The sequence below is a fragment of the Glutamicibacter sp. M10 genome (assembly GCF_025452055.1).
In the GTDB taxonomy this organism is placed as follows: Bacteria; Actinomycetota; Actinomycetes; order Actinomycetales; family Micrococcaceae; genus Glutamicibacter.
Window position 1 is genome coordinate 2874585 of record NZ_CP104918.1, and the last position, 57671, is coordinate 2932255.

The 57671-nt window shown below is 56.1% G+C and carries 53 protein-coding genes, 1 tRNA gene and 4 pseudogenes (2 of these 58 cut by a window edge); 19 read left to right on the plus strand and 39 right to left on the minus strand.

Features of this window, described 5'->3' with window-relative positions:
- The 4 genes from N6V40_RS14005 to N6V40_RS14020 form a co-directional block, all read right to left on the minus strand.
- Positions 1-2, minus strand: partial view of a hypothetical protein gene (locus tag N6V40_RS14005; RefSeq protein ID WP_262198036.1) — a 2-nt sliver only. The gene continues 232 nt to the left of window position 1, outside the view; just 2 of its 234 coding nucleotides fall inside the window; its start codon straddles the left edge of the window (only 2 of its three bases are visible, at positions 1-2); its stop codon lies off the left edge, out of view.
- A gap of 62 nt (positions 3-64) precedes the next feature.
- Positions 65-1006: a type II secretion system F family protein gene (locus tag N6V40_RS14010; protein ID WP_262198037.1), complete on the minus strand. Its 942-nt coding sequence runs from the start codon at positions 1004-1006 to the stop codon at positions 65-67.
- Positions 1003-1854, minus strand: coding sequence for a type II secretion system F family protein (locus N6V40_RS14015; protein ID WP_262199750.1), 852 nt, complete (start codon positions 1852-1854; stop codon positions 1003-1005). Before N6V40_RS14015 ends, N6V40_RS14010 begins: the two co-directional genes overlap by 4 nt.
- Entirely contained in the window at positions 1854-3077 is a 1224-nt protein-coding gene (locus N6V40_RS14020) for a TadA family conjugal transfer-associated ATPase (protein WP_262198038.1), read from the minus strand. Before N6V40_RS14020 ends, N6V40_RS14015 begins: the two co-directional genes overlap by 1 nt.
- A 327-nt stretch (positions 3078-3404) precedes the next feature.
- Between N6V40_RS14020 and N6V40_RS14025 the strand changes: the two genes are divergently transcribed.
- Positions 3405-3812, plus strand: coding sequence for an FHA domain-containing protein (locus N6V40_RS14025; protein ID WP_262198039.1), 408 nt, complete (start codon positions 3405-3407; stop codon positions 3810-3812).
- 47 nt (positions 3813-3859) lie between these two features.
- On the plus strand, positions 3860-7009 hold the full coding sequence (locus tag N6V40_RS14030; protein WP_262198040.1) for an FtsK/SpoIIIE domain-containing protein: 3150 nt from the start codon (positions 3860-3862) through the stop codon (positions 7007-7009).
- A 9-nt stretch (positions 7010-7018) separates the two neighbouring features.
- Here N6V40_RS14030 and N6V40_RS14035 read toward each other — a convergent pair whose 3' ends face one another.
- The gene (locus N6V40_RS14035; protein WP_131087814.1) at positions 7019-7432 is read right to left on the minus strand and encodes a hypothetical protein; all 414 of its coding nucleotides are present in this window, start codon (positions 7430-7432) and stop codon (positions 7019-7021) included.
- A 355-nt stretch (positions 7433-7787) separates the two neighbouring features.
- Between N6V40_RS14035 and N6V40_RS14040 the strand changes: the two genes are divergently transcribed.
- From N6V40_RS14040 to N6V40_RS14050, 3 genes are all read left to right on the plus strand, one after another.
- Positions 7788-8036: a WhiB family transcriptional regulator gene (locus N6V40_RS14040; RefSeq protein ID WP_013348560.1), complete on the plus strand. Its 249-nt coding sequence runs from the start codon at positions 7788-7790 to the stop codon at positions 8034-8036.
- 199 nt (positions 8037-8235) lie between these two features.
- Positions 8236-8982: a serine/threonine-protein kinase gene (locus N6V40_RS14045; protein ID WP_262198041.1), complete on the plus strand. Its 747-nt coding sequence runs from the start codon at positions 8236-8238 to the stop codon at positions 8980-8982.
- Positions 8928-10442: a Stk1 family PASTA domain-containing Ser/Thr kinase gene (locus N6V40_RS14050; RefSeq protein ID WP_262198042.1), complete on the plus strand. Its 1515-nt coding sequence runs from the start codon at positions 8928-8930 to the stop codon at positions 10440-10442. Before N6V40_RS14045 ends, N6V40_RS14050 begins: the two co-directional genes overlap by 55 nt.
- A gap of 67 nt (positions 10443-10509) precedes the next feature.
- Here the strand turns inward: N6V40_RS14050 and N6V40_RS14055 are convergent, their stop codons facing one another.
- The 3 genes and pseudogenes from N6V40_RS14055 to N6V40_RS17415 form a co-directional block, all read right to left on the minus strand.
- On the minus strand, positions 10510-11904 hold the full coding sequence (locus N6V40_RS14055; protein ID WP_131087812.1) for a class II 3-deoxy-7-phosphoheptulonate synthase: 1395 nt from the start codon (positions 11902-11904) through the stop codon (positions 10510-10512).
- 77 nt (positions 11905-11981) lie between these two features.
- The gene (locus N6V40_RS14060; RefSeq protein ID WP_315973699.1) at positions 11982-12419 is read right to left on the minus strand and encodes a lysophospholipid acyltransferase family protein; all 438 of its coding nucleotides are present in this window, start codon (positions 12417-12419) and stop codon (positions 11982-11984) included.
- Between the two features lie 17 nt (positions 12420-12436).
- Positions 12437-12652 (minus strand): annotated as a pseudogene (locus N6V40_RS17415) (lysophospholipid acyltransferase family protein); the annotation flags it as partial.
- A gap of 134 nt (positions 12653-12786) precedes the next feature.
- Here N6V40_RS17415 and N6V40_RS14065 point away from each other — a divergent pair.
- From N6V40_RS14065 to N6V40_RS14075, 3 genes are all read left to right on the plus strand, one after another.
- Positions 12787-13572 carry an alpha/beta hydrolase gene (locus N6V40_RS14065; protein WP_262198043.1) on the plus strand — a complete coding sequence of 262 codons (786 nt, stop codon included), beginning with the start codon at positions 12787-12789 and terminating at the stop codon, positions 13570-13572.
- Positions 13569-14012, plus strand: coding sequence for a hypothetical protein (locus N6V40_RS14070; protein WP_262198044.1), 444 nt, complete (start codon positions 13569-13571; stop codon positions 14010-14012). The genes N6V40_RS14065 and N6V40_RS14070 overlap by 4 nt, the downstream gene beginning before the upstream one ends.
- A gap of 110 nt (positions 14013-14122) precedes the next feature.
- The gene (locus N6V40_RS14075) at positions 14123-15934 is read left to right on the plus strand and encodes an AMP-dependent synthetase/ligase (RefSeq protein ID WP_262198045.1); all 1812 of its coding nucleotides are present in this window, start codon (positions 14123-14125) and stop codon (positions 15932-15934) included.
- On the opposite strand, the gene N6V40_RS14080 is transcribed toward N6V40_RS14075, so the two are convergent.
- The gene (locus tag N6V40_RS14080; RefSeq protein ID WP_262198046.1) at positions 15907-16449 is read right to left on the minus strand and encodes an SGNH/GDSL hydrolase family protein; all 543 of its coding nucleotides are present in this window, start codon (positions 16447-16449) and stop codon (positions 15907-15909) included. The two genes, N6V40_RS14075 and N6V40_RS14080, sit on opposite strands and share 28 nt — an antisense overlap.
- Positions 16450-16557: 108 nt before the next feature.
- On the minus strand, positions 16558-20010 hold the full coding sequence (locus N6V40_RS14085; RefSeq protein WP_262198047.1) for a pyruvate carboxylase: 3453 nt from the start codon (positions 20008-20010) through the stop codon (positions 16558-16560).
- Positions 20011-20359: 349 nt separating this feature from the next.
- Here N6V40_RS14085 and N6V40_RS14090 point away from each other — a divergent pair, with 349 nt between their 5' ends.
- Positions 20360-21175: a ParA family protein gene (locus N6V40_RS14090; RefSeq protein ID WP_262198048.1), complete on the plus strand. Its 816-nt coding sequence runs from the start codon at positions 20360-20362 to the stop codon at positions 21173-21175.
- Between the two features lie 91 nt (positions 21176-21266).
- Here the strand turns inward: N6V40_RS14090 and N6V40_RS14095 are convergent, their stop codons facing one another.
- From N6V40_RS14095 to N6V40_RS14110, 5 genes are all read right to left on the minus strand, one after another.
- Positions 21267-21860, minus strand: a complete 594-nt coding sequence (locus N6V40_RS14095) for a MerR family transcriptional regulator (protein WP_131087804.1) — start codon at positions 21858-21860, stop codon at positions 21267-21269.
- 242 nt (positions 21861-22102) lie between these two features.
- Positions 22103-22585, minus strand: a complete 483-nt coding sequence (locus N6V40_RS14100) for a bifunctional nuclease family protein (protein WP_262198049.1) — start codon at positions 22583-22585, stop codon at positions 22103-22105.
- 39 nt (positions 22586-22624) lie between these two features.
- Positions 22625-23002 (minus strand): hypothetical protein, encoded by a 378-nt coding sequence (locus tag N6V40_RS17420; RefSeq protein WP_315973700.1) that lies wholly within the window; start codon positions 23000-23002, stop codon positions 22625-22627.
- On the minus strand, positions 22954-23379 hold the full coding sequence (locus tag N6V40_RS17425) for a transcriptional regulator FtsR (RefSeq protein WP_315973701.1): 426 nt from the start codon (positions 23377-23379) through the stop codon (positions 22954-22956). Before N6V40_RS17425 ends, N6V40_RS17420 begins: the two co-directional genes overlap by 49 nt.
- A gap of 72 nt (positions 23380-23451) precedes the next feature.
- Complete coding sequence (locus tag N6V40_RS14110) at positions 23452-23904, minus strand: FHA domain-containing protein (protein WP_131087801.1); 453 nt, start codon at positions 23902-23904, stop codon at positions 23452-23454.
- Between the two features lie 264 nt (positions 23905-24168).
- On the opposite strand from N6V40_RS14110, the gene N6V40_RS14115 reads away from it, so the two are divergent.
- On the plus strand, positions 24169-24528 hold the full coding sequence (locus tag N6V40_RS14115; protein ID WP_262198050.1) for a DUF488 domain-containing protein: 360 nt from the start codon (positions 24169-24171) through the stop codon (positions 24526-24528).
- Positions 24529-24757: 229 nt separating this feature from the next.
- On the opposite strand, the gene N6V40_RS14120 is transcribed toward N6V40_RS14115, so the two are convergent.
- The 13 genes and pseudogenes from N6V40_RS14120 to N6V40_RS14175 all read right to left on the minus strand — a co-directional run bounded on the left by N6V40_RS14120 (position 24758) and on the right by N6V40_RS14175 (position 36934).
- Positions 24758-26647, minus strand: a complete 1890-nt coding sequence (locus N6V40_RS14120) for an FAD-binding monooxygenase (RefSeq protein ID WP_262198051.1) — start codon at positions 26645-26647, stop codon at positions 24758-24760.
- A 319-nt stretch (positions 26648-26966) separates the two neighbouring features.
- Positions 26967-27212, minus strand: coding sequence for an AAA family ATPase (locus N6V40_RS17775; RefSeq protein ID WP_396268670.1), 246 nt, complete (start codon positions 27210-27212; stop codon positions 26967-26969).
- Positions 27192-28671 (minus strand): annotated as a pseudogene (locus N6V40_RS17780) (ATP-binding cassette domain-containing protein); the annotation flags it as partial. The gene N6V40_RS17775 and the pseudogene N6V40_RS17780, both read right to left, overlap by 21 nt.
- A 217-nt stretch (positions 28672-28888) precedes the next feature.
- Positions 28889-29443, minus strand: a complete 555-nt coding sequence (locus N6V40_RS14135; RefSeq protein WP_396267923.1) for a PhzF family phenazine biosynthesis protein — start codon at positions 29441-29443, stop codon at positions 28889-28891.
- Positions 29440-29730, minus strand: a complete 291-nt coding sequence (locus N6V40_RS17785) for a PhzF family protein (RefSeq protein WP_396267925.1) — start codon at positions 29728-29730, stop codon at positions 29440-29442. Before N6V40_RS17785 ends, N6V40_RS14135 begins: the two co-directional genes overlap by 4 nt.
- 72 nt (positions 29731-29802) lie before the next feature.
- Positions 29803-29879, minus strand: a tRNA-Pro gene (locus N6V40_RS14140).
- Between the two features lie 101 nt (positions 29880-29980).
- Positions 29981-31513 carry a ribosome biogenesis GTPase Der gene (gene der, locus N6V40_RS14145; protein ID WP_131087730.1) on the minus strand — a complete coding sequence of 511 codons (1533 nt, stop codon included), beginning with the start codon at positions 31511-31513 and terminating at the stop codon, positions 29981-29983.
- A gap of 65 nt (positions 31514-31578) precedes the next feature.
- A complete protein-coding gene (cmk, locus tag N6V40_RS14150) occupies positions 31579-32259 on the minus strand; it encodes a (d)CMP kinase (protein WP_262198053.1) in 681 nt (226 codons plus the stop codon).
- Positions 32256-33356 carry a prephenate dehydrogenase gene (locus N6V40_RS14155; RefSeq protein ID WP_131087728.1) on the minus strand — a complete coding sequence of 367 codons (1101 nt, stop codon included), beginning with the start codon at positions 33354-33356 and terminating at the stop codon, positions 32256-32258. The genes cmk and N6V40_RS14155 overlap by 4 nt, the downstream gene beginning before the upstream one ends.
- Positions 33357-33359: 3 nt before the next feature.
- Entirely contained in the window at positions 33360-34457 is a 1098-nt protein-coding gene (locus N6V40_RS14160) for a pseudouridine synthase (protein ID WP_131087727.1), read from the minus strand.
- A gap of 99 nt (positions 34458-34556) precedes the next feature.
- The gene (gene scpB / locus N6V40_RS14165; RefSeq protein ID WP_131087726.1) at positions 34557-35147 is read right to left on the minus strand and encodes an SMC-Scp complex subunit ScpB; all 591 of its coding nucleotides are present in this window, start codon (positions 35145-35147) and stop codon (positions 34557-34559) included.
- Positions 35140-36038 (minus strand): annotated as a pseudogene (locus N6V40_RS14170) (segregation and condensation protein A). Before N6V40_RS14170 ends, scpB begins: the two are co-directional and overlap by 8 nt.
- Positions 36038-36934, minus strand: a complete 897-nt coding sequence (locus tag N6V40_RS14175) for a ParA family protein (protein WP_131087724.1) — start codon at positions 36932-36934, stop codon at positions 36038-36040. The pseudogene N6V40_RS14170 and the gene N6V40_RS14175 overlap by 1 nt, the downstream one beginning before the upstream one ends.
- A 437-nt stretch (positions 36935-37371) precedes the next feature.
- Between N6V40_RS14175 and N6V40_RS14180 the strand changes: the two genes are divergently transcribed.
- Positions 37372-37503 carry a hypothetical protein gene (locus tag N6V40_RS14180; protein ID WP_262198054.1) on the plus strand — a complete coding sequence of 44 codons (132 nt, stop codon included), beginning with the start codon at positions 37372-37374 and terminating at the stop codon, positions 37501-37503.
- Between the two features lie 176 nt (positions 37504-37679).
- Here the strand turns inward: N6V40_RS14180 and N6V40_RS14185 are convergent, their stop codons facing one another.
- Positions 37680-38891: a cation:dicarboxylate symporter family transporter gene (locus N6V40_RS14185; protein ID WP_262198055.1), complete on the minus strand. Its 1212-nt coding sequence runs from the start codon at positions 38889-38891 to the stop codon at positions 37680-37682.
- A 265-nt stretch (positions 38892-39156) separates the two neighbouring features.
- On the opposite strand from N6V40_RS14185, the gene N6V40_RS14190 reads away from it, so the two are divergent.
- Positions 39157-40854 carry a sensor histidine kinase gene (locus N6V40_RS14190; protein WP_262198056.1) on the plus strand — a complete coding sequence of 566 codons (1698 nt, stop codon included), beginning with the start codon at positions 39157-39159 and terminating at the stop codon, positions 40852-40854.
- Positions 40855-40868: 14 nt separating this feature from the next.
- Complete coding sequence (locus tag N6V40_RS14195) at positions 40869-41624, plus strand: response regulator (protein WP_131087720.1); 756 nt, start codon at positions 40869-40871, stop codon at positions 41622-41624.
- A 13-nt stretch (positions 41625-41637) separates the two neighbouring features.
- On the opposite strand, the gene N6V40_RS14200 is transcribed toward N6V40_RS14195, so the two are convergent.
- Positions 41638-43554, minus strand: coding sequence for an AMP-binding protein (locus N6V40_RS14200; RefSeq protein WP_131087719.1), 1917 nt, complete (start codon positions 43552-43554; stop codon positions 41638-41640).
- A 182-nt stretch (positions 43555-43736) separates the two neighbouring features.
- On the opposite strand from N6V40_RS14200, the gene N6V40_RS14205 reads away from it, so the two are divergent.
- The 6 genes from N6V40_RS14205 (at position 43737) to N6V40_RS14230 (ending at position 48902) form a co-directional block, all read left to right on the plus strand.
- Positions 43737-44384, plus strand: coding sequence for a GntR family transcriptional regulator (locus tag N6V40_RS14205; RefSeq protein ID WP_262198057.1), 648 nt, complete (start codon positions 43737-43739; stop codon positions 44382-44384).
- A 4-nt stretch (positions 44385-44388) separates the two neighbouring features.
- Complete coding sequence (locus tag N6V40_RS14210) at positions 44389-45906, plus strand: MmgE/PrpD family protein (RefSeq protein ID WP_262198058.1); 1518 nt, start codon at positions 44389-44391, stop codon at positions 45904-45906.
- Position 45907: 1 nt separating this feature from the next.
- Positions 45908-46837: a methylisocitrate lyase gene (prpB, locus tag N6V40_RS14215; protein WP_262198059.1), complete on the plus strand. Its 930-nt coding sequence runs from the start codon at positions 45908-45910 to the stop codon at positions 46835-46837.
- Positions 46838-46925: 88 nt separating this feature from the next.
- On the plus strand, positions 46926-48065 hold the full coding sequence (locus N6V40_RS14220; RefSeq protein ID WP_131087715.1) for a bifunctional 2-methylcitrate synthase/citrate synthase: 1140 nt from the start codon (positions 46926-46928) through the stop codon (positions 48063-48065).
- A 148-nt stretch (positions 48066-48213) separates the two neighbouring features.
- The gene (locus tag N6V40_RS14225; protein ID WP_262198060.1) at positions 48214-48690 is read left to right on the plus strand and encodes a DUF2975 domain-containing protein; all 477 of its coding nucleotides are present in this window, start codon (positions 48214-48216) and stop codon (positions 48688-48690) included.
- A complete protein-coding gene (locus N6V40_RS14230) occupies positions 48690-48902 on the plus strand; it encodes a helix-turn-helix domain-containing protein (protein WP_131087713.1) in 213 nt (70 codons plus the stop codon). The genes N6V40_RS14225 and N6V40_RS14230 overlap by 1 nt, the downstream gene beginning before the upstream one ends.
- A 28-nt stretch (positions 48903-48930) precedes the next feature.
- Here the strand turns inward: N6V40_RS14230 and N6V40_RS14235 are convergent, their stop codons facing one another.
- The 9 genes and pseudogenes from N6V40_RS14235 to N6V40_RS14275 all read right to left on the minus strand — a co-directional run.
- Positions 48931-49437 (minus strand): 8-oxo-dGTP diphosphatase, encoded by a 507-nt coding sequence (locus N6V40_RS14235; protein ID WP_262198061.1) that lies wholly within the window; start codon positions 49435-49437, stop codon positions 48931-48933.
- Positions 49438-49439: 2 nt separating this feature from the next.
- Complete coding sequence (gene xerD / locus N6V40_RS14240; protein WP_131087711.1) at positions 49440-50363, minus strand: site-specific tyrosine recombinase XerD; 924 nt, start codon at positions 50361-50363, stop codon at positions 49440-49442.
- Positions 50360-51004 (minus strand): NUDIX domain-containing protein, encoded by a 645-nt coding sequence (locus N6V40_RS14245; protein WP_262198062.1) that lies wholly within the window; start codon positions 51002-51004, stop codon positions 50360-50362. The genes xerD and N6V40_RS14245 overlap by 4 nt, the downstream gene beginning before the upstream one ends.
- Before the next feature lie 119 nt (positions 51005-51123).
- Positions 51124-52800 (minus strand): CTP synthase, encoded by a 1677-nt coding sequence (locus N6V40_RS14250; RefSeq protein ID WP_131089738.1) that lies wholly within the window; start codon positions 52798-52800, stop codon positions 51124-51126.
- 122 nt (positions 52801-52922) lie between these two features.
- Entirely contained in the window at positions 52923-54665 is a 1743-nt protein-coding gene (gene recN / locus N6V40_RS14255; RefSeq protein ID WP_131087709.1) for a DNA repair protein RecN, read from the minus strand.
- A 116-nt stretch (positions 54666-54781) separates the two neighbouring features.
- Entirely contained in the window at positions 54782-55810 is a 1029-nt protein-coding gene (locus N6V40_RS14260; protein WP_131087708.1) for an NAD kinase, read from the minus strand.
- A 74-nt stretch (positions 55811-55884) separates the two neighbouring features.
- Positions 55885-56672: pseudogene (locus N6V40_RS14265) on the minus strand (TlyA family RNA methyltransferase).
- A complete protein-coding gene (locus N6V40_RS14270) occupies positions 56669-56842 on the minus strand; it encodes a hypothetical protein (RefSeq protein WP_165477242.1) in 174 nt (57 codons plus the stop codon). The pseudogene N6V40_RS14265 and the gene N6V40_RS14270 overlap by 4 nt, the downstream one beginning before the upstream one ends.
- A gap of 2 nt (positions 56843-56844) precedes the next feature.
- Positions 56845-57671 carry the 3' portion of an HAD-IIA family hydrolase gene (locus N6V40_RS14275; RefSeq protein ID WP_131087706.1) on the minus strand. The gene runs 181 nt beyond the window's last position, so the window shows 827 of its 1008 coding nt (coding positions 182-1008); the start codon falls outside the window, past its right edge — the gene reads right to left on this strand; its stop codon occupies positions 56845-56847.

Sequence of the window (57671 nt, forward strand, 5' to 3'; positions counted from 1 at the left end):
ATGACGTACCTTTCGACTGATTCTGAAACTTTGCTGTCTTACTTTTCTGTCTTTTTCGATTGGCTCAATAGCTCATCTCCAATAGCGCTAGCCCCGGGAAAACGGCGAAGACTATGGTCAGCGGCAGTATTCCGAAGACCACGGGCGCGAGCATAAGGATTTCTCGTTTACCCGCGACTTCCATCAGTTCTCGCTTCGAAGCATCGCGAACATCTTGTGCTTGGTCTCGCAGGACCTGCGCGATAGGTGTGCCTCGTTCAGTTGCAACAACAATGGCATCGACAAACCTGGCGATGGTTCCTACCTGCATTCGATCTGACATCTTTTGCATCGCTTGAATCATGGGCGTTCCGGCGTGAATGTCGTTGAGGGTCTTAACAAATTCGTCGCCGATGACGCCGTGACAAATTCGCGAGATTCGCTCGATAGCTCCGGTCGTTGATTCTCCTGCGCCTACGGTCAGCGCGAGTACTTCGGCGACCGTCGGAAATTGGGTGAGTATCTTGCGGGCACGGCGGTGAATCTGTTCACCGAGCCACCATCCCCGTAGCCCGTAACCCAAAAGGCCACAACCGATGACAACCAAGACTGCGAATATCAAAGACAAGTGGTACTGCATTGAAGCAAGACCAGTGAGCACAGACCCCACCGCCAGTCCGGACAAAGCACAAACAATTTCTTGGGATCGATAGTCCACGACGCTGATTTCGAGTCCGGCTGCATCCAATCTTTTCCTCAGAATGTCACTTGAAGGACTGTGCCGACTGGCAAACTTCTTGATTTGAACGAGCAAGGGCGACGCGAGCTGCCCCAAGGTCGAATGGCCCGAGTCAGAGTGCCATGAATCTTCAAGCATTCGTGCGCTTCTGACTCCCACCCGCACGTGCGGGGCAATGCGTTCAGCAAAGGCCATTTTTCTCCAGCCAGGCAGATTCAATATGATGATCCAAATTCCTAAGCCCAGTCCAAGGCCGCATAGCGCAGCCCACGATACATAGGTGTTCATGACAGCACTCGTTCTTCAGTGGGCAATGCGCCAAGTCGAAGCATGACCCGGTAGCAAACCACTGAAATTCCCACGCCCATGCTCAAGACGATTACTCCGCCAGCAGTCATATAGGCTTCTTTAGCTGCCTCTTGGGTACCAAGCACCAACAAGAGAATCCATGGAGCGGCCACTGCTAATCTTGCTGCTGAGACAATCCAAGACTGGCGAGCAGCCAATTCGCCTCGGGTTCGCACATCGTCTCTCAGGAACGCCGACAGCGTTGAGAGCGTATGTCCAAGATCAGTGCCGCCAACTTCGCGGGTGATCCGTAGCGTCGTAAGAATCTTGTCTGCAACGGGATCGGCCAGTCGCTCCCCCAGCTGTTCCAAGGCAACTGCGAAATTAGCCGTCGCCCTGTAGTCCAAAGCAAAGTCTCCGAATAGTGGTCTCAAGATTTGCGGACCAACTGTAGCCAGCTGGCTCAGAGCTTCAGGCAAAGACAAGCCAGCACGAATCGCGCTCCTTAGGTGGTCAACCACTTCAGGCCACTGTTCCTGTAGCGCTGCTTGGCGTTTTGCGGCTTGGTGGCGTAGATAAACCCACGGTGCAAAGAGACCAAATCCAAAGAACACCACGGCAAAAAGAAGTGTTCCAGTTAGTCCCAAAGTCAGTACGCCGAAGCCGAGACCGCACCCCAAGCAGATAAGTACAAATCTGGAGGGTGCAACGTTTGTCATTCCGGCCTGGAGCAGAGCTGCCTTGATGACCGACTTTCGTTTTGGTGCACGAACCCACGGAGCAAAAAACAGCCAATCCACCAGGATAGCTATACCGAGGCCTCCTAAGAGAGCGAAGAAAAGAACCATCATTGGACTGCCATCAATTCGGCAACGTTGATACCGGCGAGATCAAACTTTTCGTGTTCCCAGTCAGCCCCGCGTGAGGTACAGAGGGCTTCTCCGTGACGTTCAAACAGCGTCGATGATTCGATCTGTCCGTCTTCAACTCGATTGCGAATGCTGAGGATCTCGTTGACGTATCGGTGTCCGCTTGGGCTTCGAACACAATGAACTACCAAATCGATACACGCAGCAACGGTCTTGATTGTGAAGTCGCTCGTTATATTGGGACCTGCGAGTAATGGCAACGTACAAATCTTGGTGATCGCATCGCGTGCCGAGTTGGCGTGCAGGGTGCACAGACCGGAGATGCCAGAGTTCAGTGCGATAAGCATGTCGAGTGATTCAGCTTCACGGACCTCACCAACGATGATTCGGTCCGGCCTCATTCGAAGAGCTTCCTTGACCAGCCGGCGCATGGTGATCTCGCCTGTTCCCTCGAGGTTGGCAAGCCTCGTTTGCATGGCAACCACATCGCGCAGGGAAAGATTTAATTCAAAAATTTCCTCAATCGTGATGATCCGTTCTCGCGGACCAATCGAAGAAGCCAGACAGTTAAGCATGGTGGTCTTGCCTGCTTGGGTTGGCCCGGTGACGATCACGTTGAGTCCGGCGCCTATGGCGGTTGATAGGAACAGCGCCGCCTGTGAACTCATGGAATCCAATTCAACAAGATCTTCAAGCTTCCCGGCGCGGGCAATGAATTTTCGTATATTCACTGCCCAGTGTTCGTGAGTAATGTCTGGGATAACTACGTGGAGGCGTGACCCGTCGGGCAACTGACAATCGACAAATGGTTGCGACAAGTCCAGCCGGCGACCGGATGACTTAAGCATGCGTTCAACCAAGGCCGCAATTTCAGCGGACTCCATTCGTATGTGAGTTAGTTGGCTTTGGCCACCACGAGCGCAAAATACTTGGTGAGGAGCATTGATCCAGATTTCTTCAACCGTCGGATCATCCAAAAGTGGTTGCAAAGCACCAAAGCCAGCAACGTTGTCAAAGACCGCTTGTCGAGCCGAGTCGAGTGAATTCAACGACGGAACTGCACCTAGGAGAGCCCGCTCGTCGTAATCGCGAATTACTTCCTCGATCAATGACTTGATCACCGTCGGCTGTTTCGCCGGGTCCAATCCCCGCCGCCGAACCAGCTCTCGGACTTCGTCCTCAACGATCGACAATGCTTCCACGACTTACTCCTGCTGTTTTTCCTGTCATAGGATCCCGAAGTCGGGGACCACCGGCGAGCGCCTCGTCGGTGCAGCAATCATCTACGTATGAAAAGGGATGCTATAGGCACATTCGCCTGCTTTCAAGAGTTTTTTGAATGTGGATAACCTTGAACCCCGCCGAAATCCAATGTCCACAGGCAGTAATTTATTTATCCGAGCAGGTTGAATAGCAGGTTCTTATGGTTCCAAGAGTCCGACTGAATCTGATCTGGAGACCTCATGGCCAGGTACGAACTTCTGCTGATATCTCGGAATTTCCAACGTCCTCGGCAGTTTGAGCTGAACATGTCTGGACGGTTATCAGGAGAGCAACTTGCTTCATTGCTACTGTCCGCATTCCCCGGACAGCGCTGGTACTGCGACACCCGTCCGCTTGAATCCGTAGGGGTTTGTCAGTCGAATCAACGTCTCGTTCTCAGCGACTTGCCACATGCTCTCCCCGAGCATGTTGGAAATGGCGCATCAACCAAGTTGTACGTAGTGCATGGGCGTGATGCCGGCGCGTGGGTCCCGCTGACTCACGGTGACCATATTCTGGGACGCTCTGCTCCCTTGTGGTTAGAAGACCCTTTGCTTTCTCGCTCCCACGCAGTGCTCACTGTGTCGGCACGACGGTTGCGACTCGTTGCCTCCGCTGGGCAGAAGATTTTTGTGCGGACGGAAGCAGCTGCGAATCCTTGGACCTGGGCATAGGTTCGACGTTTCGTTTAGGAAATACGTTCTTCGCCATAGGTGACCCCGTGAGCGCTGAATCTAAGAAACCTGTTTCGTCCAGCGAACTTGAGGTCAAGGTTCCGGCAAAGCCTGAAGCTTCGCGGCTCGTCACCGTAGTCCTTGCGGCCTTCGTTCCGCTTTTGACCGGTGTCCTGTTGGCAGTCTTGATGCATTCAATGCTGTTTCTGATCATCAGCGGTGTCTCAGCCTTGATGGCGGTGGCTCCTGCTAGTCAGGTTATTTCCGAACGACGTCGTTGGAAACAGACAATGCGCGTTCAACGAGCGCTCGCGGTGCAGGCGCGTTCTCAGTACGCGGCTGCGCTTGGACAGAGCCTTCTGGCAGGCCTTGACGGGGCAGCTTTGGGGATCGCACCGACGCAGCTACCGCCCATCGTCTGGGGTGAAGGTCTCTGGTACCCACAAAGCACCGAAAAATCGACCCCCAGAAAACATCGAAAATTCAGGTTGAAACTGACGAGGCCAAAAACAGATGCGCCTTGTCATGGCCCCGTGTTTGCTGCCCCGCTACCGGGGGTATGGCAAATAGTCGCTAAACAGGATGCTGCTTCAGCTGAGGTCCTAGCCAACATAGTTTCGCGATTTCTGCCGATGATCTATGCAGGTTTGTTGAGGCTGGTCATCGATCCCAGCATCTGTTGTTTGCCCGCGTCATTGTTGCTCATTACAAATGTCCGCATTTCAACACTCGCAGAGCCGGTTGACCGCCTGTCATCTGTGCACGAATCCTCTGAACTAACAACTCTATATTTGACTGCCAAACCGCCCGTCGCGCTTCCCGATACCTTGGTTATTAGTCTGGGCCCAGTGCTCTCTGAGCAAGCCAATCATTGGATCGCGCCTGATCCTTTGACGTCCTGCTTGCCTGATTCACGTTTTGTGTTGCAACGATTGCACCGTCTGAGCTTGTCGAGATTAGATCGCCTGGTACAACAGTTTGTTGGTCTGCGCTCTTCTACAAATCCGTCAGTCCTATCTCCCATTCAGTCCTCGGCCACTGGTTTTGGAGCCAGCATCGGACTCAGCGAGGCGGAACAAGAAGTAAACCTTGATTTGGATGCTGATGGACCACACATGTTGATTTGCGGCACGACAGGTTCGGGTAAATCAGAAGCTTTGCGTCGAGTTATCTCCGACCTTGCACATCAGTACTCCCCTGAGCGCTTAGGCCTCGTACTGATTGACTTTAAGGGTGGCGCAGGACTTGGCGTCTATGAGCACTTACCTCATGTGCAGCTCTTTGCCAGCGACTTGGATGAAGCCGGGGCTCAGCGAACTGTGGAACAGCTCGAACATGAAGTGCAGCGACGCGAAAAGATCTTGGCCGATAGCGGATGCAGCGATCTCGCAGAATTTCAGAGCCTCGATTCGATGCCACAGGCACTACCAAAGCTATTGATAGTTATCGACGAATTTCGAGTGTTCGTAGAAACCTTGCCACTGGCTGGTCCAAAAATCGACAGGCTGGCCGCAGTCGGAAGGGCTCTGGGCATTCACCTATTGCTCAGTACGCAACGACCCGCGGGTACATTGACCGGACAGACCCGAGCGAACATAAACACCGTCGTCGCCTTGCGAGTGAACGATCCGAGTGAATCCGTTGAGCTTATCGGTACCACTGCAGCAACAAAATTGGACCGTCCGGGCCTGGCGATAATCAAAAGCTCCTCGCGCGCGACTCAGTCATTTCAATTTCATTTGGCTGTTGAACCAGCACTAGAGGGTGAACTTTTTGAACGTGACCGCCACACTATGCGCCTCGCTCCGGTCTGCACGTTCAATAGAACAAAAGGTCCTGAGGATGCTGATCCTTTACGAACCCATGTATCAGCTTTGATGGACCGCTGGGCTGACAGTCCTAAGCCCCCGTCTGGTTTTGCCCCAGCTCTTCCAATGCCGCTGGAACACCTGTCGATGCCTTCGACTTGGCCGGGCGCTCTAGAAGGTAGCTTGTACTGTGGCATCAGGGACAACTTGCACGGTGGCACCCTAGACCCGTTGGCTCTGGGCAGTGAGCAGAAAAGATCGCTTCTGATGTGTGGACTTCCTGAGTCCGGGGCGAAACAAGTCCTTAGTTCCTTGTCGTCATTGCATCGCAAGGTCCTGTGTTTTGGACCCTCACCGATTGAAGGCAGCGATCAGACCAGTAGCCTCAGAGTAGTTACGGGGCAGGATCCCTATCTCTTCTTTGATGCCTTAGATTTTCTGGAATCATCGCCAAAAGATCCAGGACTGACAATCATTATTCATTCCGTCGCGCAGCTTCAGTCTGAGCTGCATCCTCAACATTTTCAGCGACTTGATGATGCGCTCGGTGCGTTACTTCGTCACAGCAGTGAGGACTCACCTCTGATTGTTTGCTCTGTAGATCGAGACCAGAATTCGTTGAAGTCCACCGGACTATTCACGACGCAATGGTATTTTCCTTTGAACGCAACGGACTCACTAAAGATGATGTGGCCCAAGCTCCCTGCTTGTTCGGGCTTACCGGGTCGTGGGGTCGAGATTACGTCGGGGCATCCACCTCAGGTTTTTCAAATCACCGACTTCGCTACGGACGACGTTGGACACCAGCGCTGGGACACCCCAGGGCCTCGCCAAGAAGATCATGAACCAGCACATGTTGATCATTCGAACCTGCTTGGCTATCTACCGTTTGGTGGAGAATCCGCACTGCTGCCTGTACAGCAGAGATTGATCATGATTTGTCCCAATGAAGACGAACGCCTAACGATGTCTCAGGTTCTTGCCCACCGTTGGGGAGCGGTCCATGCTTCTGGTCTGGACGACATCGTTGCTTTCGCAGACGAGCGCGAAGCTTCAATCGAGACTGGGCAAGATTTACTTTGTGCGTGTCTGGCAACGAGTGCTGATCCTCGTCTTGCTCCGACCCTAGAAAAATTACGACGGATCGGGGTCAGAACGGTGCTGTTCGTCCCGCCCAGTACTCGTCTGACCTACGACCTAGGTATTTCGTCGCTCAGCATTGACGATCGAGAACTTATCGTCGTCGAGTCCGAACATTCACAAGATATGCAGCCCTCAACGTGGCCACCGCTTCATCACCGCAAGGACCCAACTGCTGGCGACTATTGGCGCGCGATCATCTCTCGCAATGGCCAACCTAGATTGATCCACATACCTCGTGCCGGTTAGACCAAGTACTTAGCGCGTAGGCCGGTCGCCCAGAAACACAGTCGTCTTTGGAGCAAAGAGCATAACGATGCAGACTCCGGCGATCACCATAGACAGCACAGCAGCGAGCTTCACCAAAAGAATGTCTGTGCTGAGGAATGAGATCGAAAGGATCAACTGGAACAACTGCCACACGATAATCGGTGCACGAGTAAACGCTTTGCCCTTGTAAAAATTGATCGCCACCGACCCTTGCCAGATCGCCACCAACAGGCACAAGATCAACATGAAGATCTGCCCGCCGATGTTCACAGTCCCGCCGGCTGAAAGATTAGCCAGATAGCTGACGGCATAGACCAGTACTGCGAGGGCTTCTATCATCACCATCGTCGCGACGACAATAGCGCTAACAGGGCGGGGTATGTTACGTTCTTCGAGGCTCACGTCAATAATCTTCGTTGACCTTTGACTGGAACTCAAACTGTGTTTATTTGCCACGATGTTGTCGACGTCACGCCAGATAGACCTAGCGGACTTCATGGCCAAATGCCATGTGAGAAAGCACTCAGGCATTCAGCAACATTTCGCTATCGTGACTCTTGTTTACTTCCTCGTAACATGAAAACCTTATGTGGTTGGTTAAACGAGGCACCCAATCGGTCCTCACCAACGATCAGAAGAGCCGATCAGTAACCGTAAGGTAATCAGGAATTAATTTCATTCCTAGCTAGTCTTTACCCCAACTTTGATTGCCGTTAGCTCTTCAGACCCCCTCAGATTTCAAGGAGCATCAATAAGCATGGATTGGCGTAGCCGCGCGGCGTGTCTGGAAAAGGACCCGGAACTGTTTTTCCCTGTGGGAAACACCGGTCCGGCCCTATTGCAGATCGAAGAGGCCAAGAGCGTCTGCCGTCGATGTGAAGTAACCGAAACTTGCTTGCAGTGGGCCATTGAGTCCGGTCAGGATGCAGGCGTATGGGGCGGTATGAGTGAAGATGAGCGTCGCGCTTTGAAGCGCCGCGCTGCACGAGCTCGTCGCGCCTCATAATTATGCGCTCGAGGTAAATCTCGCAACCCGAGACGCCAATCAGAATCCGCCAGCGGTCAACACCACTGGCGGATTTTGAGTTTAACCGGCATTTTTCCAGCTCGGCTAGGTAGATTAAAAGTAGTATTCATGTTCGAAAGGATCCGTTAGTGACTTTGGTCTGCTTCGCGCGCACTCTTCAAGTGGGTGCCGACGAACGATGAGCTCGGCCCTGACTGACCCACACTTGGGAAAAACACTCGATGGTCGTTATCGCCTGGACCACCTCTTGGCTTTAGGCGGCATGTCCAGAATCTACCGCAGCATGGACAAGCGACTGCATCGAGCAGTAGTGGTGAAGATACTGAACGATAACTTCGCCAGTGAACCTACGGTAAGAGAACGCTTCGAATCTGAAGCGGTAATCGCCGCAAATATCACGCACCCCAATGTTGTATCGATCCGCGACCATAACGTCAGCGACAACCTTGTCTACCTCGTCATGGAATACGTGCGCGGAAGAAACCTCGACCAGGTTATCGCCGAGCGCGGCTGTTTCACTCCACGCCAGATGCTCAGCATTCTTGAACAGATCTGTAGCGGATTAAGCGCAGCGCACAGTGAAGGCATCATTCACCGTGACATGAAACCCGCCAACGTCTTGCTTTCCGACATCGGCGAAATCAAACTGACCGACTTTGGGTTAGCCCGCGCAGCTAGCGCTCATACGCAGTCCGCGACCCTGCTGGCCACCCTTTCCCATGTGTCCCCTGAACTGGTTTCCGGTGCGCCAGCTGATTCGCGCAGTGACATCTATGCGATAGGCATCATGATCTATCAGATGCTCACCGGACGTCTTCCATATTCGGAAACCAACCCCGCAGCCATGATGAAACATCATCTGGACTCCCCATGCCATTGCCATCACAGACCATTACCGAATTGGCTGATGACCTCGATGAGCTAGTGCGTTGGTGCACCGAGAAGGACCCCGAAAAGCGCCCACAAGATGCCTCGCTGCTTCTAGAAGAAGTGCGTCAAATCCATGCAACGCTCACTGACGAGCAGCTTGATCTGGGTGCCTATTCGCTGGGGAACGTGGAAGACCTGATTCCCGAACGTTTTGCGCATATGCCGACCACGCTGCAACAACGCCTTGACGCCATGCAGCGAGATCGCGAACTTGATCGTGAGAAGCAATGGCAAGAGCTAAATACCGTGGCTGCCGACGGCGACTATGAACTCGACGAGGACTTAGGCAGTGAATCGCCTACCAGCGTCATTGCAGTCTCGGATGCCACCGAAGTTCTAGATTTGCGGGACGCTCAACAAACTCTGGCTATGAACCGGTTCGAAGATAATGATTCTGACTCGGCCATAGCTGCGACCTCGGTGTACGCACGCAATGAGTCGGCTGCCATTGAACCGGTTGCGAGCGATGCTCAGGTCCCAGCTCGCGAAGCCAAGCGTGCACAGAAGCAAGCCGAAAAACGCTGGCGCAAGGAAGCCCAGATTCCTACACACCAGCTGAGGCGCCCACGCAGCGGGACTCAGAAGACCGTCATGATTTTCGTGTGGATTTTGGTTGTCGCCGTAGTGGCCGGTGCTGGCTGGTTCTTTGGCCGCGGTCCGGGAACGATCGTTCGTATCCCATCGCTGACCGGGATGATCCAAGAGCAGGCGATCGCCCAAATGGACGACGCCGGTGTTCCCGTGCGCGTCAGCACTGCTTACGATGATGAAGTTTCCATTGGTCGGGTGGTTGAGTCTCATCCAGCCACCGGCAAGAACATCATGAAATTTCAAGGTGTAGAGCTCACGGTTTCTGAGGGGCCAGAGCTTTTCCAAATCCCTCAGGTCGCTGGTTCCACACTAGGCCAAGCAAAGAAGTCGCTAGCCAAGGTGGGCTTTGAAAACCTGAAAACTGTTGAAGCCTACTCTTCGTCAGTGGCCGACGGTTCGGTCATCACTTCGAACCCTAGCAACGGCGAGCGGTTGCCGAAGAAGAGCCTCATCACGCTGACGGTGTCCAAGGGCCCGGCTCCGGTTCAGGTTCCCTCTCTCATTGGGTTGAGCAAGGATGAGGCTACGCAGAAGCTCAAGGACGTCGGTCTGAGTCTCACTCCTGGTGAAGAAGTCAGTTCAGAACAGGTCAGCAAGGGCCAGATCGCGGCGCAGTCACCGGCCCAGGGTGCAGCCGAATTCGGCAGTTCCGTAGAGGTGAGCATCTCCTCGGGTCCTGAATATCTTCAGATCCCGTCGGTTGTAGGGCTCACCGTCCAAGAGGCCACAGCGCAGCTTCAAGCTGCCGGCTTCACGGTGAAAACCCATGAAGTATTTGGTGGCGCACAGCAGACTGTACGGATGCAGACACCGCTGGGTCAGCGAGCCGTACGAGGCAGCGAGATCAGCATTTACGCTTTCTAGCGGCAACAAAAAATGGGTTCAGTTCCACGGTGTGGAACTGAACCCATTTTTTGTTTGTGGCTAATACTTAGCGGTTACGGCTACGGCTTTGCAACGCCGAGGAGACCAAGAAAGCCATCTCTAGCGACTGACGGTGGTTCAGTCGTGGATCGCAAACAGACTCGTACAGCGAGTCGAAGTCTTCCTCACGGATCGGATCAGCGCCGCCGAGGCACTCAGCCACGTCGTCGCCGGTCATCTCCACGTGCAGGCCACCTGGGAAGGTTCCCAGCGAGTCGTGTACCTCGAAGAAGCCGCGGACTTCGTCCATGACATCGTCGAAGTTGCGAGTCTTGTAACCGTTCTGGCTGGTGACGGTGTTGCCGTGCATTGGGTCGGTAACCCACAGCACCTGGGCACCGGAGGCGGTAACCTTCTCGACCAAATTTGGCAGCTTTTCACGAATGTTCTTCGCACCCATGCGGGTAATGAAGGTCAAACGTCCTGGCTCACGATTTGGATCGAGCTTCTCGATCAGTCGCAACGCATCGTCTGGATCGGTGGTTGGGCCAAGCTTCACGCCAATTGGGTTACGTACACGCGACAGGAAATCGATATGTGCGTGATCCAGTTGGCGGGTGCGTTCACCGATCCACAGGAAGTGGCCGCTGGTGTCGTATGGCAGGCCGGTGCGGGAGTCGGTGCGGGTCAATGCTCGCTCGTAGTCCAGCAACAGTGCCTCGTGAGAGGCGAAGAACTCGGTGCGCTTGAGTGCCTCGAAATCGGCGCCACAAGCATCCATGAAGCGGATGGCCGAGTCGATTTCGCCGGCCAGCTGCTCGTAGGCGGAGTGCGCCGGGTTAGCCATGAAGCCGCTGTTCCACGAGTGCACGCTGCGCAGGTCAGCAAAGCCGCCCTGGGTGAATGCACGAATCAGGTTCAGCGTGGCCGAGGAGGTGTTGTAGGCCTGCACCAAACGCTTTGGATCATGGGCACGGGACTCAGGAGTGAAGTCGAAGCCATTAACGATGTCGCCGCGGAATGCTGGCAGAGTAACACCGTCTCGGGTTTCATCATTCGAGGAACGTGGCTTGGCGAACTGTCCAGCCATGCGACCCATCTTGATAACAGGTAACGAGGCACCATAGGTCAGGACAACGGCCATCTGCAAAATCGTGCGTACACGCGAGGAGATCTTGTCGGCAGTAGCGTCGGCAAAAGTCTCGGCGCAGTCACCACCCTGAAGCAGGAAGGCACGTCCCTGTGCGGCTTCGGCTAGGCGTTCGCGCAATACGTCAACTTCGCCGGCAAATACCAGTGGAGGACGCGAACCCAATTCGTCGATGGAGGCTTGATAGTCCTTGTGCTCACGCCAAGTTGGCTGCTGCGCGATCGGCAGTTCACGCCACAGGTCTAGTTGTGGATCGGTGGCGGGGCCGCCTACGGAGGAGCCTGGCAATGGGGTTCGATTTTCTACGCTCACCCTATTGATTCTACGTGGCGCAGCAGCAAAGCACCGCGACGAATGTAACAGGGTTGCGTAACAGTGTGAAGAGGACGCTATTTCTTGGCTTTGCTCGGTGCATAGACATCCACGTAGCTCTGTCCGGAGAGTACGTTGATGGCCTGACGAATTTCGTCTGCACACTGGCGTAGGGCCTGTGGATCATCGTGCTTCCCTGCCAGATGATCAAAGTTCAGAGGCTTGCCAATCTTGATGCCGATCTTGCCCGGGCGCGGTATCGTGCGCCCAATGGGCTGCGCTTTGTCGGTTCCGATCATGGCCACAGGAACGACCGGGGCGCCGGATTCTAAAGCGAGCTTGGCGACCCCGAGCTTTGCCCGGTAGAGCCGACCATCGGGCGAGCGTGTTCCTTCGGGGTAAATGCCCAAGACTTTACCCTCGCCCAAGGCGCGGTTTGCGCTGGCCAGCGATGCCGCTGATTTACGTCCCCCGAGCGATCCATCGGCAACTGGTTGATGTTGCGGAAGAACCATGCGGTCACTCGTCCCTTGAGCCCACGGCCGTTAAAGTACTCATCTTTGGCCAAGAAAATCACGGGGCGTTCGAGCATTGCAGGTAGAAAAACGGAGTCGCTGACCGAGAGATGATTCGAGGCCAAGATAACTGCCCCGGTGTCCGGAACGTTCTCTAGGCCTCGCAGATCAACACGGAAGAAGACACGAATCAGGGGCCGAACAGCAAAACGCTTAAGGAAGTCGTACAGCACGGCAGAAAAATTCCTTCTTCTCGAGGATCAGCTTATGGCGGAACATTCTTAAGCCGTGGTGGTCATGGCACTGTCCGCACCCTTCAATTGTGCACTACGCTCGATAGTGTAAGCAGAAAATTGGAGTGGTCACGATGAAAAATGATGCACAAAACACCACTGAGCCTCGGGTATCGAAGGATTGCGCAGTGCTGCTGATCCACGGCTTCACCGGCTCTCCCACCGCTATGGAGCCTTGGGCGCAAGCCCTGTCCCGTCAAGGCTTTGATACCGCGGTGCCACTGCTTCCAGGACACGGCACCAAGTGGCAGGACATGATTACCAACACTTATAGCCAGTGGATCGATGCCACAGAACAGGCCTTTGACGAACTGGCACGCACGCACAAAACCGTTTTTGTTGCTGGCCTGTCCATGGGTGGCGCGCTAGCTCTGCACTTGGCCACTCGCCGCAATGTTGCCGCAGTTTCACTGGTCAATCCCGGCCTTATCGTTGATTCGCCGCTGGCCCCGTACACCCCATGGCTCAAACATGTGGTTCGCAGTGTTGCCCCGATTAGCAACGACATCGCCAAGCGTGGCGTGGATGAAGGAGCCTACCCACGCACCCCCATCGCCGCCGTCGCGCAGCTGCATGCACTCTTCGCCCAAACTCGTGCACGGTTGGAACTTGTCACCGCCCCAGTCCAGCTCTTCCGCTCCACGGTGGACAACGTCGTTTCGGATGCTTCGGTGCGGGAATTGGTCGGTGGGCTCACCCCGGGAACTTTGGCCGAACACCACCAGTTGCTTCATTCCAAACACGTGGCCACCTTGGATTACGACGCAGCGCAGATCTTCCAAGAATCCGGACGCTTCTTCTCACAGCACTCGACCGGCGAGCAGCGCCAAACTCACCGCCAAGCAGGGAGGCACGTATGAGTTTTCCTGACGCTCGTCCCCCGCATCAAGACGATCCGCGGTGGGACGATTTGGTGACGAACTTCCAAGAGATCGATGCGACGGCTCCGCGTGAGCCCAGTGCTGCCGAACGTGCAAATCAGCTCAAGAAGCTCTTTAATACCGGTCCCGGCGCGGTGGCTGGCCCACGCGATTCGGCGCCGGCGGAGCTTGAAGAATCCGATGAGAAATTTGTTCCCGATGAACCTGCCGCGTTGGGTTCCGGGGATCCAATGTTGAATATGGCGTGGGTTACTGCAGCTGGCGGCCCGATCGGGCTATTGCTGTGTGTGCTGTTTTTCCGCTCAGCTCCGACGTTTGTATTTATCGGCTTGGCGCTGTTGGCAGTGGCCGGAATCGCTTACTTACTTCTACGTCTTCCAACGAAGCGCGATCCGGGAGATGATGGGGCTCAAGTCTGAACCGAACTTGGAGCGTTAAGCACGGTAGGTTACTGTAAAGTAATAAAATGTGATGCGGGTTACCCGCCATTGCTTTTGGGGTCACACAAAGTTCAGGAGTTGAGTACCAGATGCGCGAATATAGCTCGCCAATTCGCATCCACACACCGCAACAGTCAAATATCACCGACTTACTGTTACGCCACGCAAATTCGGCAGCAAACCCGGCTTTGTTCTCAAAGCCTGGACCTGACTCATCGTGGCAAGACGTCACCGCATCGCAGTTTGCTGCCGATGCCAAAGCCATCGCCAAAGGATTTATCGCCAACGGCATCGACGCCGGCGAACGCATCGCGCTGATGGCCAAAACCCGCTACGAGTGGACCCTCGTGGACTTCGCCATCTGGTTTGCCGGATGTGTCACCGTTCCCATTTATGAGACTTCCTCCCCTAGCCAGGTTGCATGGATTATCTCGGATTCCGACGCCAAAGCGGTCGTCCTTGAATCTGCAGCACATGAAAACGTCGTACGCCGGGCAGCTCACGAAGAGCAGCTCGAACTTCTCGATCACGTCTGGCAGTTTGACGGTGGATTGGAACAGCTGGTTGAAGATGGACGAGCGATCAACGACGATCTACTTGAATCCCGTCGCGCTGCAGTTTCACTGAGCCACATCGCCACAATCATCTATACCTCTGGCACCACCGGGCGGCCTAAGGGCTGCGAACTGACGCACGGCAATTTTGTCGAGCTGGCCGAAAACGCTGCAGCTTCCCTACCCGATGCTGTGTACCCTGGTGCCTCCACCATCATGTTCTTGCCACTGGCACACGTTTTTGCCCGATTCATTTCGGTCATCAACGTGGCAGCTGGTTGCCGTACCGGCCACACCCCAGATGTGAAAAACCTGCTTGGTGACCTTCAGTCCTTCAAACCGAACTTCATCCTCGCGGTGCCTCGCGTATTTGAGAAGGTCTACAACTCAGCGATGCTCAAGGCCGAAGACGGTGGCAAGGGCAAGATTTTCCATGCCGGCGTCGACGTTGCTGTGGCCTATTCCAAGGCGCAGCAGACGGGCAAAATTCCGCTAGTTTTGACGCTGAAGCATAAGCTCTTTGACGCACTTCTTTACAAGAAGCTGCGTGATGCCATGGGCGGAAATATCCGCCATGCAGTATCCGGCGGCGGCCCACTGGGCGAACGCTTAGGCCACTTCTTTAACGGCATTGGTGTGACCATTCTTGAAGGCTACGGTCTGACGGAAACTACCGCTCCGATCACGGTTAATACCTTGGACCGCATCAAGATCGGTACCGTGGGCAAGCCACTTCCTGGCAATGCAGTTCGTATTGCCAGCGATGGAGAGATCCTGGCCAAGGGTATTTGCGTGATGAGCGGATACCATGACCGGCCAGAACTTCAAGACGAAGCTTTCACCGATGGCTGGTTCCATACCGGAGATATCGGCGAGTTGGACGATGACGGCTACTTGAGCATCACCGGACGCAAGAAGGAAATCATCGTCACTTCCAGCGGCAAGAACGTGATTCCTGCGCTGCTCGAAGACCAGATCCGTGCTGACGCATTGGTCTCACAGTGTGTGGTCGTCGGCGAAGGCCGACCATTTATCGCCGCGCTGGTGACCCTAGATGACGAAGCGCTGCCAGGCTGGCTTGATCGTCACCATCTGGATAAGAACAGTTCGCTCGAAGAACTGGCGCAAAACCCGACCGTGCGCGAAACCATCGAAAAGGTGATCGCCAAGGCCAATACTTCGGTATCCCGTGCCGAAGCGATCAAGTCTTTCCGGATTGTAGCCTCGGACTTTACCGAGGAAACCGGGCACCTGACGCCATCGCTGAAGATCAAGCGCGCTGCGGTTCTCAAGGACTACAACGAGCTCATCGAAGAGATCTACTCGGCGCCTAAACCAACGGCGTAATTCATAACAGCACCAACTAGCTCCCACGATTCGCGAGCTGAAGCGGCCCAGGGCAACCTGAGGCCGCTGTGTTGTGTGCGGGCAAAGTAGCTACGTGGAAGTACAACCCGATTGAAGGCCGGTACCGGATGATCGGCACGCACTTCGCCGAGCACCGCGAAGATGAGGTTCTCGGCCAGAGCTTTGCGCCCATTGGCTAACAGCCATTCAACCAGTTCCATGAGCTGGTCTTCGCTATCCGGACCTGGTTCACCAACAACGACCAGTACATCTGCGGCGCTGAATTTGCCTTCCAAGGCTGCCTGCACGCGTTGCGGGCCAGAGGTGGAGACCTCGGCCTTGACGTTGACCTCGCCAAATTGCTCGGCTAAATGCTCAGCGATTTCAAAAAACGGCAGGTGGGTATCCAAGGTAAATACCAGAACCCCCAGCCGGCTTCGCAGTGCGGAGAATTCGCTGGCTTGGGTGCTGATTTCCTGGGGCGTTACCCCTGCTGGAGTCTTGCTGGCGCGCATCGCAGCTCCTTGTACGTCTAAGGTGTTTCTAAAAATTGTGAAGTGAACACAGGGGCCCGCAACTTATGTTGCGGGCCCCTGTGCCCGATGCAAAAGACTTGCTACGTACTACTTCGGTTCAATCACCAAGAGTAGATCGCCACCCTGCACTTGGCTGGTGCCATCCAGGGTGATCTGCGTGACAACGCCCGAGGCGTTTGCGGTAATGCCAGCTTCCATCTTCATCGCTTCGATGGTGGCTACCGACTGACCGGCTTCGATCAAATCTCCGGTCTTCACGTTCACCGTCACAGCCCCAGCAAATGGTGCTGCCACATGTCCGGCATTGTTCGGGTCAGCCTTTGGTGCGGACTTGACGGTGGATTCCACCGACTCGTCACGGACCTTGATCTGACGTGACTGACCGTTCAGGGTGACCACCACGGTGCGCAGGCCCTTCTCATCGGCATCCGAAACGGAAACCAACTTGACCAGCAGACGAACGCCGGTGCCCAGCGAGATGACGTGCTCAAAGCCTGGAGTGAAGCCGTAGAGGTAGTCACGGGTGTGAAGCACGGACAAATCTCCGTAGTTCTCCACGGACTTCTCAAAGTCACGGGTTGGTCCGGCGAAGAGCAAGCGGTTCAACGTGGAACGAACGGTCTCGTCATCCCCCTGCAGGCCCTGAGCATCCTCGGCTGAGAGATCCTCAATGCGGTTCTTGATATTACGTCCCTGCAGCGCCTTGGTGCGGAATGGTTCTGGCCATCCGCCCGGAGGATTGCCCAACTCACCGGAGAGGAACTGGATGACCGAATCTGGGACATCGTAGTTCTGCGGGTTGGCTTCGAAGTCCGCAGCAGCCACCGAGGAGCCGACAAGCTGAAGTGCTAGGTCGCCAACCACCTTGGAGGACGGAGTCACCTTGACCACGTTGCCGAGCATGTCGTTCACCGAAGCGTACATGGACTCGATGGCCTCAAAACGCTCGCCCAGTCCCAACGAGATGGCCTGCTGGCGCAGGTTCGAAAGCTGTCCGCCTGGAATCTCGTGCTGGTATACGCGGCCGGTTGGTGCTGGCAGGCCTGATTCGAATGGCTTGTACAGTGCACGTACTGCTTCCCAGTATGGTTCCAGCGAGGCTACCGCATCCAAGGACAGCCCTGGATCACGATCGGTGAATTCCAGCGCTGCGACCAGTGCTGAGGCCGATGGCTGCGACGTGGTTCCGGCCATGGCGGCGCTGGCCACGTCAACCGCGTCCACGCCGGCATCGATGGCTGCCATCAGGGTAGCCAGCTGGCCACCTGCGGTGTCGTGGGTGTGCAGGTGCACCGGCAGATCAAAGCGCTCACGCAGCGCAGTAACCAACTTGGTGGCAGCTGCCGGACGGAGCAACCCGGCCATGTCCTTGATGGCGATAATGTGTGCACCGGCGTCGACGATCTGCTGTGCCAACTGGAGGTAGTAATCCAGGGTGTACAGCTTCTCGTTGGAATCCAGCAGGTTACCGGTGTAGCACAGGGCTACTTCGGCAACCGCAGTTCCGGTTTCGCGCACTGCCTTGATGGCCGGAGCCATCTGCGAAACGTCGTTGAGCGCATCAAAAATACGGAAGATGTCGATGCCTGAGGCCGCAGCCTGCTTAACAAACGCATCGGTGACTTCGGTCGGGTACGGGGTGTATCCGACGGTGTTGCGCCCACGCAGCAACATCTGCAGTGGGATGTTTGGCAGCTCGGCACGCAGCAGTTCCAAACGCTTCCATGGGTCTTCACCCAAGAAGCGCAGGGACACGTCGTAGGTGGCTCCGCCCCAAACTTCCATGGAGAACAACTGTGGGGTGGTATGTGCGTAGGCCGGGGCTGCAGCAAGCAGGTCACGGGTGCGCACACGGGTAGCCAGCAAGGACTGGTGCGCATCGCGGAAGGTGGTATCGGTAATGCCTACGGCCTGGGATTCGCGCAGTGCCTTGGCAAACCCTTCCGGGCCCAGATCCAGTAACTTCTGGCGCCATCCGTCAACTGGTGCAGCAGACTTGGATGGGCCATCAAATGGAGAACGTTCTGGCTCATCGGACTTATCGCCCGGGAAAGCTGGCAGCTTCTTGCGTGGGTCAATACCTTCGATGCGCTCACCGTGTGGATGGTTCACGGTCACGTGCGCCAGGTAGTTCAAGGCCTTGGTACCGCGGTCCTGAGACTTGTTACCGGTGAGCAAATCTGGGCGGGAGTCGATGAAGTCAGTAGCTACATCGCCGGCCAGGAACTGCGGGTCGGCCAGTACGTTCTGGATGAACGGAATATTGGTTGCCACACCACGTACGCGGAACTCGGCCAACGCACGACGGGCACGAGCCACGGCGGTTTGGTAGTCGCGTCCACGACAGGTGAGCTTGACCAGCATGGAGTCAAAGTGTGGGGAGACTTCAGCACCAGCGTAGATGGTGCCGCCGTCAAGTCGCACACCCGAGCCACCGGCCGAGCGGTAAACGGTGATTGTGCCTACGTCTGGGCGGAAGCCGTTGGATGGATCTTCGGTAGTGATGCGGGACTGCAGTGCCCAGCCGCGGACCTGAATGGTGTCCTGGCTAATGCCAAGATCGCTCAGCGATTCTCCGGCGGCAATGCGCATCTGCGCCTGTACTAGGTCGATGTCAGTGACTTCTTCGGTCACTGTGTGCTCAACCTGAATACGTGGGTTCATTTCGATGAATACGTGCTGGCCGGCTCGATCACCGACGGTATCTACCAAGAACTCAACGGTTCCGGCGTTCTGGTAGCCCAAGGCTTTGGCAAACTTCACCGCATCGCGGAACAGTGCCTGACGGATGGAATCATCCAGATTCGGCGCTGGAGCGATCTCAACAACCTTCTGGTGGCGGCGCTGCAAGGAGCAGTCACGCTCGTGCAGGTGAACGATGTTTCCATGCTCGTCGGCCAGGATCTGCACTTCGATGTGACGAGGGCGCAGTACCGCTTGCTCGAGGAACACGGTGGGGTCACCAAAGGCGGTGCCAGCTTCGCGCATGGCCGCGCCCATCAGTTCCTGCAAATCTTCGCGCTTGTCCACGCGACGCATACCACGACCGCCGCCACCAGCTACAGCCTTGACGAAGATTGGGAATCCAATGCGGTCCGCTTCAGCGACCAAGAAGTCGACGTCGTCGCTTGGTTCAGATGACTCTAGTACTGGGATACCGGCTTGACGGGCTGCTTTCAGTGCAGCAACTTTGTTTCCGGCCAGTTCAAGCACGTCCGCCTTGGGACCGATGAACTTGATGCCTTCCGCTGCTGCCGCACGAGCCAGGTCCGGGTTCTCGGACATAAATCCGTAGCCTGGGTAGATTGCATCGGCGCCGGACTCTTTGGCAACGCGGATGATTTCCTCGATGTCCAGGTACGCACGGACAGGATGGCCCTCTTCACCAATCTGGTAGGCCTCTGCGGCTTTCTGGCGGTGAATCGAGTTGCGGTCTTCATGGGGGTAAACCGCTACGGTTTTTGCACCGAGCTCGTAGCTTGCGCGGAAAGCACGAATTGCAATCTCACCGCGGTTGGCGACCAAGATTTTTTCAAACATAGTGTCCCTACATCGAATCATTACGGGGTTGGTGTCTCTGGCCAGGAAGCTGTTCCAGTGGCCAATGAGAAGACATCAACAGCCTTTCGGGTCTCGAAAAGTAGCAAATTTTCGCCACTTCTGTGAGACACACTACACGGGTGATGCGGATTACGCACAAACATTTCACCCTGTGGTCTGACCATAAGAAATATTGGCCTTGAATGCTCTTTTAATCACTAAGTTGGATACAAGAGCAAAAACTAACGTTGCAAAGTCGGGGAAACGACCTTCGGCACACTATGATGATGAGAGACTAAAAATTCGGTGGGACGTTAAATAGCGAACAGTGAAAGGCGTGGTCTGGTCCGTGCACGTAGTGAGCATCAGCAGCCTCAAGGGTGGCGTAGGAAAAACCTCCGTAACGCTCGGACTGGCTTCAGCAGCACTTGCCGCCGGCATTCCGACTCTCGTCATTGACTTGGATCCCCACGCGGATGCCAGCACTGGCCTCGGAGTTCGAGCCAACGGCAAACAGCCAATTGGGCAAATGCTCAAGAACGCTCGTAGGGTCCGTTTGCAGGAGCAGGTAGTAGCCAGCGCTTGGCAATCAAAAGCAGCAGAGAAGAAGTCGCGTACCCGCATTCCGGTACTTGATGTTGCCGTAGGCGATGCCTACACCGGCATTTATGACCGCCCGGATTTGCGCACCAGGGACTTGCGTCGCCTGACCCAAATCCTCAGCCGAACCAGCGGCTACCAGCTAGTGCTGATCGACTGCCCTCCATCGCTGAACGGGTTGACCCGCATGGCATGGAGCGCCTCAGACCAACTGTTGCTAGTGGCGGAACCGAGCCTTTTCTCGGTCGCAGGTACCGAACGCACGCAGCGCGCACTGGATCTTTTCCGTCGCGAATTCGCTCCGTCACTCGGCCCGGTAAAGGTTGTTGCGAACCGCGTTCGCAAGGACTCTGCAGAGCACACTTTCCGTCTGGGCGAGATGCGTCAGATGTTTGGTGAATCCATGGTCAAGCCTGAGATCCCAGAGCACTCCGAATGGCAGCAAATTCAGGGGGCGGCATACTCGGTACACCAGTGGCCTTCCAAGGCAACTGCACCGATGCTCTCGCAGTTTGATGCATTGCTCAAGGAAGTCATGTCGACCGCAGGCAAATCGAACAGCTAAGCATCAAGCAGTACTCAAGACAAAATAGATATGAGGCCAGGCCACCGATTGGTGGCCTGGCCTCATATCTATAAGCTTTTATTTTGCTTGACTAGCCTACGTTGCGAGCTGCCTTGGCTGCGCGTCGCGCTGCCAGCTCATCTTCGGGCATATCCTGATCAGTGGAGCTCTCTGATGGGAGCTGAGCAAGTGAACCTTCAACTTCTCGCCAGACACGTCCAACGGCGATTCCGAAGACGCCCTGGCCCTTCTGTACTAGGTCAATAACTTCATCCGCGCTGGTGCATTCGTAGACCGAAGCGCCGTCACTCATCAAAGTGATTTGAGCGAGGTCTTCCACACCGCGTTCGCGTAGGTGCAGGACGGCTGTACGGATCTGCTGAAGGGAAACGCCAGTATCAAGAAGGCGCTTAACGATCTTTAGAACGAGGATGTCGCGGAAGGAGTACAGTCGGTGACTACCCGAACCTTTGGCACCACGAACGGCTGGCTCAACTAGGCCGGTACGTGCCCAGTAATCGAGCTGACGGTAGGTAATGCCTGCGGCTTTGCAAACAACTGGACCGCGGTATCCGGCGTGCTCATCGAGCTCAGGCAGGTCGTCGGTGAAGAGCAGCCCTTGCGTATTGGAATGCTTGTTGCCGCCGTCGACCCCGCGACGAGGTCCTGTCTGGCTAGACTCCATCCAATTGCTCCTTGTGTATCAGCACGTTCCTAAATGAGTAAGGTAGCGACTAACTCAGAACCGCACAGATGCGAGCGATGATCATCAAAAACAGTTCTTGTTCTATGTCCCTATGCATCGACGGTACGGCTATCGGCGCTAATGGTCAAAGACCTTCAAGCTTAACTTTAAGCCGTGTCGCACACGTACATCGAATATCCCAATTCAGCGACAATAATTCGCTGAATTCAACAAAGAAATGCCTATGAAGAAAAGTCCTCGGGGTCAATAGTGTCCAAAAATTCCCGGAACTCACGCAACTGCTCTTCTGGAGCTTCCTCGCCCTCGGCTTCCAGCTCGATAGACACTCCGGCATCTTCGAGGACGTCCTCGGCACAATAAATTGGGCATTGTGTGCGTACGGCTAGGGCCACTGCGTCAGAGGAACGTGAATCCACACGTTTGCCATTAGACAAAACAAGTTCGGCCACAAAAACGGCGTTGTGCACGGAGATGATTTCTACACGCTCCAAGCTCACCCCGGTGGCCTCAAAAATGCTGAGCATCAAATCGTGTGTCATCGGACGTGGCGGCGTTAGCCCCTGCTCGGACATGGCAATAGCCGATGCTTCTGGAGCACCAATCCACAATGGAAGGAAAAGATTTCGCTCCGAGTATTTCAGTAGCAACAGTGGCTGATTTGCCGGCAGTTGAATACGTATCCCGGAAAACTCCAGTTCCAGCATGTCTGCCCCCTAGAGTCGTGAATGCCTGGTGTGTTTAGCCTAGCGATCTAGCTGCGAAATAGCACGCTGTACGAGGGCTTCGTGAATCTCCAAGCACTGCCGAGAGATTTCCTGAGCTTCTTCCGCTGCGCGGGCACGGGCGGAAACCTCGGGCTTCCTCATCTCGTTACCGACGATTGTTTCGATAAGCGAGAACTCGCGATCAGCGGCAGTGCGGAATTGACGCAGGTGGCGGGGTTCAACGCCATGGCTAGCTAAAAGCACTGCAGACTTGGTGACCTTGATGCAGTTCGAATCGAAGAGGCCGCCCTGGGCTTCAACCAGTCCAAACTTAAGCAGTTCATCAACCAGCTCATCACTAGCGCCGCTTAGGCCCTGTAGCTCAGAGAGAGAAACCAGTCGGGTCTTGCGCTCCACGGCTTCAGCCATGTCGCTATTGACGAGCTGTGGTGCGGCTGGGGCTCCCCAGGCAATGCTTCAGGAGCCTCGCCACGATCAACCGCGTCGAGGTGATCTTTGATGACCTTCAGCGGCAGGTACTGGTCGCGCTGCACCGAAAGGATGAAACGCAGACGGCTAACGTCCGAGGAACTGTACTTCCGGTACCCAGCTGAGGTGCGCTGCGGGATGATCAATCCCTTGTCCTCTAAGAAGCGAATCTTCGAGGCTGTGACGCGTGGAAATTCATCCTTGAGTTCCGAGAGCACTTCACCGATGTTTAGCGCTGCCTGCCGGACAGTCTCGTGGCGTTGCGCCTCGAGTCGTGGGCTTCGGGCTGCGTCAAAAATCGACAAAGGGTCTACACCTCGGAATTATGGAGAAGACGACGGACTAACCGTCGGCGGAAAACCTAGAACTCTACTAGCTTAAAGGTTCGGCACGCTCTGGTAAAAATTCAAACGGAACTTGCCAATTTGAACCTGGACTCCGCTGTTGAGCTGGATAGCGTCAATCCGGTCACCGTTAATGTAAGTGCCGTTGAGCGAACCAATATCGCTGAGGCGGAAGCTCTGACCACTACGGGTGAACTTTGCATGCCTGCGCGAAACGGTGACGTCGTCTAGGAAAATATCAGCGTTCGGGTGCCGGCCAGCGATGCTCTCGTCGGTGTCCAACAAGAAGCGTGCGCCCTTGTTCGGCCCGGAGTGAGCAATCAACAATGCCGAACCGGCAGGCAGTGCGCGTACTGCGCTCTTCTCATCTTCACTCAGAGTGTAGATGACTGCGGGCTCAGTTGGCTTGCCAGCTGATGGGAGAGAAATATTGGTCGTCTCGGAGGCAGACTCTTTGTGCGGGTCAACCGGCCCATGTTCCGACATTTGGGATCCTCCAGAAAATCTTGCTTACAGTTCGTGCGCGACGACCTTGAGTTCGAATTTGGCATTATTGCGATACCAAACTATCTACAGATTAGCCTACTCACCAGCCAAGTGATAACAGATGAGCGCATAATTTCCGACGCATGGAATTCTAGGCGTGACATCTGAGGTAAATTGAGCGAAACCACGATCGTCTCCATGGCACCGATCATTCTCGGTATTTTGGATCAGAACCAGCGCAGATCAGGAATTAACAGGTGAATCATGTCTGAAATTCGACTCAAGCGGGTGTACAGCGACGCTATTGCCGAAGACGGCTACCGAATACTGGTTGACCGTCTATGGCCGCGTGGTCAAAGTAAAGAGAAACTCCATTTAGACCAGTGGGCTAAGGCCGTTGCTCCAAGCAACGAACTTCGCAAAGTATGGATCCACGACGCCGAGCACTTCGAACAATACGCTCAGGTCTACAAATCCGAGTTGGATCAAAACCCCGCTGTAGACGACTTGCTGCAAATCCTAGAGCAACATCCGATCGTCACTTTTGTTTATAGTTCAAAAAACGAGCAAGCTAATCACGCAGTGGTTCTGCGAGAGTATTTGCTTGAGCAGTGGACTCGTTAGAAGGCGGAATAAAACAGACGCCGTCGGCGCACACCATGTCAGATTCGACGACCTGTTGTAGATCGAAACTGAACCCCTGATCCATAACGCATTCCTTCCGCCGCGAACTTATCCCTTGCACCTTTAACAACTCACACAGTGCATTAAATATTCCGCAGCGACAACACTGAGAGCCAGCGTGAGAACAGCTCATTGAGCTGGCCTCACACTGGTAGGGGAAATATCTTGATTAGTTCTGATCGAGTAACACTGAATCAAAAAACTCGGATAGTTGATCGGTGGCACTCAACGGCAAAACGTTGGCCACATACATATCCAGCCGAACGATTACGATCGCTCCCTCACGGGAAATTTGTCGTTGTTCAAAGATATTTTCCGCGGGCAGAGCGGTGTAGACCTTTTCATAGTTCATGAGTCCGAACTGTCCAACATGGGGGCGGAATATCTCAGGTGCGTCGTTGATGTTCAGCGTTGAGTAATCTTGCTGGTAGATCACCTTGATATCAAAGAGCGCATCAAGATCCGAGCCCGTTGGCGTGAATCGCCGGACCGGAGAATCTTGTGAATCCGTCAACCACGATGCCAGCTGTGCAACTTCACCCGAGGCACCTGCTGGCTGCTGGTCGGCAAAAACATAAATTCGATAGCGCCCATCGACCTTGTGATGATGCCCCAAGTGTTTTGGGTTGGCGTCGGCCACACGCATAACTTCTGCGGATCTGAAACGCTTACCAATGGGGAATCCGGCTGCTCGATGCTGGTACGTTTTGTTGCCCGTAAGTTCGGACGGTGAATACTCAGTCATGAATCCTGCCGGGAATTCAGCGGTACGAACATAAAATTCGGCAACGCCTTCCTTGCCTGCCAAGTCTTCTGGCGTTGCGGTCATGATGGAGGACCATTGCTTATCAAAGTCGATCAGATCTTTGGCGATGACCTTACGTTCGGCGCTGTAAGTCCGCAGCAATTGCGCTGGTGCTTGCCCAGAAAGCACATGACCAATTTTCCATGCCAGGTTGAATCCATCCTGCATGGACACATTCATCCCTTGCCCTGCTTTTGCAGTGTGTGTGTGGCAGGCGTCCCCGACGATGAAGACTCGAGGATTTTGCGAATCAATTTTTTCCAGAGGGACGTCGTCGAAGCGATCGGCTAGTCGATGGCCGACTTCGTAGACGCTATGCCAGACAACATCTTTCACTTCTAGCGAGTAGGGATTCAAGATCGCTTTGGCCCGTTCAATGATTTCTTCCAACGGTGTTTCGCGGACCTTACCCTCGTCGTTTTCCGGAACCTCGCCTAGGTCAACATAAAGTCGGAAGAGTTGTCCGCCTTCACGAGGAATGAGCAGGATTGAGCCGGCGGTTGAATGGATTGCGCATTTAGTTCGCACATCCGGAAAGTCGGTGAGGGCCAAGGTATCCATGACGCCCCACGCATGGTTGGCTTTGTCGCCTGACAGCTTGGCTCCAATGGAACGGCGAACCTGACTGCGTGCACCGTCTGCTCCCACAACGTATTTGGCACGAACTACGCGTTCCAATGAATCCGCACCGTCAGCGCAGTTAATCAGCGTGACTTTCGCAGGATATTCGTGAGCAGGTTCAGCGCTGAGCTCTTTGAATTCCCAGCCATAATCTGGAGTAATTCGAGCAGGTGAGTTGAGGGCGTATTCGGCAAAGTAGTCGATGACCCTCGCCTGGTTCACCACAAGATGCGGAAATTCACTGACACCCGTCGGATCATCTGCCGTCCTGTCGGTGCGAATGATCTGTTCAGGTTTGGCAGGATCCGGATTCCAAAATGTGGTCTCTTTGATGACATAGGCTTCTGCGGTGATCCGCTCTGCGAAGTTGAATGCTTGGAATGTCTCAACAGTGCGTGACTGAATTCCATCCGCCTGGCCAATCTCAAGTCGATGTGGGCGACGGTCGATGATTCGGGTATGCACATCTGGAAATTGTGAGAGCTGTGCCGCGGTAATAGTTCCGGCCGGCCCGGTGCCAACAATTAGCACGTCCATGAATTCCGGTAGTTCTTCGGGACGGTTGATCCCCGTTCCCGCTGCCGGTTGAACTCGTGGATCCGCCGAGACATATCCGTTGTGATGAAACTGCACTGTCCCATCCCCCGCTTCTCTGTGATGACTTACTCGAATATCATTTGTTCGATAATAGAACTCGATGCTCTTTTATCGCACACTAATCATATGCAATCCGTGAGCGGCCTCACAACCTTTGTCCGAATTCGTGGATTTCTCACTTCTGATCGCACCAAGACCGCGCACTCTCCAAAGAAAAAATGGCTACCAACCAGCACATACGTGTGCTGGTTGGTAGCCATTGGAACCTGCGCGCAGATTCAGACTTCCGTCATAAGTTTTGCACCTTAGGAACTGGCAGTATCCATGCATGATGTTGTTCGTGGCGTCCACTCGCCTATTTCACGACTTGCACCTGACCATCTCGTACATGCAATCTCTGAAGGTTCGATTGCGCCCTGAGTTTCTGCTGCCACCTGCGATCATGAGTCACGGTAATAACCGTTCCAGGGTATTGCTCTAACGCTTCTTCAAGCTGTTCAACCAGCGCCGGCGAGAGATGGTTTGTCGGCTCGTCTAATAGTAGTAATTGCGCCCGAGTGCTGACCGCCACAGCAAGCTCAAACCTGCGGCGTTGGCCCACCGAGAGCGAAAGCGGATGCCGCGGAAAATCATTGGCCCTAAACAGCCCCAACTTAGCCAGCACCGGCGCAGCTTCTTCAACAAAACTGTCCGTCGCCAGAGCGAATGATTCGAGCAAGCTTTCTCCGGGGTCTGTCCGAGCTCTTGTCGTAACCACGCATAGCTCAGATTTTCTGCTCGCCAGATTTGGCCTTGAGAATGATCTAATTCGCCAGCCAGCAGCTTTAACAGCGAAGTTTTGCCTGCACCATTGGGACCAGTAACTAACCAACGCTGGCCTAGGTTAATTTCAAAATTACTCGTTGCCAACAGCGGCGCTTCCTCGCGTCGTGCCTTAGTTGCTCTGACCAAACAAGTGTTGCCATCGCCAGTGCCACTTTCGGTTGGCATGGCAAATTCCAATTCGGCCGCGGGCTTCGGTGCCGGGTTTGATTCCAGATCCTCAATGCGAGATTTGGCCTGACGAATCTTTGAAGTCGATCCATGGCTGCGACTGCGCATGCGGAAATTACCGTGCCCAAACCCGGCCTTTTCTTGTTTCCGGGGTACAGCTGCAACGCGAGCCGCATTCTTTTCCACCAAACGCTGAGAATGCTCCAACTCCTCCAGCCACTGTTCGTAGTCCGCCCGAATCGCAATTCGTTCCTGCTCCTTGGCATGCAGATAACCTCCGTATCCGTTCCCATAGTGCGCCAAAGAACCGTCATGAACTTCAACGATGGAACGCGCAAACCGCTGTAGGAACATGCGGTCGTGGCTGATGACCACCAACGCTCCATGGTGCTTTTCAAGGTTCCGCTCCAACCACGACATCGCAGAATCGTCTAAGTCGTTGGTCGGTTCGTCCAGTAACAGTAGTTGGGCTCCCGAACACAGTACACAGGCTAACCCCAGTCGTGAACGTTGCCCGCCGGAGAGCTGGGAGACGGGCCGTTGCCGATCAATCTCCCCCAAGCTCAGCTGCTCGAGGGCGCTGTCCACTCGCTGTTCCAAGCTATAACCATCTGCTGCCTCATAAAGGTCGGTAACCTGCTGCAATTGAGTCATGAGGCGCTCAGCCGTCTGGCCTGTAGCGCTCTGCAGTCGTTGCGAGATGGCAGCGATCAGAGTTTCCAGTTCGCGGAATCGTCGGTGGTAGGAGTTTATGACCTCTTGTACGCTCATGTCTGCGGAGAATTTAGGGTTCTGTGCAGCGTAGGCAACTCCCCGGGCGCGTTGATCACTCGGTGCCCTTGATCTGGCTCCAGCGTTCCAGATAGCACTCGCATGAGAGTTGACTTACCTGAACCGTTATCGCCCAATACGGCAAGTCGTTCGTTGAAGGAAAGAACAACGTCGACATCGGTCAGTACGTCTAGGTCTGCAAAACTGACACTAACGTTCTCCAAAATGCACAGTGCATTGCTACGGTCTTCACCGTTAGCCTCACCATCAAGGTCTGTAGATTTGGCCTGAGTCATGGGATTTTCCTGCCTTGCGCGCAAAGACTTCTAAAGTCCATCAAGCAGCACAGTTATTTGTCGGGCACCGAAACATGATGCCGTGGGTGGGCAATGGAGCTAGGCTCAACATCGGATAAATCAACGCTATGGCGTTGTGTGGAAGAACATCCCAGAAATTATCGTTCCCATTTCTCAAGACTAGTTCGGCTCAAAGACCCTGACAAGGCATCGGGCCCTAGAGCTCAATAGTTCCGCGGATCAAGACCTGGGTATGCCCACCAACCCACAAATGTTCGTCACTGGCGTCTAGGTACACGCGTCCCTCGTACCCGATTACCGAGCCTTGCCGGTTAATCAGTGGAGGGTGGACCTTTTGCGTGTTGATGAGCCACTGCGCTGCTGCACCGTTCAGGCTCCCTGTCACAGGATCTTCTCGCAGGGTTCCGTTCTCGATGGTCAGTGCCCGGACCTCAAATTTTTCTTCACCTTGCGCATGAGCCAAAGGCGCGATGACGCCGATTTTCCATCGACCGGGACGGGTTGGAATCTTCGGATCAAGCCCAAGCAAAAGGTCATGGTCATCCAGCAAGATGGCCATCCACCCGGGCCCGTTATCCACCCACTGAGAATCGAGCACCTGCGATTGCTCCACACCAAGAATGTGCAGAACCTCGGCTAGCTCGCTGGCTTCAATTGTCCCGCTGCGTATCGTTGGCGGCGAGGCGAATGACAATACGTCGCCTTGAATTTTGATTGGCACAACCCCGGCTTCGCATTCAGCCAGAATCAACCCTGAATTCTTCGGCACTCCCCTTCGGCAAGCCATGCACGCGCCGTGCCCAAAGCAGGATGACCAGCAAATGGATACTCACGTTCCCTAGCGAAGATACGGAAGCGATAGTCCGCGTCTGGATTTTCAGACGGCAACACAAAGGTGACCTCAGAAAGATTGGACCACCGCGAATAGTTGATCATCTCTTGGCTAGAGAGCCCCGGGGCGTCTAAAACTACCCCCAGCGGATTGCCTTTATAAGCAGTACTACTGAAGACGTCTACCTGTTGGAACCTGCGTTGCATCTGGTTGCTCCCGTAATTATTTTGGCAGAGCAAAACCCCGCCGAGAAAAATTCTCGACGGGGTTTTACAAGATGGTCGGGCTAGCGGGATTTGAACCCACGGCCTCCTCACCCCCAGTGAGGCGCGCTACCAAGCTGCGCCATAGCCCGATGCTTCCGCAGCCGTTATCCCCCAAGTCGTGAGATCTAAGGGTGCCGTCTGCAAAAGCTCCATATTCACCCTACACCAAGTGAAGGGCTAATTTCGAACTTTAGCGGTTGCGTGAGCGACGCTCACGGATACGCATCGAAACCTCGATTGGGCTGCCCTCAAAACCGAAAGTTTCACGCAAACGACGGGTGATGAACCGGCGGTAACCTGGGTCCAGGAACCCGGTGGTGAACAGCACAAAACGTGGCGGACGGGCCGAAGCCTGAGTGCCAAAGAGGATGCGTGGCTGCTTACCGCCACGTACTGGGTGCGGGTGCGCAGCTACGAGTTCACCCAAGAAAGCGTTCAGCTTGCCCGTTGGAACGCGCTTATCCCAAGAATCCAGAGCCGTGTTCAATGCAGGAACAAGCCTGTCCTTGTGCCAGCCGGTCTTGGCAGAAATGTTGACCCGTGGGGCCCATTCGATGTGCGCGAGGTCGCGATCGATTTCCTGATCCAGGTAGTAACGACGGTCCTCATCCACCTCGTCCCACTTGTTGTAAACGATGACCATGGCACGGCCAGCTTCGATGGCCAGCTGGATGATGCGCACGTCCTGCTCGGAAACGATCTCGTTGGCGGCCAACAGGATCACGGCAACTTCGGCCTTTTCCAGAGCGGTCTGGGTACGCAATGAAGCATAGTAGTCGGAGCCAACAGCCATGTGCTGACGACGGCGAATACCAGCGGTATCCACGAAGCGCCAGATGTTCCCGCCCAGTTCGATCAATTCATCCACTGGGTCGCGGGTGGTACCGGCGTACTCGTCAACAACCACACGCTCGGAACCAGCAAGCTTGTTCAGCAACGAGGACTTACCCACGTTTGGGCGTCCGATCAAGGCAATACGGCGTGGGCCGCCGGAAGGAATCAAACCACCAAAAGCCGAGTGCTCAGGTAGCTTCTCCATGACGGCGTCCAACAGGTCAGCGGTACCGCGACCGTGCAGGGCCGAAACTGGCCATGGCTGACCGAAGCCCAAGCCCCACAGCACAGCTGCTTCGGCTTCTTGGTTGAAGTCATCAACCTTATTGGCGACCAAGAAGACAGGCTTGCCCTTCTTGCGCAGCATCTTCACCACAGCTTCGTCAGTTGCGGTGGCTCCAACGTGGGAGTCAACAACAAATAGAATTGCGTCGGCTACGTCTGCAGCGATTTCGGCCTGATCGGCTACCGAAGCGTGGATGCCCTTGGCATCGTGCTCCCAGCCACCGGTATCAACAACGGTGAAGGGACGACCCATCCACTCAGCGGAGTAGGACACACGGTCACGGGTAACACCTGGGGTGTCTTCAACCACGGCTTCGCGGCGACCCAAAATACGGTTGACCAAAGTGGACTTACCGACGTTTGGACGTCCAATAACCGCCAGAACCGGCGGGATAACTACGTCTTTATCCTCGTCGTCAAATGCGTCGAGGCCTGCCAGTAAGGCAGAGTCTTCTTCGTCGAGATCGTAATCTTCCAGTCCGCTGAGCAGAGCCTGCGCACGAATGGCGGCTTCTTCCTCGCTCAGTTCGGCCAGGCGCTCGGCGATATCGTCGTCTCCAACGGGGATGTATTCCTCGTCGTGGGTGGAGTTGTTCTCGCTCATGATTTTCCCTTCACAGCGATCGTAATCTTCATCGGCTCTCGCCGAGGATGGGCACCAGCTTGAGGCTAGTTTTTCGTTGCAGTGTTGATTGCGTCAAGCACTGCGGCGATGGTTTGTTCAAAATCTAGGTCCGAGGAGTCAACGGTCATGACTCCATCGGCAGCCTGGGTGAAGTTCACTACGGTGGAATCCTTGGCGTCGCGGGCCAGCACTTGGTTGGCTAGCTGCGAGTCGTTCTGGCTACCACCGAGCTGCAGACCGCGGCGACGCAGTCGTGCTTCTTCTGACGCGGTGAGCAAAATACGCGCATCAGCATCCGGTGCAACAACGGTAGTGATGTCGCGGCCTTCAGCCACAATGCGAGTGTTTGCCTTGATGATTTCCTGCTGACGGCGTACCAGCTCCGCGCGGGCATCCAGATTGGTTGCTACGGCGGACACCTGCTCGGAGATGCGTGGTTCACGAATGGCTTGCGTCACGTCGACCCCGCCAATCTTTACCAGCTCAGCATCCGGGTCAACGGAAATTTGCAACTGCGCGTCGCGCACCGCCTGGGCGATAGCGTGAGCGTCGGTGAGGTCGGTTCCAGCATCGAGCACCGAGTAAGTGATCGCACGGTACATGGCACCGGTATCCAAGTAGACGGCACCCAGTTCGCGGGCGACGGCCTTGGAGACCGAAGACTTGCCAGAGCCGCTAGGGCCGTCGATGGCGATGACAAGCGTGTCGTTGTTCAAGGTGCTCACTGGGCTACTTTCCATCCGTTAGTGGTCAATACGTCAATTAGTTCGTCGCGGCGGCCTGGAATCACCGAAACGTCCACCAGACCAACCTGATGTCCGGCAGAGTGTTCCATACGCAAATCTTCGATGTTGATCTGCGCTTGGCCAATCTCAGTTAGCAACTGAGCGATCTGACCTGGACGGTCATCGATCACCACAGTCACTAGTGCAAAAGCTTGAGGTGGTGCGCCGTGCTTGCCCGGAATGCGGGCCTTACCGGCGTTACCTTCACTCATCAACTGCGACAAATCCAGCAAAGCTCCAGGGGCCTTCGGTTCTTGCAACGTGTTGATCAGTCGATCCAAATCTTCTTTCATCCCGGTAAGGATGGGCACCAATGCGGCGGCGTTGTGCGCAAAGATCTGAATCCACAGCTTCTCATCGCTAGCGGCGATTCGCGTGGTGTCACGCAATCCGTTGCCGGCTAAAGCCAATTGGTGTGGTTGCGCGTCGAGCAATCGCGAAGCAATCATCGAGCTGGCAGCCTGCGGGAAGTGACTGATCAAAGCCACAGACTCATCGTGCTCGGTCACGCTCATCCGGTGCATGGTCGCACCCAGATCGATAGCCAAAGACTCTGCCACCTTCACCCGCGAGGCATCTGCACCTTCATGCGCGCAGATAACCCACGGCATTGAGGTGAAGAGTTCACCACGAGCTGCTGCCGGGCCGGACTTCTCTCGCCCTGCCATGGGATGTGTACCCACGTAGCGCGAAGTTTCGCGCTCTCCCAGTCGCCCATCGGCCAACACAGCGGCAAGGATAGATCCCTTAACGCTGGCGATATCAACCACCGTGGCGTTGGGGTAATCCAAGAGTGCTTGAGCAACCAAGGCTGCGGTGACATCCGGCGGAGCGCCCACCACCACAAGTTCCGGAGCGATGGTGCGCGCTTCAAGGAGCACACCAGCCCCGATATCCTGGGCTACCCCAGCGGCGGTTGGCGAAATATCCGAGAGGTATACGTGCAGGCCTTTGGCGCGCAGTCCTAATCCCACCGAGGTGCCCAGCAGCCCGGTGCCGATGACCAGAACTGGGCCGGCAAGGTGAGAAGAGGGCATTAGTTACATCCCCACCATGGCCATCAGGTGACCGATTTCCTGGTTGCCCAGGGAGCGGATGGTGCCCTGCTTCTGATCTCCGAGTAGTACGGGACCAACAGCTACGCGTACCAAACGCTGAACCGGGTGGCCCACAGCGTCAAACATGCGTCGCACGATACGGTTGCGACCAGAGTGCAAGGTCACTTCAACCATCACGTTTTTAGGGGTGGTGGCGATGATCTTCAGGTCATCAACCTTGATCCAGCCGTCTTCCAGCTTAATACCTTCACGCAGCTCGTTGCTCACTGCACGTGGCAGTGGGCCCGGGATCTGCACCAGGTAGGTCTTTGGCACCTCGTACTTTGGGTGCTGCAGACGGTTAGCTAGCTCGCCGTCGTTGGTCAGGATCAGCACGCCTTCGGTCTTGTAATCAAGGCGGCCGACGTGGAACAAGCGCTGAGCGTGGTGCTCATTTTTGAAGTAGTCAGCGATGGTGCGACGACCCTCTGGGTCATCCATCGTGCTCATTACGTGCTTTGGCTTGTTAAACACGTAGTAGCGGTTGGTCTGGTTGACCTGGATACGCATGCCATCAACGTGGATGGAATCCTTGGCTGGATCAACGCGGGCGCCAAGTTCAACAATCAGTTGACCGTTAACTTCAACGCGGCCCTCGGTGATCATCTCTTCGCAGACACGACGTGATGCAACACCTGCATTGGCCATGGCCTTCTGCAAGCGGATGCCGTCTTGTGACTCGCCGTGCTCCTGACGGTTAGCCTGGCTTTCAGCACGGGCCTGAGCGCGAGCGCGCTGGGTCGGACGAGCGTAGGTGTTTGGTACGGAATTGCCGAAGCGTTCCTTACCAAAGGCGCGCTCGGAGTTTTTGCGTGGTGCGGCAGTATTGCGCTTTGCCGAGCCCGACTTGGTCGAATCCGACCGTGCCGAATCTGACTTGGCCGAGTTGCTGCGAGCACCTGGCTTGCCGGAGGCGGACTTGTCGTACGGCTTGTCGCCGAAGGACTTGCCGCCCTGTTTGCCGCGGCCGCCTGCTGGCTTGCCGCCGAAGTTTGAATTGTTGCCGCGTGGTGTGCGGCCGGAGGAAGATCCCCTGCTCATGCTTGCCTGTGTCCCTTGCTGTTACGTTTCGCTGCGCGGTCCCGTCGATTAGGGGCATCACGCGTGGTTGGTCCGGTGTAGCTGCCTGCTGGCAGTTTCTTAATCGTCGTAGGTTGCCGAATCGAGCGATTCAAGATCGGCCACCCCAGGAAGATACGGGGATAGCGCAGGCAACTCATCTAGCGAGCCCAATCCCAGTCGTTCCAGGAAGTATTCGGTGGTCTGGTAGAGCGTTGCTCCACCATCTCCAGTTTCCTCATACTCCGTGATCAATCCGCGAGTGAGCAATGTGCGCACTACAGAATCGACGTTCACACCTCGAATCGCCGAAATACGTCCACGCGAGACCGGCTGTCGGTATGCGATGACAGCCAGTGTTTCCAAGGCGGCCTGCGACAAGCGCGCGCTCTGCCCATCGAGCACAAAGCTGGAGACGAAATCGGCGTAATCGCTACGCGTATAGAAACGCCACCCGGAGGCGACACGACGCAGTTCAAATCCGCGCGGGCGATCCTTTCCATCATACTCGGTAGCCAACTTCTCCAAAGTCTGGGCGATCCGCTCAATTGGTACCTGGAAGATTTGTGCCAAATGTGCCGAACTTACGGGGATATCGGCGACCATTAGTACCGCTTCGAGGCCCGATTCTAGGCCTCCTGGCAGCTGGTCAATGGGTGCAATCTCACTCATGATTCACCTCACCCGCGCTCCCCTCATACTCATCTTGAACCGACTGGGCATCAAAGCTGGACTCTAAAAGCAAGCTAATGCGCAGTGGTCCCAGCGGATCAACTTGTTCAAAGCTGATCGCGCGTTGCCTAAACATCTCCAACAATGCCAGAAAACGTACTACCACCACCAGATGCGCTGAGGCATCAGCCACCAATTCGCGGAAATCCAGCGGGCCGCGTGCTTCAAGCAGCGCGGTCATCGACTCAGCTTCCTCAGCGATTGTCACGTTGGCCCCATGCAAGTGTCCGATGCCAACTTCGGTGGTTGGCGCAGGCTTAGGGGCTAGTGCTGAGGCGGCCAGCGCAGCTAGGGCGTCGGGGCCAATGGTGAAAATTAATTCAGGAAGCAGGGAAGCAAATTCTGGTTCCAAAGAAACTTCGCGTGGATACCGTGAGCCTTCACTCTGGTATTGCTCCCCAAAAACTCGGCTGCTTGCTTAAAGGCCTTGTACTGCAAAAGTCGGGCAAACAAGAGGTCCCTGGCTTCAAGCAGTTCAAAGTCTTCTTCGTCAGCCATCTCGCCACGCGGCAGCAGCCGGGCGGCTTTCAAATCTAGAAGCGTGGAGGCTACTACCAAAAATTCGGTAGTCTCATCGAGCACCTTCATCCCGTCACTACCCTCGGTGACACTGGCTTGCAGTTCTCGAAGGTAGGCGATAAATTCGTCGGTCACCTGCGCCAGAGCCACCTCGGTGATATCCAGCTCGCGCTGGGTTATCAGGTGAAGTAGGACGTCAAAGGGACCGTTAAAATTTTGCAGGGCAAGGCGAAAACCGCCAGACGATTCCGGCTCAGTCTGTGCTGGCTCGGTGGAATCGTTGGCGGTTTGCTCGGTGAGCGTGCTGCTCATTACGGGGCGCCACCACGCCAAATCAGCTCGCGAGCCAGGTTACGGTAGGCCTCGGCGCCGGGGTGGTTCGCAGCGTAACTAGTGATTGGTTCAGCGGCCACGTTGGCATCGGCAAACTTGATGGTTCGCTTGATGACCGTTTCGAAGAGTTTGTCGCCAAAGGCTTCATCCAAGCGGGTGATGACCTCACGGCTGTGCAGGGTTCGCGCGTCGTACATGGTTGCAACAACGCCGTCCAGCTCCAAGACCTGGTTCAGACGATCCTTGACCTTGTCGATGGTTTCCATCAGCAGGGCCACGGCACGCAGTGCGAAGAACTCTGCGGTCAATGGGATGATCACACCGTGGGCAGCGGTCAGTGCGTTGACGGTGAGCAGACCCAAGGACGGCTGGCAGTCAATTAGTACTACGTCGTAGTCGTCGATGACGTTGCGCAGGGCGCGTTCAAGAACCTGCTCGCGGGCAACCTCGTTGACCAGCTGCACTTCTGCAGCGGACAGGTCAATGTTCGCTGGCAACAGGTCGATGTTTTCCACATCGGTCTTCAAGATGGCATCGGTGATCTTCACCTGACGGTCCATCAGCACGTTGTAGACGGTGATGTCCATTTCGTGCGGGTTGGTACCAAAGCCAGCAGACAAGGCGCCCTGTGGATCAAAGTCCACCAAAAGTACCTTACGGCCGTATTCGGCGAGCGCCGCAGCCAAGTTGATGGTGGAGGTGGTTTTACCCACGCCACCCTTCTGGTTGACCATGGCAATAACACGGGCTGGCCCGTGCGATGGCAACGGTGCTGGCACCGGGAAATCTGTCAACGGCTTACCGGTTGGGCCCACCGGGCGGGGCTCCTTGAGCATCCCTGCGCCACGGTGCTTGCTTCCCTGTTCCTCGCTCACGATGGGTTAACCACACTTCCCGTTCGATCTACCTAATTCTTCGAGCTGTAAGCTCAACTCAAGGTTATCGGTCTAAGCAAAAGAACTTGGCGTTTTGGGTTCCTTTACGGCGAGCCTTTACCTTGAACCTTAACTCAAATGTTGTAAGCCAGCTGTACGCCGGCTCCGGTCAAATACGGCGCTCTAGGCCTGCTCAGCGTTCCAGTCAAAATTTAGTGGCAGTAACGCGTTAATGCTTACAGTGCGCGGTCCCTCAGGCTGTACAACGATCACTCGGATCCATGGATAGTTATCGGCCATAATCTGTCGGCAGCGACCGCAGGGGTTTTGATTCCCCGTCCCTCGTTACCCACCGCGACGATCACTTGCGGATCGTATGCTCCGTTGGCACGCGCTGAGCCAAGAGCCACTAGCTCGGCGCAGGGACCACCGGTGAAGTGATAGAAGTTCACACCCGGGTACATGGCACCGCTAGCGTCCAGCACCGCCGCTCCCATGGTGTGCACACCGTCGCCACCAACGTGGGCATCGGTGACCTCATCGATGCTTCTGCCGGCGAACGCTACTAGTTCTTGCTCGATAATGCTCAGGGGTTGCCCCGCAATGTGCTGATCTGCGCTCCTGCTCTCAGGCTTTTCGATATTGCAGCCACGGTAGCTCTATGCCAATCTCCGGGGCGATAAAAAACCGCCACCGCTAAGAAAAATTCTTAGCGGTGGCGGTTAGTTTTACTAGCGCACTTGCCTTAGTGGCCTTCGACGCTGTTTTCGTCGAATGGACGTGAACCGGCTAGCACGGCCTTAGCCTGCTCTAGGTCCAGCTCTTTGGTCCACTTACCGATCAACAAGGTAGCAACAGCGTTGCCGGTGAAGTTGGTCAGTGCACGAGCCTCGGACATGAACTTATCAATACCCACGATCACGCCCATGCCATCAAGCAACTCAGGGCGGTGTGCCTGCAGACCTGCAGCCAAGGTGGCCAGACCTGCACCGGTCACACCGGCGGCACCCTTAGAAGCAATGATCATGAAGACCAACAGGCCGATCTGCTCACCAATGTTCATTGGCATGCCCATCGCGGTGGAAACAAACAATGCCGACATGGTCAGGTAGATGGCGGTGCCGTCGAGGTTGAAGGAGTAACCGGTTGGAACGGTGATACCAACAACAGGCTTCGAAACACCGGCGTGCTCCATCTTGGCGATCAGTCGTGGCAATGCCGACTCGGACGACGAGGTGGAGAAGATCAGCAGGTATTCACGAGCCAGGTACTTCAGCAGCTGGAAGATGTTCAAACCGGTGAAGGCACGCAGAATGCCACCAAGAATGACGATGATGAACAGTGCACAGGTGACGTAGAAAGCACCCATGAGGATTGCCATGGAACCGATCGCGGCCCAGCCGGTAGCACCAACCACGGCGGCGATGGCGCCGAATGCACCAATCGGAGCGACCCACATGATCATCATCATGATGCGGAAGACGACCTTCTGGATGTGCTGGATAGCGACCAGTACTGGCTCCCCGCTCTTGCCCAGACCCTGCAGGGCAAAGCCAACCAGCAAAGCAACAACCAAGGTAGGCAGAACCGGAAGGTCCCCTGGAATCAGCGACATCAGGAAGTCAACGGTGGAATTCGACTGGGTCGCAGCAGCTTCCTCATATGGCTTAAGCTTCAGGCCTTCACCCGGGTGAACGAGGTTACCAACAAACAGGCCAACCGCCAGCGCGAAGGTGGACATCACTACGAAGTAAAGTAGCGCGAGGCCACCAACCTTGCCGACAGTAGCGGCCTTAGCTACCGAGCCAATTCCCAAAACAATGGTGCAGAAAATCACCGGTGCGATGATCATCTTGATCAAGGCAACAAACGCGGTGCCAATTGGCTTCAACGACTTGCCAAGTTCAGGGGCGATCAGGCCTACTGCTGCGCCGAGCACAACGGCGACAATGACCATAATGTAGAGCCAGTGAGTTTTGTCTTTTTCTTCGGTCCGGCCTGGGCGCCATTGCTACCCGGCGTCATGTCATCAGTGACAGTCATGTGGTTCGTCCTACCCTCAATATGCGCATGTAACGGCCCCTGGCGTCGTTGCCAAGCCGGTATTACGTAGAATCGTTCTGTTCCATGTTGCGCGACTAGGTGATCTGCATCTCTATTGCGTTCATATTGGTCACGCGCTAGCACTCTAAAGCAGTTCACCGCAAGAAAAGGAGAGCGACATGACAGATCATTTCACCGACCTGTCGTTGCCCCAACAGGCGCATAACGATGCCGTCCCCGCTCCGCTACGGCGCAGTGGGTGGTCTTTTGCGATCCTTATTTTTGCTGCCCAAATGCTTGTGGTCTTCCTCGTTGTTATTGGCATGGCCGTCTCCACCTACCAGCAACAGGCCCGGGTCATCCTCGATGACAAACAGGCGACCGTGGCCACAATATCCATCACCCTAGCCAACGACCCCTTTGTCATTAATGCGCTGGCCGGTAAAAACCCGGCACAAGAACTACAGCCCTACACCAACAAAATTTTGGATCGTGGCCAGGGTGTGGACTTCATTTCGATCATGACCCCAGACACCGTACGTGTCACCCACCCAGACCCAAACCGCATCGGCCAAAAATACGCTGGCTCCACCCAACAGGCGCTGGATGGTGAGACCTATAACGAGATTGCGCTGGGTACTCTGGGACAGTCGGTGCGAACCATCGCTCCGGTGTACCACGATGGGAAACTTGTTGGTCTCGTAGCTACCGGCATCACCCTTGAGAACCTGCAGAGCATCTACCGCGGCGAGCTGCCACAAATCCTGATGGTTTCCGCACTGGCCTTGCTGCTCGCCGGTTTCACTTCCTGGTCCTTCTCACGCTATGTCAACCAAGCGACCCTAGGCTTCGGCCCCAACGGGCTGCGCCGACTCTACGCCTTCTACTTCTCCGCACTGCACTCCGTGCGAGAAGGACTTGTGCTACTTGACCGACGCCACCGAATCGTCTTGTACAACGAGGAGGCAGCGCGACTACTTGACCTTCCCGAACAAGTCCCTAGCTCAGGAATGGATCCAAGCCAGGTGCGCATGCCCGAAACTCTGCGCACCCTAATGTCCACCGGACGCAGTTGTAAAGACGAAATCCATATGGGCACCCGGACGGTCCTGTCCATATCTCAAGGACCAGCACGCCTGGCCAATACGCGCCTTCCTGGCCGGGGACGCGCACCGCTGCGCTGGTTTGGCATGCAGCCACTGACCGGACAGGTGCTGACCTTGCGCGACTTAACCGAGGTGCAGGAACTCGCTGGCGAAGTGCAGTCGCTGAAAACCTTCTCTACCGCCCTGCGAGCGCAAACCCATGAACACGCCAACCGCCTGCATACCATCGCGACGCTGATCGAAAACGGTCAAAGCGACCGAGCACTGGCTTTTGCGGTGGATGATCGACAGCACTCACAAAAACTGACCGACGCGATCGTGAACTCCATCGACGATGCGTACCTCTCCAGCTTGCTGGTAGCCAAGGCCGCCCAAGCGAACGAACGTGGTCTCAAATTGGATATCACTGCCCAGGGCGTCATCCCGCCCGACGCGTTTGCGGCCAGTGACATGGTCACGATCGTGGGCAACCTGCTAGATAACGCTCTGGATGTTTCGGTGGGCACCGCCGAAGCCACTGTGTGGGTGGAAGTTACTGCGGACGACGATGAGCTGATCATTTCCGTGGCCGACTCCGGGCCGGGTATTGAACCAGAATTCTTGGATCAGCTACTTCGTTTTGGTGTCAGCACCAAAATAGGATCGCAGCCACGCGGACTGGGTCTAGCCCTCGTCCAGCAAGCGGTACTGCGACTAGGTGGCACAATGAATGTTGATAATGATGCCGGGGCGATCTTCACCGTGACCCTACCGCTGGCCCACAGCAACTAGCTCAGGAGTTTTTTATGCCAGATCCGCGCATCATTGCACCTCGCACCTCGGTGGGCAGCCAAGACATTGTGGTCCTCGTGGTGGACGATGAACCCGAAACCGCCGCCTCACACGCAAAGTTTGTTAATCGTGTTCCCGGCTTCACCACCGGCGCTATCGCCGGCAACGGCCAAGAAGCACTGGCACTACTCACCCGTGCACAACGCTCAGGTACCCCCTTCGACTTAGTCCTTTTGGATATGACCCTGCCCGATCTGCACGGCATCGACGTCGCCAAAAGAATGCGTGGGCGCGGGCTCACCACCGACATCATTGCCATCACCGCGGTACGCGACCTTGTGGTGGTCCGTTCCGCGGTAGCCACCGGAATCACCCAGTATCTGATTAAGCCCTTCACCTTTGCAGCCTTCACCGAGAAGTTAGAAAACCATCGACGTTTTATCGCCACCATTCGCTCCACCGGACCGGATACCAGCCAGGCCGCCCTAGATAACGCTTTTTCGGCGCTGCGCACCTCCACGGCCTCAGTTTCCCTACCTAAAGGGTTGATCCCCGAAACTCTGGCGCAAATTACCGATCACCTTGCTCGACAGCCTGAGCGTTGTCTTTCTGCCACCGAGCTAGGCGAAGAGTTGGGGATCTCCCGGGTGACCGCACGACGCTATTTGGAGCACCTCTTCGATTCCAAAGCCGTCATCAAACAGCCTCGACATGGCACCAGAGGCCGCCCGGAATATGAATACCGTGCGGCCTCTGGCATCACTAACTAATCTGGATCAGCCCCTAGTGCCCCGGACGCAGCAACGGCATTAGCTCATCGAGTACCGCGGGGTCTTCAATGGTGGAGGGCACCGTATAGTCCTTGCCATCGGCGATCTGGCGCATGGTCTTACGCAGAATTTTGCCCGAACGCGTTTTTGGCAACGCCGCCACCACGGTGACCTCGCGGAAGTCCGCCACGGCACCAATATGCTTTCGCACCAGCGCCACAATTTCCTTCTTCAGTACCTCGTCGTCAACCTCGACCCCGGATTTGAGCACCACATATCCGCTGGCTCGTTGGCCTTTGAGCGCATCGGCCAAGCCGATCACGGCGCATTCGGCCACCGCCGGATGACTGGCCAGCACTTGTTCCATGGCGCCGGTGGACAAGCGGTGACCGGATACGTTGATCACGTCATCGGTCCGCCCCATCACAAACAGGTAGCCATCTTCATCGAGGTATCCGGAGTCACCGGTCAGGTAACAGCCATCAATCTGGCTCAGGTAGGTGTCGATAAACCGCTGATCATTGCCCCACAAAGTGCTCAGTGCTCCCGGTGGCAACGGCAGGCGCACCACAATATTGCCCTCTTGTCCGGCAGGCACCGCCTGGCCCATCGCGTCACGAATTTCCACCGCAAAACCCGGAACAGGCGTAGTCGGTGATCCCGCTTTGGCTGGTAATTCTTCAAGCCCCAGCGGGTTCGAAGCAATCGGCCATCCCGTTTCGGTCTGCCACCAGTTATCCACCACCGGGATGCCGAACAGGTTGACGGCAAATTGATAAGTATCAGGATCCAGGCGCTCGCCGGCAACAAAGAGCGAACGCAGGCTGCTCAGGTCATGGCTGGCGATCAGGGTCCCTTGCGGATCTGCCTTGCGCACCGCGCGCAGTGCGGTCGGTGCGGTAAACATCGTGGTGACCTGATGGTCCTGAATAATCCGGCCGAAGACCCCGGCATCCGGGGTGCCCACGGGTTTGCCTTCGTAGAGCACCGAGGTCGCTCCCGCGATCAATGGTGCGTACACAATGTAGGAGTGGCCCACAACCCAGCCCACATCGGAGGCGGTGAACATCGTATCCCCGGGGTGCACGTCGTAGATGGCGTTCAACGAATACTGCAGCGCCGTGCCGTAGCCGCCGGTATCCCGCACGACCCCTTTGGGTGCTCCGGTGGTGCCCGAGGTATAGAGCACGTAGAGCGGATGGGTTGAGGGCACACTCACCGGTGCGGCGCCGGTGGCTTGGGCACACTGTTGGTCCCAGTCCAGCCAATTGATGTCTTGGCCGTTGATCGTTTGGTCTTGGTACTCGGCCACGGTGTGCTCAAATCCCTCACGATGAGCGACGATCACATTCTTGACAGCGGGCTGCGCCATCAACAAGGCTTCGGCCACGGCCGGCAAATATTCAATATGCCGACTCGGCTCAATACCGCCCGAAGCTGTCACCACCGCCACCGGGGCGCAGTCAGTGATGCGGGCAGCTAGTTCTTTGGGTGCAAAACCACCAAAGACCACCGAGTGCACAGCCCCGAGGCGTGCGCAGGCCAACATCGAGATCACCGCTTGCGGGATCATCGGCAGGTAGATCAGTACACGGTCCCCCAGACCCACACCATTGGCAGCCAGCACACCGGCGAAAGTTTCAACTTCGTGCAGTAACTGCTTGTAGCTGTAGGTTTCCACCGATTCGAGCATGGCGGAATCGTAGATCAGCGCCGTGTTTTCTCCGCGCCCCGCAGCCACATGGCGATCTAACGCATTAACCGAAAGGTTCAGCTTCCCGTCGGGGAACCAGGAATACAGCGGTTTGCGCGAATCGTCGATCGCGGTGTGTGGGAATGAGTCCCACTGGATGTCCTGTGCGGCTTTAAGCCAGAAAGCCGATGGATCGGTGGTGGATTGGGCAAATGCCCGACGGTATTCCTGCGCCATGATTTTCCTCCTGACACCGGGCATCATTGCCCGACATCTGCGTGGTGACTGAGATCGCCCTCGTTAACAACTCTATGAGCCAGCTCACTCCACTGCAAGGTCTATGTATACAAATATCGAATGTTTCGCCAAGATTTTGGAAGATCTCCCATTTTCGACGCTTCTGTGTATACACTTGAGCCATGAGAGCAAGCGACAAGGTTTACGAGAGCCTCCGAGCGGACATTGTTCAATGGCGCTTGGCTCCGGGCACCGTACTTGGCGAAGTTGAGCAGTCAGAACGCCTGGGAGTTTCACGAACCCCGGTTCGCGAAGCATTGGGCCGACTGGTTGCTGACGGGCTGGCCGTGCAACAGAGAGGACGCGGCACCGTCGTCTCCGAGGTCAGCGAAGACCACGTAGAAGACTTGTTTGTACTACGCGTCGCTTTGGAATGCGCCAGCGCCAAAGCGGCTGCCACCTCGCCGAAGAACCAAGGTTTCACCCAATTGGCGCAGCGCTTTGAGCAAGCCGCCGATGAAGTATCGATCCCGGGGTCTCGCGAGGCTTACTACGAATTGGTTCAGTTGCTCGACGAGAGTATCGACGAGGCAGCGGACAACACCTACCTATCCAATGCACTGCGAACCCTGCGGGTTCACCTGCAACAGGTACGGCGTTTAGCCAAGGACAATCCGGATCGCCTTAAAGCCTCCGCCGGTGAACACGCCGCCATCGCACGGGCGATCGCCAGCGGAAATCCAGAAGTCGCCGCGGCAGCCACCACAGTTCACCTGCACCAATCCTTCACCCACATCATGGCCCACGCGGTCGGATCAGAAAGGCACTGACACTATGATCAAGCACCCAGTACGCGTTTACCGCTCCGAGGAAAAGCTGGCCCGCGAAGACCAGCTGGCCCACAAAATTGCCGCGGTTGCCACCGACCCGGTTGAAGTCACTGCCGAAGTGACCGATATGATCATCAACCGCATCATCGACAACGCCTCGGTGGCCATTGCTTCGCTAAACCGAGGGCCGATCATCGCTGCCCGCGCCCAGGCACTAACCCACGCCCCATCCACCGGTGGATCCGGTGCCTCGGTCTTCGGCATTTCCGAAAAGGTCTCCCCCGAGTGGGCCGCTTGGGCCAACGGTGTCGCCGTGCGTGAACTGGACTATCACGACACTTTCTTGGCCGCCGAGTACTCCCACCCGGGCGATAACATCCCGCCGATCCTCGCCGTCGCTCAGCACACCGGCGCATCGGGTAAGGACCTGATCCGCGGCATCGCCACCGGTTATGAAATTCAGGTTGATCTGGTCAAGGCCATCTGCCTGCACAAGCACAAGATCGACCACGTGGCTCACCTGGGCCCATCGGCAGCCGCCGGCATCGGTACCCTGCTCGGCTTGGATTTGGAGACGATCTTCCAGGCTGTGGGCCAGGGCTTGCACACCACCACCGCTACCCGCCAGTCACGCAAGGGCGAAATCTCCACCTGGAAGGCGCACGCCCCGGCCTTCGCCGGCAAGATGGCCGTGGAAGCTGCGGACCGCGCCATGCGTGGACAGACTTCCCCAGTGCCAATCTACGAGGGTGAAGACGGCGTCATCGCTTGGATGCTTGACGGGGCGGACGCCGCCTACGAAGTGCCACTTCCAGAAGCCGGCGAAGCGAAGCGGGCCATTTTGGATACCTACACCAAGGAACACTCCGCCGAGTACCAGGCGCAGGCTTGGATCGACTTGGCTCGTAAGTTGCACGGCGAACATCCAGAAGCAGCCGATCCTAAAAACGTGGCCTCGGTACTGATCAAGACCAGCCACCACACCCACTATGTCATCGGCTCCGGCGCCAACGATCCACAGAAGTACGACCCGACCGCCAGCCGCGAGACCCTGGATCACTCCATCCCGTACATCTTCACCGTGGCCCTGCAGGACGGCGCGTGGCACCACGTGGATTCCTACTCGCCAGAGCGTGCCGGCCGTGCCGACACCGTTGAGCTGTGGCACAAGGTCACCACCGAAGAAGATCTCGAGTGGACCCGCCGCTACCACTCGCTGGACATCGCGGAAAAGGCCTTCGGCGGCTCGGTGGAAATCACCTTGAACGATGGCACCGCGATCACCGATGAAATCGCCGTGGCCGACGCACACCCACTGGGCGCTCGTCCCTTCGCTCGTGATCAGTACATCAACAAGTTCCGCACCCTGGCCACCGGCCTGGTTGACGAGGCAGAGATCGACCGCTTCATCGCGGCCGCAGAAAACCTGGAAAACCTTAGCGCTGGCGAGCTAGACCAGCTGAACATCCAAGCCGCCGATGGAGTCATCAACACCGCTGCGGCACCGAAGGGTCTGTTCTAAAATGTTGTACTCAACAAAAACCCCTGCCGCCAAGCGTCAGGCACTGCGCGAAATGCTCACCCCGGGTGCTGCGCGCCAGTTCCCCGGAGCGTTCAACCCGCTCTCGGCCAAGCTCATCAGCGAAAAGCAATTCGACGGCATCTACATCTCGGGTGCCGTATTAGCTAACGATCTGGGCCTGCCCGATATTGGGTTGACCAGCCTCACCGAGGTTGCCACCCGCGCCGGGCAGATCGCCCGCATGTCCGATCTGCCTTCCATCGTGGATGCCGACACCGGATTTGGCGAACCAATGAACGTGGCACGCACCATTCAGGAACTTGAATACGCGGGTCTGGCCGGGTGCCACATTGAGGATCAGTTCAACCCCAAGCGTTGTGGCCACCTGGACGGCAAAAATGTGGTTGACACCGAAACCATGCTCAAGCGTATTGCCGCCGCCGCCGATGCCCGGATCGATTCAAACTTCCTGATCATGGCCCGCACCGATATTCGGGCGGTGGACGGTCTTGACGCAGCGATTGAACGCGCCAAAGCCATGGTCGATGCCGGAGCGGATGCGATCTTCCCCGAGGCGATGAAATCCGTCGCCGAATTTGAGGCCGTATGCAAGGCCGTTGACGTGCCGGTGCTGGCGAATATGACCGAGTTCGGCAAATCCGAACTGTTCAACCGTCAGGAACTGGCCGATGCCGGCGTCGCGCTGATCATCTACCCGGTCACCCTGTTGCGCAGTGCCATGGGAGCGGCCGAACGTGTGCTTGATTCCATCAGTGAAGATGGAACTCAGCAGCGCGAAGTGGATAACATGTTAACTAGGTCACGTCTCTACGAGCTCGTGGACTACGAAGCTTACAACCGCTTCGACACCGGTATTTTCAACTTTCAGGTTCCGACCCTGGACATTGATTCCAATAGCGCGAACCTCTAGGTTCGCACCAAATTAGGACCTGCGCCGACCGGCACATCCGGTCGGCGCACCCAACGCATTAGTACTCCGGCAATGAAGAGGAGCAAGAATGACTACCACCGAGGACATCAAAAAGGGCCTAGCAGGCGTCGTCGTTGACTACACCGCCGTCTCCAAGGTCAACCCGGAAACAAATTCGCTACTGTATCGCGGTTATCCAGTGCAAGATCTGGCGGCCAGCAAGTCCTTCGAAGAGGTTGCCCTGCTGTTGTGGAGCGGTGAATTGCCTTCCCAAAGCGAGCTGACCGAATTCAGCGCCTTTGAACGCGCCAACCGCGCCCTGGATCCACGGGTGAAGGCCGCTATCGATTTGCTGCCTACCGATTGCCACCCGATGGACGTCGGCCGTACCGCGGTATCCGTCATCGGTGCCAATCACCCGCAGGCGCAAGACTCCTCACCCGAAGCCGAACTGCGCAAAGCCAAAGAGCTTTTCGCGGCATTCCCGGCGGTTGTTGCCTACGATCAGCGCCGACGTCGTGGACAAGAAGCAGTTGCTCCGCGCGAAGATCTGGACTACTCAGCAAACTTCTTGTGGATGACATTCGGCGAGGAAGCCGCACCCGAGGTGATCGACGCGTTCCGTGTCTCCATGGTGCTCTACGCGGAGCACTCCTTTAACGCCTCGACCTTCACCGCCCGCGTGATTACTTCAACCCTTTCGGATCTGCATTCGGCGGTCACCGGTGCCATTGGCGCACTCAAGGGCCCGCTGCACGGTGGAGCGAACGAAGCGGTGATGCACACCTTTAATGAGATTGGCATCAACAAGGAAGAATCTCGCGAGGACGCCGCCAAGCGTGCCAAGACCTGGATGGAAGACGCACTGGCCAACAAGAAGAAGGTCATGGGCTTTGGTCACCGGGTTTATAAGCACGGTGACTCGCGCGTACCGACCATGAAGGCCGCGCTCGATCGCATGATCGAGCACTATGGCCGGCAAGAAATGCTCGGACTGTATGACGGTCTTGAAGCGGCCATGGACGAGGCAAAGGCCATCAAGCCAAACCTCGACTACCCCGCCGGCCCCACCTATCACCTGATGGGATTCGACACCGAAATGTTCACCCCGATTTTTATCGCGGCGCGCATCACCGGATGGACGAGCCATATCTTCGAGCAGCGTGCAGCCAACGCGCTGATTCGCCCACTCTCCGCTTACAACGGTGAGGATCAGCGCGCGCTCTAGTACGCTCAAATCAGCTCGAGGCCATCGGGTCCACGCTTCACAGCGTTGACTCGATGGCTTTTTTGCGCCATGCGAACTTGCGCTCAACCCCGATCGCACCTATCGTTTAACGATAGAATAATTTCGACTAACGATAGGTTCGTTCGGCATGGGCAAACTCAGCATTCTCTGCCTTAAGATCATTCTGGCCATCGCTACCGCCGGCGCGCTCTTTGTGCAATTTGGCATGATCCCTATGATCATCTTCAACGACTCCCACGGAACCGGAGCCGAACGCCTAGTCAGCGGATCATTTCTGGCCTACTTGTTCATTGCCGGGCTCATCATCGAAGCCTGCGTCTACTGTGTGTGGAAGCTCGCCACTCGGGTGAGACGCGGAACCGTGTTTGATCCGGCCTCGCTACGCTACGTTTCACCGATCATCTTCGCATTTGTTATTGGTGCGCTGGCCACATTCACCCTGGCGGCAATTTTTGCCAGCAGTTCAGAAATCGCACCAGGCATCGTGCTTCTGATCGGTGGCGCTGGGGTTCTTATGATCGGCATCAGCTTCATCGTTCTCGTTCTGCGCCACCTTCTGGAACAGGCCGCGCAGCTGCGCACGGAACTCGGCGAGGTTATCTAATGGGGATTCGAGTAGATATCGACGTCATGTTGGCCAAGCGGAAGATGGCCGTGGGTGAGCTATCGGAGAAAATCGGCATTACCCCAGCAAATCTTGCAGTTCTCAAAAACGGTCGAGCCAAAGCAGTGCGATTCACCACCCTTGAAGCGCTCTGCCGAGAACTAGCGTGCCAGCCTGGCGATCTGCTGGTCTTCGAACCTGACGAGGATTAGCCGCTAAGACTCGGTCCCACGTGGCAGGCTAAGTCCAAGGCTCAATGTGGATATTTTGTACCGATGCATTATCCGCAGCCAGCACAATCGTCGCAGTAAACTTCTCCCCGGCGACCAACTTTGGTAACCACAAAGGCGAGTCCTGCCACATGTGTTCAATGGGAAGGCGTTGTGGATCCACCCAGAGTGGCTGAAGTTCATCGCTAACTAATGCTTCTCCCGACGCACGGCGGGTGACGAATGTAGTGCAGTGCATATTCGCAGATTCAAGGGCGCTGAATCTGAAGTTGATCTGAGCTGACAACTCTAAATCGTCGGACACAACCTCAAGTCCAGTTTCCTCGCGAAACTCACGAATCGCGGCATCCACACAGCTCTCGCCTGCCTCAACTTTTCCGCCGGGAAGCACGATCTTTCCTTGGCCAAACCCGCGCAGCTTGCGTCCCAACAGAACGTGAACTCGGCCCTCGCGCTCATCGGTCAGGGCAACCAGCGCTATTTGCCGAGCAGAATTGGACGCCAGACTATTCGGCATTTTTAGTTCACCCTCGGGTGAGCCAGTTGGTAGGCCTCACGCAAGGAATCAACGCTCACCTTGGTATAGATCTGCGTTGTTGTCACCGAAGCGTGACCAAGAAGCTCTTGGACCACCCTTACGTCAGCTCCACCTTCTAAGAGGTGCGTAGCAAAGGAATGGCGCATCGTATGCGGAGATACGTCACCGGTGATGCCGGCCCGCTGCGCTGCTTTGCTAAGTAAGAGCCACACTGATTGGCGGGAGAGTCTGCCGCCGCGCTGGTTCAAAAACAGCGCCGGAGTTCCTTTGCCCTTGGCTGCCAGCCCCGGGCGCGAACGCACCAGGTAGTCACTGACGGCTCGCTGGGCATATCCGCCTACTGGCACGATCCGCTCCTTTGAGCCCTTACCAAAAAGCCTCACGACCGCATCATCGGCGAAGTGCAGATCGTCAACATCCAGATCAACAACTTCAGAAATTCGTGCTCCGGTGGCGTATAGGAATTCAAGAATCGCCCGATCGCGAAGTCCGGCTGGAGTTTCGGTATTGATCGAGTCAAGCAATTTGGTGACTTGAGAGATGGAAATTGCCTTCGGTAGCGACGCACCGATGGTGGGCGGTTGAATTTCGCGTGCTGGATTGGGCGCGCAAATCCCTTCTAGCTCCCAGTACTTATGAACCTGCCGGATCGCCACTGCATGTCTGGCCACCGATCGCGCACCCAAAGCCTGATGCTCTTCATCGCCTCGGGACAGCTCCTGCAGATAACCGCTAATCGTAGCTTCGGTGATGTCCTGCGGATCGAGGACCCCATAGGAGCACAGTGCGGCCGTATAGCGGTTAAGGTCCCGGCGATAAGAGTCGAGCGTGTTTTCGGCCAGACCTCGCTCGATTGCTAAGTGCTGCAGGTAACGGTTTACAGCACGCTCAAACTTTCCGCTCATCCCTGGCGCAGGTATGGATGCACATCGAATGGTTCGTTAGCGTCTCGCAGGTTCGCATAGTTGTCTGCGCGGGCCGCTTGCGCCGCCAAAATTGCGATCATCGCCGTCGGATTGTGGATCTTGCCCGACAATACTGCTGCCACAGCATCCTGCAGTGGCACCCAGGCGCTGATCATCTCGGCTTCTTCTTCAGTTCGTAGGTGACGCTGATCTTCGGGGGCGAGCTTTGGCTCACGAGCCAAATACACGCGTACTGCTTCGGCTGAGGATCCAGGGCTGAGGAACACGTCGGTCAGAATGGACCATTGCTCTGCCGTTCGATCGGCTTCTTCCCAGAGCTCACGTTTGGCGCCATCTAGTGGGAGTTCCCCTTCGACGTCCAATAGACCTGCCGGGATCTCCCATAAACGCATTCCGACTGGGTGACGGTACTGATTGATCATCAGCACTCGTTCTTCTTCGTCCATCACCAGTACGCTCACCGCTCCTGGGTGATCGATGTAGTCGCGTTCGATGGTTCCGCCGGTTTCAGACAGCTTTACCGAATCGTGAATCACGTTCCAGATTCGGCCTTGATATAGGGTTTCTCGGGCCAATAGTTCGCGCGGAGAAAATTCATCAGAAATCGGAGGCGTCTGCACCGGGTTCGTCCTTCGGTCGGTAATTGCTGGACTGCATTCTCCAGCTTAAACAGCAACGCGCCGGTCAAGAGTGACCGGCGCGCATTTGTCTGCAGAGTTTTCACCCCGCAAGAGAACTACTAGCTACGCTGCGACAGAGCAGCCTCAACCAGACCCGCAAACATTGGGTGTGGTCGGGTTGGACGGCTGGAAAGCTCTGGGTGAGCCTGCGTGGAGACGTAGTAAGGGTGTACGTCCTTTGGCAGTTCAACAAACTCGACCAAGCTGCCATCAGGTGAGGTTCCGGAGAAGACCAGACCTGCTTCTTCAAGCTGCGCGCGGTAAGCGTTGTTAACTTCGTAACGGTGACGATGGCGCTCGGCGACATCGGTTTTGCCATAGGTTTCGGCCAGTACGGAACCTTCAGCCAACTTTGCCTCATAGAGACCCAGTCGCATGGTGCCGCCAAGGTCGCCCTTGCCATCAACAATTGCCAGCTGTTCTTCCATAGTTGCAATAACTGGGGTGCTGGTTTCTGGATCAAACTCGGTGGACGAGGCCCCTTCAAGTCCTGCGACGTTACGCGCATACTCGATGACCATCGACTGCAGACCAAGGCATAGGCCCAAGGTTGGCAGCTTATTTTCACGAGCAAAGCGCAGGGCGCCAAGCTTGCCTTCAAGTCCGCGGATGCCGAAGCCACCAGGAACGCAAATTGCTTCTACCCCGGCTAGTGCCTTGGCAGCACCGGCCTCGGTGGCGCAATCATCTGCAGGTACCCAACGGATGTTGACCTTGGCATTGTTAGCGAATCCGCCGGCACGCAAAGCTTCCGTTACCGAAAGGTAAGCATCTGGAAGGTCGATGTACTTGCCGACCAAGGCTACGGTCAGTTCGGTGCTTGGGTTGTGTACGACGTCAAGCAGACGATCCCACGAGGTCCAGTCAACGTCGCGGAACTTCATTTCCAGAGTCTGAACGATGTATGCGTCCAAGCCCTGTGCGTGAATGACCTTAGGGATGTCGTAGATGCTTGGCGCATCTGCACAGTTGATGACCGCCTCGGTATCAACGTCGCAGGTACGTCCCAACTTCGCACGCATCTCAGCAGGAATTGGACGATCCGAACGGATCACCAAGGAGTCTGGCTGAATACCAATTGAACGCAAAGCAGCAACTGAGTGCTGGGTTGGCTTAGTCTTCAGTTCGTGGCTAGGACCGATGAACGGCACCAATGAGACGTGAACGAAGAACGCGTTCTTGCGGCCAATGTCCTGGCGGACCTGACGCGCGGCTTCAAGGAATGGCTGAGATTCGATGTCACCAACGGTGCCACCAATTTCAGTGATGATTACGTCAGGAGCCGACTTACCCTCGATCGGGTCAGTAGCTGCCAAGCGCATACGGCGCTTGATTTCATCGGTAATGTGAGGGATGACCTGGACGGTATCGCCCAAGTATTCACCACGGCGTTCACGTTCGAGAACGGTGGAGTAAACCTGACCGGTAGTTACGTTAGCAGTTCCTGGAAGGTTTTCATCCAAGAAGCGTTCGTAGTGTCCGATATCCAGATCGGTTTCAGCGCCATCGTCAGTAACGAAGACTTCACCGTGCTGGAATGGGTTCATGGTACCTGGATCGACGTTCAGGTACGGGTCGAGCTTCTGCATGGTCACTGAGAGACCACGAGCCCGAAGTAGGTGACCAAGGCTGGATGCCGTCAATCCCTTACCAAGGGAAGAGGCCACACCGCCGGTGACGAAGATATGCTTTGTCGTTTCAGACGACCGAGAATCACGAGTTGAATTACGCTGCATCACGGGATTTCATCCTATCACCATTCCAATATTTCGCATCCTTCTAAAACTCTAGTGCACCATCACGCGATGCCATAGCAACGCCGTAAAACAGGGCTTCACCAAGACTTTTAGCCAAATATTTACTTAGCAGTGGTGAGCGATGACACTAGAAGCTGCGCTTCCGACAGCAATTCTTCTGCGTGGGCCTGCGCCGTGTCTGATTCTTCTTGCCCTGCCAACATGCGCGCCAATTCTTTAACACGCGCGTCCTGATCAAGACTGATAACGTCGCTGGCGGTGTACCCGGAACCGGCCTTCGCCTTGGTATCGGAGTTCTTGATAACGCGAATATGCCGATCCGCATAAGCAGCAACCTGCGGCAGGTGCGTCACGACGATAACCTGCACGTGCCTTGCGAGCATCGCCAGTCGCTCACCAATGGCCACAGCAGCCTTGCCGCCTACGCCTTGGTCGACTTCATCAAAGACGAATGTGGGCACTGGGTCTACGGCAGCAAGCACGACCTCAATGGCCAGCATGACGCGTGAGAGCTCACCGCCACTGGCACCCTTGCCCAATGGTCGAGCAGACGCACCAGCGTGTGGGGCCAGGAGCATCGAGATTCCGTCCTGTCCGAACGCCCCCGGCTCATCCAATTCAGTAACTTCGATGACGAGCTTTGCATCAGGCATGGCCAACGCTTTGAGTTCCGCGGAGACCTGGCTCGAAAGCTTCTTGGCGGCTTTTCGGCGGGACTCGGAAAGCTCGGAGGCCAAAGAAGCGACACGATGCTCTAGCTCCACCACTTCACTTTCCAGCTCTTCGATGCGTGAGTCATCGCCCCCGAGCTGTTCTAGTCGAGTGCGAGCCTCGACAGCCCAGCTGATGACCTCATCGATGCTCGGCGCGTATTTACGCATGAGCTTGTTCAGATCCGCACGTCGCGCCTCGATCTGTGCAAGACGCTCCGGTCCTTCCTCATCCAGGTCGGCTACGTAGGCAGCGAGGTCACTGGATAATTCGGAAGCGAGGATGCCAAGTTCCGCCGCCCGTTCAACAAAGGAAGCTAACACTGGATCATCGTCGCTGGCCTGGGCGAGCACTCCCCTAGCCGTCTCAGCCAGCGTGGTCACCCCAGGGTTTTCAAAGTCCTCGGAGTCAATAACGGTCTGCGCTTGCTGGCTGGCCGAACGCAAGGACTCAACGTTGCCCAATTTCATCGACTGCTCGCGCAAGGTTTCATCTTCGCCCGGCTGCGGGTCCAACTCGTCAATCTCCACCAAGGCCAGTCTGAGGTTTTCCGCTTCGCGCACTCGATTGCGCGATTCCGTCTTCAGATTTGCTAGTTCTTTGGTGACCGCGCGCCATTGGCGGTAGGAACGTTGATAGTTGCTCAAGGTCCGAGCTAGGGATTGGCCGGCAAAACGATCCAGTGCATCGCGTTGTGCAACCGGCTCTTTGAGGCGAATCTGGTCAGATTGGCCGTGCACCGCTACGAGGTCATGCCCCAACTCCGCGAGTAGCCCAACCGGCGCGCTACGTCCGCCAATGGTGGCACGCGAGCGTCCCTGCGCGGAAAGCGAGCGCGAAATCAACAGCTCACTTTGCTCACCGGCGGGCTCGATGAATGCACCTGCTTGGCCGGCGGCGTCAAGAACGTGATGATCCGGCGGAAGGTGAACGACAGCTTCGGCCAGAGCGTGCTTTGCACCGTTGCGCACAGCTCCGGCATCTGCACGACGCCCTAGCAGTAAGGACAGGGCAGTAATCACCATGGTCTTGCCGGCACCGGTTTCACCGGTGACAACAGTCAGCCCCGGCCCCAGTGGCAGGGTCGCCTCGGTAATCACACCAAGGTTGGAGATCTGGATTTCCTGAATCATTGCCTACTCCCGAAGGTCGCGTTCAAGTCGTACCGTGCGAACTTAGTATATGTGTTCTAATCACGATTTTCGCAACTATGTTCGAGAGTGTGGAAAAGTTTTTTGCCTTTGCGCGGTTAGTCGCCGTTCGTTTCAGGCCGAGCCACCATCGGAATTCCGGGCTCATCACGATAGTGCGGTTCAATACTCTGCACCCCAGAGCCAATCACCGGCAGCGACGAGGTCGCAGGTCGGCGCGATTGCTCATCAGCTGGACCTCGCCAACCGGCGATCGGCAGCTCAAACTTGTTAACTAGTCGCTCGGAGAAGGGAGTGGTGTTCAGTCGAGCCAGGTAGACCGGGCAATCGCTACGGGTTACTTCTACTCGAGCTCCGGGCGGAAGTTCGATCGTGCGTCGTCCGTCGCACCAGAGCACCGCACCGGCGTCTGTGCGGGTCAGCATTTCCACTGCCATCACCGAATCTGGGGAAACCACCAGTGGCTTGGCAAACAGCGCGTGGGCAGAAATTGGCACCATGATCAGCGCTGCTACATCTGGCCAGACCACTGGGCCGCCGGCGGAGAATGAATAGGCGGTGGAGCCAGTAGGGGTTGCCATGACGACGCCGTCGCAGCCAAAGGTTGAAATGGGTCGGCCGTCAACCTCGATCACGACTTCGACCATGCGTTCCCGATTGGCTTTCTCCACTGCCGCTTCGTTCAGCGCCCAGGTTTGTGCCAGGCAGACGTTGTCGAGCCAGACTTTCACGTCGATGGTCATGCGTTCTTCGACCGTGTAGGCCTGATTGACTAGGGCATCAACCGTCGCGGCCAGTTCGGTGCGCTCGGCCTCCGCAAGGAAACCCACGTGCCCGAGGTTTACGCCCACCAACGGCAGTGGTGCTTGGCGAACCAACTCGGCTGCACGCAGTACCGATCCGTCTCCGCCCAAAACCACCCCAAGATCAACATCTTCGATCTGGCAATCTTCACCAAGGATCTCGATGGGTTCGATGATGGACCCGACTGCGTCGATCATCGCTCCGTAGTCTTTGCGGCGCATAACGCTCATCGCGCCGGCGGAGGCAAGTAGCGAGCAAGTTTCAATGGCTGCGGCAACCGCTTCTTGGCGTCCGGTATGAGTGAAGACTAGGATTCGACGCAAGGCGGGCGGCCCCTCTCAGGATCGTGAGACGCAAAATGACCGTGGCGTTCGACCCCGGCTAATGCACTTCACTTCTAAGAATAGTCAACGTTGTGCCAGATCGGCGGAACATCGGGTGCCTGTACGTCTTCTTCGGCTACAAGCCAAAGGAAGAACTCAATGTTGCCGTCTCGACCAGGAAGCGGACTGCGTGCCAAACCGCGCAAGTTCAGCCCTGCTGTCTTCGCGCTGGCGATCACCGCTTCAACCGCTGACTGGCGTAGCTGCGGATCGCTGATCACACCCGTGCGGTTTTGCAGCTCACGACCTACTTCGAATTGCGGTTTAACCATAAGGACCAACGAGCCGCCAGGCTGGGTCGCCCCGGCCAAGGCATCAACGACCAGTCGCAAGGATATAAAGGACAAGTCGGCTACTACGAGGTCGACAACTCCCCCGATATCTTCGGGAGTCAGGTACCTTGCATTCAGACCTTCGTGCACCGAGACGCGTGGGTCTTCGCGGATCTCGGTGACCAACTGATCATGGCCAACATCCGCTGCGACCACATGCTTTGCCCCGCGGCGCAACAGTACGTCGGTGAATCCACCGGTTGAGGCGCCAGCATCTAGGCAGCGCAACCCCTCGGGATTAATAGTCGTAAATACATCTAGTGCGCCGGCGAGTTTATACCCTGCGCGCGAGACGTACTCTTCACCGTCGGTAGGTACCAACGTTAGTTCGTCGGTGTCCGACACCTTTTGGAAGCCTTGGTCACCGGCTCACCGGCCAGTAGTACACGGCCTTCTGCCAATAGTTTGCCAGCTTCGGTGCGCGAACGTGCTAGTCCGCGGGTGAGAAGTTCTTGGTCTACCCGATTCATCGGCCCTGCTCCGTTCGATTGAGCTCCTGCTGTAAACCATTGAGCAGGTGCTCGTAGATCCCAGCGTGCTCGGTAATGTCATGATCTGCCAAGGAGGAAAGTACCTGCTCGACCTGTGAATCGTTAACGCCATGCGGGCCGGGGGCCGGCTGCGAATTGTGTGGCAGCACCTTTAGCTCCGAACCCGGCGCAGGGTATCGAGCCCACGCTCGGTGAAGCGAATTTCTGGTTCTTCGTGACCAGCTTGGCGTGGGTGGGCCAACCACCAAGCGTGGCAGGCTGCGCGCCATGCGTTCAGATCTGATTCGCTGCCGGCAACTTCGATGGCCCCAGCATCAATCTTGGCCACCGCGTCGCCTACCTGTACTCCGTAGCCAAGAACCTTGATGGTTGGGTACGGGCGGTACAGATCGGCCAGCGTATTAATAAGGTAGTTTGGACGCTGATCCATGGGGGCACCAAGCGCGGTGCGCGGGGAATCAACGCCGGTCAGGACCAACACGGTGGAGAATCCAGCACGGAAACCACCGAGAATATCGGTATCCAATCGGTCACCGACAACCAACGGGCGCTTTGAATCCAAACGGTCCGCAGCCCTAGCAAAGAGGTACGATTCAGGCTTACCAGCCACCTTCGGCTCGCTACCTGTGGCTAGCTTAACCGCGTTGACCAGCGAACCGTTGCCCGGCGCGATACCTTCAGCGCGGGGAATGGTCAGGTCGGTGTTGGTGGCTACCCACATCGCACCGTTGTTAATGGCGTAGGAGGCCTCAGCCAAATTTTTCCACGACAAATCCGGATCGAATCCCTGAATCACCGCAACGGGTTGATCAGCGTGCGATTCGACCACTTCCAGTCCGCGAACGGCAATGCATTCACGCAGGTAGGGGGAACCCACCACCAAAACCTTGGATCCTGGATTTAATTCGCGGGCGAGCATTTCGGCTCCGGCATCAGCGGAACCGAATATCTGCTCGGCGCTCGTCTTAACTCCTAGCT

What these genes read in the sequence shown, in the direction of transcription:
- N6V40_RS14220 (WP_131087715.1), top strand. Translation starts at nt 46,926, where the DNA reads ATGACTACCACCGAGGACATCAAAAAGGGCCTAGCAGGCGTCGTCGTT.
- N6V40_RS14185 (WP_262198055.1), bottom strand. Translation starts at nt 38,891, where the DNA reads ATGGTCATTGTCGCCGTTGTGCTCGGCGCAGCAGTAGGCCTGATCGCC.
- prpB (WP_262198059.1), top strand. Translation starts at nt 45,908, where the DNA reads ATGTTGTACTCAACAAAAACCCCTGCCGCCAAGCGTCAGGCACTGCGC.
- N6V40_RS14100 (WP_262198049.1), bottom strand. Translation starts at nt 22,585, where the DNA reads ATGCTGGAACTGGAGTTTTCCGGGATACGTATTCAACTGCCGGCAAAT.
- N6V40_RS14025 (WP_262198039.1), top strand. Translation starts at nt 3,405, where the DNA reads ATGTCTGGACGGTTATCAGGAGAGCAACTTGCTTCATTGCTACTGTCC.
- N6V40_RS14070 (WP_262198044.1), top strand. Translation starts at nt 13,569, where the DNA reads ATGAGTTTTCCTGACGCTCGTCCCCCGCATCAAGACGATCCGCGGTGG.
- N6V40_RS14045 (WP_262198041.1), top strand. Translation starts at nt 8,236, where the DNA reads ATGAGCTCGGCCCTGACTGACCCACACTTGGGAAAAACACTCGATGGT.
- N6V40_RS14225 (WP_262198060.1), top strand. Translation starts at nt 48,214, where the DNA reads ATGGGCAAACTCAGCATTCTCTGCCTTAAGATCATTCTGGCCATCGCT.
- N6V40_RS14210 (WP_262198058.1), top strand. Translation starts at nt 44,389, where the DNA reads ATGATCAAGCACCCAGTACGCGTTTACCGCTCCGAGGAAAAGCTGGCC.
- scpB (WP_131087726.1), bottom strand. Translation starts at nt 35,147, where the DNA reads ATGAGTGAGATTGCACCCATTGACCAGCTGCCAGGAGGCCTAGAATCG.
- N6V40_RS14085 (WP_262198047.1), bottom strand. Translation starts at nt 20,010, where the DNA reads ATGTTTGAAAAAATCTTGGTCGCCAACCGCGGTGAGATTGCAATTCGT.
- N6V40_RS14060 (WP_315973699.1), bottom strand. Translation starts at nt 12,419, where the DNA reads ATGGTTCTTCCGCAACATCAACCAGTTGCCGATGGATCGCTCGGGGGA.
- N6V40_RS14010 (WP_262198037.1), bottom strand. Translation starts at nt 1,006, where the DNA reads ATGAACACCTATGTATCGTGGGCTGCGCTATGCGGCCTTGGACTGGGC.
- N6V40_RS14235 (WP_262198061.1), bottom strand. Translation starts at nt 49,437, where the DNA reads ATGCCGAATAGTCTGGCGTCCAATTCTGCTCGGCAAATAGCGCTGGTT.
- N6V40_RS14095 (WP_131087804.1), bottom strand. Translation starts at nt 21,860, where the DNA reads ATGGAGTCTAGCCAGACAGGACCTCGTCGCGGGGTCGACGGCGGCAAC.
- N6V40_RS14160 (WP_131087727.1), bottom strand. Translation starts at nt 34,457, where the DNA reads ATGAGCAGGGGATCTTCCTCCGGCCGCACACCACGCGGCAACAATTCA.
- N6V40_RS14075 (WP_262198045.1), top strand. Translation starts at nt 14,123, where the DNA reads ATGCGCGAATATAGCTCGCCAATTCGCATCCACACACCGCAACAGTCA.
- N6V40_RS14230 (WP_131087713.1), top strand. Translation starts at nt 48,690, where the DNA reads ATGGGGATTCGAGTAGATATCGACGTCATGTTGGCCAAGCGGAAGATG.
- xerD (WP_131087711.1), bottom strand. Translation starts at nt 50,363, where the DNA reads ATGAGCGGAAAGTTTGAGCGTGCTGTAAACCGTTACCTGCAGCACTTA.
- N6V40_RS14155 (WP_131087728.1), bottom strand. Translation starts at nt 33,356, where the DNA reads ATGCCCTCTTCTCACCTTGCCGGCCCAGTTCTGGTCATCGGCACCGGG.
- N6V40_RS14050 (WP_262198042.1), top strand. Translation starts at nt 8,928, where the DNA reads ATGCCATTGCCATCACAGACCATTACCGAATTGGCTGATGACCTCGAT.
- N6V40_RS14115 (WP_262198050.1), top strand. Translation starts at nt 24,169, where the DNA reads ATGTCTGAAATTCGACTCAAGCGGGTGTACAGCGACGCTATTGCCGAA.
- recN (WP_131087709.1), bottom strand. Translation starts at nt 54,665, where the DNA reads ATGATTCAGGAAATCCAGATCTCCAACCTTGGTGTGATTACCGAGGCG.
- N6V40_RS14195 (WP_131087720.1), top strand. Translation starts at nt 40,869, where the DNA reads ATGCCAGATCCGCGCATCATTGCACCTCGCACCTCGGTGGGCAGCCAA.
- N6V40_RS14250 (WP_131089738.1), bottom strand. Translation starts at nt 52,800, where the DNA reads ATGCAGCGTAATTCAACTCGTGATTCTCGGTCGTCTGAAACGACAAAG.
- N6V40_RS14205 (WP_262198057.1), top strand. Translation starts at nt 43,737, where the DNA reads ATGAGAGCAAGCGACAAGGTTTACGAGAGCCTCCGAGCGGACATTGTT.
- N6V40_RS14065 (WP_262198043.1), top strand. Translation starts at nt 12,787, where the DNA reads ATGAAAAATGATGCACAAAACACCACTGAGCCTCGGGTATCGAAGGAT.
- N6V40_RS14040 (WP_013348560.1), top strand. Translation starts at nt 7,788, where the DNA reads ATGGATTGGCGTAGCCGCGCGGCGTGTCTGGAAAAGGACCCGGAACTG.
- N6V40_RS17785 (WP_396267925.1), bottom strand. Translation starts at nt 29,730, where the DNA reads ATGCAACGCAGGTTCCAACAGGTAGACGTCTTCAGTAGTACTGCTTAT.
- N6V40_RS14200 (WP_131087719.1), bottom strand. Translation starts at nt 43,554, where the DNA reads ATGGCGCAGGAATACCGTCGGGCATTTGCCCAATCCACCACCGATCCA.
- N6V40_RS14015 (WP_262199750.1), bottom strand. Translation starts at nt 1,854, where the DNA reads ATGGTTCTTTTCTTCGCTCTCTTAGGAGGCCTCGGTATAGCTATCCTG.
- N6V40_RS14080 (WP_262198046.1), bottom strand. Translation starts at nt 16,449, where the DNA reads ATGCGCGCCAGCAAGACTCCAGCAGGGGTAACGCCCCAGGAAATCAGC.
- der (WP_131087730.1), bottom strand. Translation starts at nt 31,513, where the DNA reads ATGAGCGAGAACAACTCCACCCACGACGAGGAATACATCCCCGTTGGA.
- N6V40_RS14110 (WP_131087801.1), bottom strand. Translation starts at nt 23,904, where the DNA reads ATGTCGGAACATGGGCCGGTTGACCCGCACAAAGAGTCTGCCTCCGAG.
- N6V40_RS14190 (WP_262198056.1), top strand. Translation starts at nt 39,157, where the DNA reads ATGACAGATCATTTCACCGACCTGTCGTTGCCCCAACAGGCGCATAAC.